Source organism: Chthonomonas calidirosea T49, from assembly GCF_000427095.1.
Lineage (GTDB): Bacteria > Armatimonadota > Chthonomonadetes > Chthonomonadales > Chthonomonadaceae > Chthonomonas > Chthonomonas calidirosea.
This window is the reverse complement of the sequence record NC_021487.1, coordinates 1,631,959-1,689,629: the sequence shown is the minus strand read 5'-3', so window position 1 is coordinate 1,689,629 and position 57,671 is coordinate 1,631,959. Positions and strand designations below refer to the sequence as shown.

Genomic DNA, 57,671 nt, shown 5'->3' with positions numbered 1-57,671 from the left:
CTAGGAGGATGCCTATCTGGTTCTGTTGAAGATGTGCGCAAATACAGCCAGGTGCTTATGCTGGTGCTGGGGTTTAGGAAGACGGTAGCAAGCCTCTTGAGGTAAAGATGCGTAACCTCACCGTCCAATACGCGGGCAAATAGCGGAAGCTCGGAGGCTGGAGGAGACGATTTGGAGAACCTGGAGGAGCTGGAGTATGAGGCTGGAGGAACTCCTTAGAGAAAAGCGTGAGGAGATATTGCACCTTTGCGCCAAGTATGGCGCTCACAACGTGCGGCTGTTCGGGTCGGCTGCGCGACGGGAGGCGGACGAGCAAAGCGATCTGGACCTTCTCGTCGAGCTTGAACCGGGGCGCACGCTCTTCGACCTGGGCGGGCTTCAGTATGAGCTTGAAGAGCTTCTCGGCTGTCGGGTTGATGTGGTGACGGAGCGAGGGCTTAAACATCGGATTCGTGATCGGGTTCTTCGAGAGGCGGTGCCGCTATGAGAGATCCGAAAGAGAGGCTTCAGGACATTCTACAGGCCATTGCTGCCATTGAGAGATACCGCGACAGGAGCCGGCCCGCCTTCGAACAGGACGAGATGCTCCAGGTGTGGTTTCTCCGACATCTTCAGATCATAGGGGAGGCCGCCCGCGCTCTACCTGAAGAGGTACGAAAACTTGCACCAGACATCCCTTGGCCCAAGATCATCGGTATGCGTAACATCCTTGTCCACGGCTACTTTGAGATTGATACAGACATCGTTTGGAACGCCGTACAACAGGAGGTACCCCATCTCAAGCCCGCCGTGGAAGCGCTACTGAAGAACCTGGAGGAGCTGGAGGTGGGTGAGTAGCATGGTTCGACAGGTTTCCTTGTCGTTAGAGGGCGTGAGGAAGTCCGGAATGACGCGATAAATGACGGGCATTTCGAGTTATCAGAGAGTATCGAATCGTAAGAACCTGCGCGCCATCGCCCGAATCCTTGGCGCACAAGATGACAATATCAAATACAACCAGCGGAACGAGACGCTGGAACAGCGCGGTGGCGTTGTTCAACAGGCACAGGGGCCTGCCCCTACGATTTGGGTGTGATGGTTTTGTAGGGGCGACCCCCTGTGGTCGCCCAATGATGTCCCCATGATCGGCCAATTTCACGCAGACGTGGGGGCAAGACGGGCAGGCACAGGGGCCTGCCCCTACGATTGGCGTGTGATGGTTTTGTAGGGGCGACCCCCCGTGGTCGCCCAATGGGATTTCCCACAATCGTTCCGTTTTAGGCAAATTGTGGGATACATGGGTAGGCATGGGATTCCAAATGGGCAGGCACGGGGGCAAGACGGGCAGGCACAGGGGCCTGCCCCTACGATTGGCGTGTGATGGTTCTGTAGGGGCGACCCCCTGTGGTCGCCCAATGATGTCCCTATGATCGCCAATTTCACGCAGACGTGGGAAAAAACGGGCAGGCACAGGGGTGAAATGGGCAGGCACGGGGGCAAGACGGGCAGGCACAGGGGCCTGCCCCTACGATTGGCGTGTGGTGGTTCTGTAGGGGGCGACCCCCTGTGGTCGCCCGATGATATCCACCCGTGGTCGCCCGATTTCGGCAGATTGTGGATCATCTAGGCAGGCTGGCGGGCGACCCGGCGCCGAGGTTGAGGTAACGCTCGAAATTGAGGTGCGCCTGCCCAATGGAGCCGATGAGCAGACGGTTCGGGTGGTAAGCGAAAACTGCCACACGTTGAAGTTTACGAATCACGGGTTCGAGACGGATTGATTGACTCCCACACCATCACTAACCTGCGTATCACGCATTCTCATGACGTTCAATGGGCTCCGCGCGCCTTCCCTTTCTGATGTTGCCGTTTGGATCGACCCTTGGTGAGTCCCTGTAGATGAAGTTTTAGACCGCTTTGGCGTATAATGGCATATAGCCGAGATGTGAAAGAAGGCCAGAGGCGGAGCGTGGATACTCTAATACGCGGAAAATATAGGCTGATACGGGAGCTCGCTCGCAGTAACGACATTGTTTATGAGGCGCGCGATGAACTGCTTGACCGGCGTGTTGCCATTAAAATCCTCAACCTTCCTCCCACGCTTACGGGTGCGGTGCGGAGGGAACGTATTGAACGTTTTAACCGCGAGGCGCGCGCGGCCGGCAAGCTTTCCCACCCCAACATCGTCTCGATCTATGAGTATGGCGAGGAGAACGGCAACTACTTCATCGCCATGGAGTTTTTGGAAGGCCAGAGCCTTCGCGACATTCTCGCCGTCAAGGGGGCGCTGCCGGTTCATGAAGCGGTGGATATCGCGTGCCAAGTGCTGGATGCCCTGGCCTATGCCCACGCTCACAACGTGATCCATCGGGACATTAAGCCCGATAACATTCACATCTACAATGGCAGGGTTAAGCTGACCGATTTCGGGATCGCACGCCTGACGGAGGAGCCGGCGCTCACGCAGAACGGCCAGATTTTTGGCACGCCAAGCTATATGTCGCCGGAGCAGATAGAGGGGCGGTTCATTGACCATCGCTCCGATCTGTTCTCGCTTGGCGTTGTGCTGTACGAGATGCTCACGGGGCGCAAACCCTTCACCGGCGATAGCGTGGTAAGCATCACCTACGGCATTATGAATGCCGACCCTCCGCCCATGATGGGTGTGCCCGCCTCGGTGGAGCAGGTGGTGCGCCGCGCGTTATCCAAAAACCCCAATCTTCGACCCGCTTCCGCCGAGGAGATGCGCCAAGAGTTGCAGCGCGCGCTGCAGATGACCACCATGAACCCGGCGATGGGGGCGCAGAGAACCGGTTCTTACTACCCTGCCGCGTACCCGCCCCCGGCGTCGGCCCCAATACCTCCCGTTGCGACAGGCCCGCCTCAGGGTAGCTTGCCGCCCTCGCCCGCCAATGTCAGCTACGGTGGAGGTGGGTTGCCGTGGAGTTGGTCAAAACCAGGCCCTGGTGGAGACCCTTCGCAGATGGCTGCAGCTCCTCCGGTGGGAGCGCCCAGCGGCACGCCGTTAGGCCCACCCGCCTATACGGCCGCTGGACTTCCGGCCTACGGATACCCACCCAATTGGCCCGTCGCGAAACGACGTCCCTCTTTCGAGTTTAGCCTGCCGCCTGGACTAGTGGCCTTTCTTGGCTGGGCCTTTGTGGCCATTGCGCTGGGGGTTTTGCTGGCAGCAGGGGTTATCTTCTTTTTAAAGGCCTATTCGAACTACCAACAGCAGCAAAGTCGGCAAATTGTGCTGCGAATCCTCAATGAGGGTAGCCAAGCCTACGCCCAGAAAAACTATGCGGCCGCCCTGCAGAGCTTTCTGAAGGCGCTGCGCATCGCGACGGATGCTTCGCAAAAAGCCACTGCCAAATCCGATATCGCCTATACCTACGTGCAGTTGGCACGGCAGGCGATGGAGCACCACGATCTTCAAGCGGCGGAAGAGGACTATCAGGCGGCGTTGCAGTTTGCTCCTGGCTATGCGGTGGCGCATCAGGAGTTGAGTGAGTTGCTGCGGATGGAAGGGCGTACCCAGGAGGCGGCCCAGGAAAGCCAGCTGGCTCAACAGAACCCGTCAAGTAATACACAGCCCCCCACAACGCTTTCAACCAATACTTCCCCGCTGCCCGGTACGCTTCAAACGTCCGGCCCCTCCGCGACATCGAGCAGCACCGATTTTCTTGCCCAGCGCCGGCGAGAGGCACAGCAGGATATTCAGGAAGCCCAACAGCTGCTTTCGCAAGGAGATAGATACAGGGCGGAGAGGCAGTTGGAGGATGCGGTGGGTAAAGGAGCTGGCTTGCCGGAGGGACAAGAGGCGCAACAACTGCTGGATCAGCTCCACGGGATGAATGCTGGGGGCGATACAAACGTGAATACCTTGCCAAACTATGGGGATTTAGGAGGAGGATTTTGAGGAAGGTTTCTCCTCAGGGCCGGCGTTTCCCGCCTCGTGCCCTGCTTTCCGTGGATTGTGGGCATCGCTTTCCCTATGTGATCGAGGTTTCAGAAAATCTGCTCTTTGTGCGAGATCTCCCTTCGGATTTAGAGGGGGCTTTGGTGGCCCAAATCACCGATCTGCACGCCGGCTTTGGCAATACCGACGCGGCTTTTGAGGCCGTTTGGGACTATTTGGAGAAGGTGTGTCCGGACATGCTGTTGCTGACCGGCGACTATATAGACGACCATCTCACTGCGCGTCACTATCCTTTGGCGGATCTACTCTGTCGTTTAAAGGCACCTCTAGGAATCTATGCGGTGTTTGGTAACCATGATCATCGTGGCGGAGTGGCGGGGGTGAGGAAACATCTGGAGGCGGCGCGCATTCGGCTGCTTTGTAACGAAAGCCTTTGCACCCCCTTCGGACTTTGGCTTGTTGGAGTGGATGATCTACATGAGGGACATCCGGATGTGGCGCGTGCGTTTGCGGATGTCCCCTCCACGGTGATGCCTGTGGTGTTGTCGCACAACCCGCGGCTTATCGAGTTGATCCCCGATCGAGAAGCCGTCATTCTTTCCGGCCACACGCATGGAGGGCAGATATGCCTGCCGTTTCCCACGCCGGCGATGGTCTGCCGTTTCCATTTGGGATGTCGGCAGGTGGCAGGATGGTATGAGAACGGGCGGGCTCGGCTTTACGTGAGCCGTGGTATTGGGGTTACGGGTTACCCCATGCGCTATCGTTGCCCTGCCGAGTTGGCCTTATTCCGGCTTCAATCGGCCGAGGCGTAGGGGCGGACGGTTGGATGCGCTCTCCGAGCCTCGCTTCCCTACCTCTCGAGCTGTACGCTCTGGATATTGCGGAAACCACCTGGGAGATCATGGCGGTTCAAAACCAGGCCGTTTTAGCGGATAGGCTGGATGCGTTCGAGCAGTTTCCCTTTGGGCTGCTGCTGTGGGAGTCGGCGGTGGCTTTGGCCCAGTGGATAGTCTCGCATGCGGGGTTGATGGAGCGTAGCCGGGTGCTGGAGCTGGGCGCCGGCGCGGGACTGCCGGGGCTGGTGGCCTGTAAGGTTGGGGCGAGGGTGGTTCAGACCGATCACCTGGCCGAGGCGCTGCTTTTGGCGCAGGCCAATGCGGAGCGGAACCGCATGGGTGGGATCTCCCGTTTTCTGGCGGATTGGAGGGAATGGCGCTGCGAGGAGCGTTTTGAATGGGTTATCGGTGCGGATATTCTCTACGATCGGCATTTCCATGCGGATCTGGAGGCCATTTTTCAACGCAATCTGGCGCCCAATGGCGTGGTGGTGCTGGCCGACCCTGGGCGTGATGCGGCTTTGGAGATGATGGTCTATCTAGAACGAAGGGGCTGGCGAGTGGACTGGGAGATCCAGAAGGTGAGGGCCATTCGGCCGGAGGAAGGCGATCTTTTGCGAACGGTGGAGGTAAACGTTTGGACGGTTAGACGATAGGGTTTACGGGGCCGTTGGCTATCCGATTGACAGAGGGGCTTCGGAAACCGTATAATCTACCGTCAAGCTGCCGAAGTGGCGGAACGGTAGACGCGGCGGTCTCAAAAACCGTTGGGGGCGACCCCGTGTGGGTTCGAATCCCACCTTCGGCATAAAGAGGGGCGGAGGGCTTTTGCCCTCCGCCTTTTTCATACGGCATCTTCCGCACGAGCCGCCCAAAGCAGGCCTCGTGTCAGAATGCGAAGTGGGTCGGGCTGGCGCACCACGGCCGCTACGTGGCCTAAGGAGGAGTAGAACACGCGCCCCTGTCCGTACATTTTCGTCCATACTACCGGCATGTCCACCTCACCGTTGGTGACGTGAGGGCCGTCGGCGACGGGAAAACGGGTAACGGCAAGTACCTTATTGGCCGGGTCTACGTGCATGTAGTACTGTTCGGAACAGACCTCAAACTCTTTGGTTCCCTGCATAATGAAGTGATCGGGCTGAACTGGTCGCACGGTATAGCGAACCCCGTCGTTGCCGGGATGGGCTACCCACTGACCGCCGGTCATGAACTGCCATTCGGTGGCCTCTCGGAACGAGTCGCACATACCACCGTGGCAGCCGCCGAGGCCTACCCCGCTGCGTACGGCCTCACAGACGCCGTGCAGCTGCTCGTTGGTGATATGCCCCATCGTCCAGATGGGCACAATAAGGTCGAGCTGTTTGAGTTTTTCTACGTCGAGGAAGGAATCCAGCGTATGCGAGACCTCCGTTTGAAAGCCATGTTGGCGAAGAACGGTATCCACAATTTCGGCAACTTGTTGGGGTTCGTGGCCTTCCCAGCCACCCCATACAATCAGCGCTTTACGTGCCATAGCGTTCCTTTCTGCTGTTGAAGGACTGCTTATATTATGTCACAGAGAGCTCCTGGCTGCGGAGAGGCTCCGCTTTCCCCTGTAGGCGAGAGGAAAGCAAGGACCATTTAGCATTGAGGACGCGATGGCCTGCACGCATCGGTAGAACAGCTGCGGATGCTTCGCCATTGGGCTCTTGGCTCTGCTGCATACGCTGAGCCTTATCTCTATGATTTGGGTTAGCTCCCGCTTGTACCAGCAAACGACATAGGGGCGCATTCTGAGTTGGCACGGCTAAACTCAGTGGACGCTCTCCAAACCTGTCCTCACGGTTCGGATCGGCTCCTGCTGCTATAGCAGACGACGCAAAGGTATATCGTGACGAAGTACTCCTGGCGGAGCGGGCTATCCCTCCGCCTTCCAGCTAAATTTACATGGACCTTCGCCTTTACCGACGCCTCTGCTAATGGATAATAATTCGTAAGGCAAGCATTGAATAACGCGGGTCGTCTCTTTCAGCCGCCTGGTCTACATCCGCTCCGTACTTTAGTAACAGCTCAACAATACGCAGCTCTTTCTCGTATGCCGTGCGACGGTTCATCGAATAGTCTATCGCTGCCCTAACAAAAGCTCCACAATGACGGTGTCTGCTAGAACCCCACAACTATTGCATTCGCTTTGGCTCCATAACGCAACAAAAGCGCTACTATCTTCTCTTCACCTAACCCGCAAGCCTCCGTCAACACCGGCATCTCCATCTCTGGACGGTACAAAGGATGACCATACTACTTTCTTCGGCTCTGCGGAACAGAGCTTGGGATGGAATAGCGCAGGTTGGGGGTAGGCTCCATGGTGCAGAGCCCAGAAGACGAGGTTGGGTTTATTCTCTTTGACCCCTTGCACCAGAGCGGCATTGGCCTTTAGCAGGGAGTAGTTAGCTATCAGGCTGCCAATGAGGACGACAGCGAGGAGGTCAGCACCCAACAAGCAGCAGAAGACCCCACTCTTGGTAGGGCGAAAGGCTTCCTGGCATCGGCTATCTCCTTGCTTCTCGGCAGTGGTTCAGTGGCACCTGCGGCTCGATCTTTTACCCTGTAGGTCACTGTCCGCTGCTCCCGTCATTCTCCTCCCTTCCTCTAGAGAACCTATCGGCACCTTTAAGGATGCCTAACCGGAATCTCCACAGGCTCCTCCTCTATCTCCTTCGTGGAAACCTCTCCGCCAACGTAGATAACCGGCTGCCTCAACGCATCTGAGGATATCAGTTTTTCGGTCGAGTCGTACCCGTTCGCGTACACGTTCGGAAAAATGACAAAGGTTATGGCATACTTCCTTGGCTGATGGACCGGATAAAGGGAAAAAACATAGTCCAACAACTTAGAACCATCATACTGTGCCCCATTCCAACGCACATTGGCCTTTGCATAGTAGCGCTGATAGAACGCATAGGCCTGTTGGCACGAAAGGCGGATAGACACTACATATTCCACGCTGATATCCCCTTCATACAGGCCTTTGGAGAAATAGAGCCCCATAATGCGCGAACCGGGAGGCAAAACGAGGGGTGGTTTCAGGCGACGGCTTCCTAGCTGAGAGATAACGAGGGGCTGGCCTGGTGCGGGGTTTGTTGGCACAACACGTAACAACCATGGCGATGTAGAAGGGGGAAGAGAGGAAGGAGAAGAGTTAGGTCTAAATAGAGTGAAGGGAGGATGACAAGCGCCAAGAAGGAGGAGCAGGGCGGTTGGCATCCCTCCTTTCAGAAAACATCGAAACGCATGATATTGTGCAAACATTGGCATATCTCCTCGCTGACTTTGCAACACTACTGGAAGGCATGGGGCTCCGCGAACTACAACCCCTTCCCATCCAGCAGCCTTCGTGCAGAGCGGTAGGGGCTCGAACTTTCCCGATTGTCGCCTGTTCATGACCGTCTACTATCACCCTGCGTTGTCTCCTACCTCCTAAGGCTCCTATTAAGGATCGTTTTGGTGGCTTCTGCCCCTTACAGGCTCACTGAGTCCGCTCTTAGGAGGTCTGGTGTTGCTCCTCTAACGTCTCCGAAGGGTTTGTCACACTCCTCAGCAGATTTTCTGCAGGTGTGGGGTGCGAAACCGGGCGTAACAGATGCTCTGAGGTCAACGTACCTGCTCGCAAAAGCGTCTGTGAATTGGTCAGCTCCCTGATAACATCCAAACATTGTTGAGCCTCTTGGGCTACCTCCGCATGATATCCCAGAGCGGTCTTGCCCTGCACCAACGCTTCCATCACCGGCGCATCGCTGGGAACTACAAGGGGCCGATATGACCGCAGGAAAGCATAGAGGAACTCTGGATCTGTTTCACTGCGGAGCAGCTTGTGAAGTAAGCGTCGCGTTTTTTCGTCAATTTTGCGGACATCGTCGGAAGAATAGGTGGCAAGCACTCTGAGCACCAATGCTTTGTACACGGCCAGCCGTGTTTCAGGATGGTGGTATGACCCCGGTAAATCAATAGAGGACTTTCGCGACCTCTTCATACGGAATATCTCTTTGACGAGCGAGGACAAATGAAAGACGTCACGTTGATACCCGTAGGAGCGAAGAGGATAAGCTGTGAATTCCCACAAGAGCACCAAGGATGCCCATAAAAGAAACAAATAGAGACCGACGAAACTGCCTATAACGCTTAAATTGAAGTTGTGGGTGTAGAGCGTAACTAACCACATGATTCCCATGAGAATTAGAACAGCAAAACTGGCAATCAGCAGATAGAACTTAGGGTTGCCATGATTTCGGTCTTGAGGGATAGGGCGATCGCGTTTTAGATGGTTGAGGAGGTGGCTCTTTAGCTGCTGCGCCTCCTCCGACTGCGCTGGCAACGAGAACCAACCTTTTGTGGTAAGAATAAGCAGGGTTGGTTCGTTTTTGCTTCCTATGGTGCGCTCCACCACATCCAGAACCTCATCCCATGATAGCCTCACTTTGGAGAATGGGCGCTCAATGCACAGTCCACCCTGCCACACACTGATCTCCCCACGNNCCATGAGTTGATAAAGTAGCCTGCTAGCCAGAGTATACATGTTACAGTTATAGAAACTACTGTACAAAATATTAAGACAAAGTGGAGATACCAGACACCAAAATTATGCAGAGATAGAGATTGCAAGCTAACCCGGGTCAGAAAACGATAGAACTCCCAAACAACGAAAAGAACGAACAACGGAAATAAACCCAGAGAGAAACCCAGAGCATGCCGCCCAGGGCTGCCCTTTCTGTTTAGCCACTTTATCCAAAATAGTTTTTTTCCTAGCTGAGGGGCCTTTGTGGAACCTCTTGGTTTAATGGCCTGGAGCCTCGTAATCAGTTGTTGCCATAGTTTCATCCGTCCAACCTCCTAGCCAATAGACGAGGAGTAGGAGAAGGCGGGCTTAACCTTCTGCGAGCTCCTCAGCACCGCACACGACTTCAATTCGCTCTCCCTGTTCGTAAGAGCCTCGGAATGGCTACAAGCACGGCGGCTATAGAAAGGTTATAAAAAAAGAGCCACAAATGGACGGCTCACTTATAAGCACAAGTATAACATGCAAAGTGCATTGTTCGCAACAGGGGAGTGAGCAATGAAAAAACTTTTTGTGGTGCTTCGAGGGATTGAGATAGAGGACGGTGGCTGTTAGCGGGTGCTAGTGCACAGCAGGGGCACTAGCACCCAGAGATACGAGAGAGCGCTGCCAAGGGTAGGCATAAAATGGCGCTACGACGTCCTCTCGTTAGGAGAAACGGACGTGATGGCCTGCACGCATCGGTGGCACAGCTGCGGATGCTCCGGGTGCGTACCTACTTCCGGTAACACGAGCCAGCAGCGGGCGCATTTTTGCCCCGGCGCTGGTTCCACCTCCACTTCTAAACACTCGCTCGGCTCCTTATCGTCCATCGCCTCGAGCCCCACCTGCGATACAATGAAGAGGGAGGGCAGAGCAGCCTTTCTCTCCGCTAGGATCGGGTAGTAGGTGGCACCGGCACGTAGTTTGACAAGGGTCTCCAGCGGATTGGTGATCTTTCCACTCTGTTTTGCTGCCTCTAGCCCGGCCAACACGGTGTCGCGCACCTCCAAGAGCCGTGTATAGGTTGCCAGCAGGGCCTCGTCTACAGAACCAGCCTCCGGAAAGTCGGCCAGGTGAATGCTTTCGGGCTTGTTTTCCATGCGTAGATGGTCCCACACCTCCTCCATGGTGTGAGGTAGGATGGGCGCCAAGACCATCGCGAGGGTCGAAGCAAGCTGATGCAGAGCTGTTTGCGCCGAGCGACGTGCTGGCCAGGTTTTGCCGGAAGCGTAGAGCCTATCCTTGAGCACGTCGAGGTAGAAGGCGGAAAGATCTACGGTACAGAAATGGATAACCGTTTGATACACGCGATGAAAGGCGTACTGTTCATAGGCGCTGTGGCAGGCGGTCACCACCTGTGCCAGACGTGAGAGCGCCCAGCGGTCTAGCTCTTCCATCTGATCCAGGGGGATGGCGTCGGCTGTGGGATCGAAATCGTAAAGGTTGTTTACCAAGAAGCGGAAGGTGTTGCGAACGCGGCGATACATTTCGCTGACTTGAGCTAAGAGATGCTCACCGCAGCGGGTGTCCTCCATGAAGTCCTGGGAAACCACCCACCAGCGCACCACGTCGGCGCCATAGCGTTGCACGACCTCCATGGGGTCAACCACGTTGCCCTTGCTTTTGTGCATCGCCTCGCCGTTCTCATCCAGGGTCCAGCCGTTGGTGACAACGGCGCGGTAGGGCGCCTGACCTTTTGTGGCCACGGCGATCATGAGAGAGGAGTTGAACCATCCTCGATGCTGGTCTCCACCTTCAAGGTAAAGCTCGGCGGGCCAATGCAGTTCCGGCCATTCATCGGATTCCAGAACGGCGCGGTGCGTGCAGCCCGAATCGAACCAAACGTCGAGCACGTCGGTCTCTTTCCGCAGTTGCTCTACGCCAGCTCCGCATTGGGGACAAGCGAAGTTTGAAGGCAGTATCTCGGCGGGGGTACGCTGGTACCAAGCGTCGGAGGTCTCACGACGCACGAGGTCGGCAACCGCACGAATGCTCTCTTTGGTGAGGATGGTTTCCCCACAAGCCTGGCAGTAGAAGGCGGGAATGCCTACTCCCCAGCTGCGTTGGCGTGACAAGCACCAGTCGGGGCGATTGGCCACCATGCTGGTAATACGGTTGATGCTCTCTTTGGGGTACCAGACCACCTTTTGAATGGCTTCGAGAGCTTTTTGACGGAAGCCGTTATGGTCTATGTTCATAAACCATTGAATCGTTGCACGAAAGATAAGAGGGCTATGGCATCGCCAGCAGTGCGGGTAGGAGTGTTCGTATTTTCCAGCGCTCATGAGGTGGCCGGCGTGCCGCAGCGCCTCGATAACCGCAAGGTTTGCGGGTGCTTCCGCCTCGCCCGGCTCCGGCACCACGCGTAGGCCGGCGAAGGAGCGGCCGGCATACTCTCCGGCCTCGTGAGTGTAGCGCCCAGACGGGTCTACGGGGTTTAGCACCTCGAGGCCGTACTGCTTCCCCGTTTCAAAGTCCTCCTTACCATGTCCGGGAGCGGTATGAACGATGCCGGTGCCGGCATCCATGGTGACGTAGTTGGCGAGCACCACAGGAGAGGGTCTGTCGAACAGAGGGTGGGTTGCCACAAGCCCCACCAGTTCAGAGCCACGAAGCGTTTTAACGAGGGTGAACTCGGCAGCATGGAGGAGCCCCATGGTGGTTTCCAAAAGAGGCTGCGCGACGAGGTAAAAGGCGCGTTCCGCTCCCATCTCGGCGGAGACCACGGCATACTCCGCATCGGGGTGCACGGCGAGCGCGAGGTTGGCGGGAATGGTCCAGGGGGTTGTTGTCCAGATTAAAATGTAGGCGGGATGATCGTTTTGGGTGGGGAACACGCCATTTGGGTCTTCACGAACGGGAAAGCGCACATAGATGCTGTGGGAGACGTGCGGCTCGTACTCCACCTCTGCATCGGCGAGGGCGGTTTCGCAGACGGCGCACCAGAGCACCGGCTTAAGTCCGCGGTAGATATACCCCTGTTCGACGAGCTCTCCAAACACCTCCACGAGCTTGGCCTCGAATTTAGCCTCCATAGTGAGGTAGGGGTGATCCCAGTCGCCTCGGACGCCGAGGCGTTTAAACTGCTCTCGTTGGACGTTAATCCAGTGTTGAGCATATTCACGGCAGGCGCGTCGGAGGGCGAGGCGGTCGGTTTCGGGGCGTTCGGCACCGTTCGTCTGGGCCTCCTCACGAAAGCGTCGTGCCACGGCGTTTTCGATGGGCATGCCGTGGTTATCCCAACCGGGGACGTAGGGGGCGCGATAGCCGTCCATGGAGCGGAAGCGTGTGGTGATGTCTTTGGCGATCTTGTTGAGCGCGTGGCCGAGATGGATATTCCCGTTGGAGTAGGGAGGCCCGTCGTGCAGCACGAAGGTCCCTTTTGGTGCCGGCTTCTGCAGGCTTTTGGCGTAGATGCGTTGTTCGGCCCAGCGGCGCTGGAACTCCGGCTCTCTCGTGGGCAGGTTGCCTCGTTGAGGGAAGGCCCCTGGGTCGCGGTCGCTAAGAGTTATATTCAGTGTTTTTCGGTAGTCGTGTTGGTTTTGGGCATCGGAATGGGCTGGCATCTCTATTTTCTCCAAGGTTAGGCAAATTTGGGAGGGCATAAAAAAGGCGCCGCCTTATTGCGAAGGGGCGCAACGAGGCGACGCCGGAGAGCGGGCAGGCTTTCAAGGAACCGGCGTCGCCTGCTTAATCTCGATGATGAGCGCGTGCGAGACCACTATAGGTTGCTCGCTGCTCGCGAGAGAAGAGCGAATAAGAAAACGCATAGAATGGCACCTGGAACTTCGGAGCTGAAACAACTCCGAAGCGTCACTTTATTATACCCTTTACTACGCAGAGAAACGCCCCCTTTGCGCCAAGCGAATGGACTTCGTTATCCGGGAACGGTTACCCAAGAGGGAAGAATCGTGCTATACTTAGCCATATCGCAAGGAGTAGAAGCCGATGTCCTCTTCAACAACCGAAACGACCTCACCGCAGGGTTTTTCCTTAGAAGGGGAAGCCTACGTAGAAGCCATCATCGAGCGTTATCGGCAGTACGTCAATCCTGGTTTGGCCCGGCTGATGCAGTTTGGGGGCTTTGGGGACGTGGAGGTCTCTGCCGAAGGGTGTGTGCTCACAACGGCCACGGGGGCGCAGTATTTGGACTTTCTCGGCGGTTACGGCGTGTTTTCTGTGGGGCACCGTCACCCGAAAGTTGTGGAGGCGGTTCATCGTCAGTTGGATCGGCTGCCCCTGTCGGCCCGCACCTTTTTCTGTGAAGCGCAGGCGTTGCTAGCGGAACGCCTTGCCCAGCTAACGCCGGGCGCGTTGCAGTTCACTTTTTTCTCCAACAGTGGCACCGAGGCGGTGGAGGCCGCATTGAAGATGGCACGGGTGGCCACGGGCCGCACGCAGTTTGTAAGCACGGAAGGCTCTTATCATGGTAAGAGCATGGGGAGCCTGTCGGTAACGGGCAGGGAGAAGTATCGCAAGCCCTTCGAACCTCTCGTGCCTGGGGTAACCTTTGTGCCCTACAACGACGTCGAGGCGCTTGCGGAGGCGGTCTCTTCGCAGACGGCGGCGGTGATTTTGGAGGCGATTCAGGGCGAGGGAGGCATTATTCCTGCCAAGCCGGGCTATTTAACGGCGGCTCGCGAGATCTGCGACCGGCACGGCGCGCTGCTGATAGTGGATGAGGTGCAGACCGGTTTAGGGCGGACGGGCGCTCTCTTCGGGGTTGACCATGAGGGCGTTTGCCCAGATATTATGACCTTGGCCAAAGCCCTTGGAGGGGGGGTAATGCCCATAGGGGCCACAATCGCCACTGCGCCGATTTGGGAGCGGATTTTCGGTGAGAATCCGCTGCTGCATACCTCCACGTTTGGCGGCAATCCCCTTGCATGTGCGGCGGGATTGGCGACTTTGGAGGTGATTCAGGAGGAGAAGTTGGTGCAGAGGGCGGCCGAGCGCGGAGAGCAGCTTTTGGCCGGGCTACGTGCCGTTCAGCAAGAGGCCGGTGGGGCGATTGTGGAGGTGCGTGGCCGCGGGCTGATGATAGGGGTGGAGTTCGCTGTGAAGGATGTTGCGGAACTCACCATTAACGGCATGGCGAGGCGCGGGGTGATCGCGGCCTACACGCTCAATAACCCGAAGGTGATACGACTTGAGCCTCCGCTGATCGTGACGGCCGATCAGGTAGATACCGCCCTTCGTGCGTTTCGCGAGGCCGCATTAGAGGCGATTTCACTGCTAGAAGGATTGGAGGAGAGCGTTGAGTAGAGGGAGGATACAGGCTGCAGGGCGCTGTGCGTTGGGTCTACTTTTGCTTGGCCTGGCGCTAGCCGGCTGTTCCAAAGAGACCCCAACGAGCGGCGGAACCTCTTCGATGGTGCAAGGGGGAAAGCCCAAGATCGTTTTTGTGTTTAAGGTGGGAGGCATCTCTTATAGTGACGCTTGTAAGGCGGGAGCCGAGCAGGCAAATAACGACCCGCAGATAGATGCCACCGTGGAGTACGAGGCTCCCGACCAAGCCTCGGCAGGCAAACAGGCCGAGATTATTGACCAGGCACGGGTAGGGGGCGCCAACGCGATCGTGGTATCGCCGGACGATGCTCAGGCCGTTGTGCCTGCTTTGGACAAGGCGGCGGACGCCGGTATTCAGACGTTCACTTGGGATTCGGATGCCCCAGCCAGCAAACGGAAGTTCTATGTGGCCGCGGTAGACGACGTGCAGATCGGCGTTGAGATTGCAGATGCGCTGGCCAAGGCGATCGGTGGGAAGGGCAAGGTGCTGATCTTCAGCGGCCAACGTACGGCGCAGAACTTGAACAAGCACGTGGAGGGGATGCTGGAGGGGTTTAAGAAATACCCAGGTATTACGGTGGCTCAACCGATCTACTACAACGACGATGACAAGACCAAGGCGGTGGCTTTGGCGGTGCAGGCGCTGCAGGCCAACCCAGATGCGGTTGGGATCGCTTGCGCAAACTCGGTGAGCCCCCCTGCTGCCGGTGAGGCCTTAAGGAAGCTGGGACGTGTAGGTAAAGTAAAGGTGTGGGGACTGGCTTTGCCTAGCGAAACGCGAACCTATTTGAAAGACGGCTCCGTGACCGGGCTTTACTTGTGGGACCCAACGAAGCTGACCTACTACACGGCCTATCTCGTTCGCCAGGCACTGAAGGGCGACATGCCGAAAGACGGCGAGAAGCTGCCTGGCCTTGCGCAGCCGATCAGGGTGAACGGGCCCATCGTCACATTGCCGTTGCGCATTACCATTACCAAAGACAACGTGGATCAGTTCCACTTTTAGAAAGGCGTGTGGAGGAAGTAAGCGACTATGGAGATGGGAATCGTCGGTTTGGGGAAGATGGGCGGCAATATGGCCGAAAGGCTTATCCGCCGGGGACACCGCATTGTGGGCAGCGACCCCAACGAGGCCGCTCGGCAGCGCTTAAGTGCCCTGCAAGGAGTGGCGGTTAGCAACGTGAAAGATCTGATAGACCGGTTGGAGCAGACGCCAAAGGTGGTGTGGAGCATGGTACCTGCGGGCGAGATAACCGACAACGTTATAACAGAGGCGGCACAGCACCTTCGCCCAGGCGACATTGTGATAGACGGAGGCAACTCACGCTATACCGATTCGCAGCGCCACTACGCGTTCCTCAAGGAAAAGGGCATTCGCTTCCTTGATGCGGGCACTTCCGGTGGCATTTGGGGGCTCCAGGAGGGGTACTGCCTGATGGTGGGAGGCGACCCAGACACCTTTCAGGCGGTTGAACCTCTTTTGCGCGACCTAGCGCCGGAGGGCGGGCTGCTACACACGGGCCCTGCCGGTTCGGGCCACTATGTGAAGATGGTGCACAACGGCATTGAGTACGCTCTAATGCAGGCGTATGCAGAGGGTTTCGAGATACTGAAAGCTTCGCCCTACCCCAATCTCGATCTCGAAGCCATCTGTAATCTTTGGCAGCATGGCAGTGTGGTACGATCGTGGCTGCTGGAGCTGGCCGCCCGGGCCTTTCATCAGGACCCCAATTTAGAGAAGATCGAAGGCTACGTCGAGGATTCGGGAGAAGGGCGCTGGACGGTGATGGAGTCGATAGAGCACGCGGTGCCGGCACCGGTTATCGCCCTCTCGCTGTACATGCGATTTCGCTCGCGTCAGCCCGATAGTTTTAGCGCCAAGGTGCTGGCGGCCTTGCGGAATCAGTTCGGAGGACACCCGGTGCACCTGGCAGACAAGCACGATTAGGAGGCTTACCGATGGCACGAATCGCGCATTTAGGCTGGGCTTGCGGCGGGGCCCTACTAACTCTTGCCGCTCTTCATGGGCATAGCGCCCCACCAGAGCCGAAAACGCTGGTGGCCGAGCAGTTCCGTCTGGTGGATGCGAAAGGCAACACGCGTGCCGTTTTGAGCTGCGCACCAGACGGCAGTCCGAGCCTGCTGTTCGAGGACGCTCAGGGACATGAACGGGCTCAGGTGGGCATGAAGGGTGGGAGCTCCGTCGTCAATCTCGATGATGGAGATGGGAAAACGCGTGTACAGCTGCTCGTGGAGGAGGACGGTTCGTTGGGTCTTGCCCTGCACGATTCCCAGGGGCATGCCCGTGTAACGCTCAGTTTGGCACCGGACGGCAGTCCCACGTTGGCGTTACGAGATAAGACCGGTGTGCCTCGAGCCTCTCTCGAAATCTTTAAGGGGAAGCCTTATTTCAACCTTTCCGACGATCAGTCGCGTGCGGCTGCGGCCATGCTGATTGGGGTAACGAATGAGCCGACCATTCTGCTGCGCGACAAGGATGGCAAGCCGCTTTGGGGGGCGCCCTAACGCTTTCATAGACACACGGAATCGCATTTTTTAATAAGCACTCGTAGAAAGTAGGACGATGTCATCTGACGTAACGAACCCCTGTGCTCTTGTGCTTTTCGGATCGACTGGCGACCTAACGCGGCGGAAGATTATGCCGGCGCTTTACAGCCTGGCCAAGCAGAAGCTTCTGCCGCCGGCCTTCGCCATTATCGCCTTTGCGCGTCGAGATAAAGACGACGCGACCTATCGGGAGGACGTGCGTGCCGCCATTCGTGAGTTCGCGCCCTCCTTGCAGCCGGAAGGGCCGGAGTGGGAGGCCTTTGCGCAGAATATCTTCTATCTTCGCTCCACTCTCGACGATAGCGAGGGCTACCACCGATTGGCGAACCTGCTAGATACGTTAGACCAGGAGCGCCAGCTTGGCGGCAATCGTCTTTTCTATTTGGCGACGCCTCCTGAGAACTTTCTGGAGATTATCGATCATCTCGGACGAGCGGGCTTAAACCGCCAGAAGACCCCGCAATCGTGGACGCGCATCGTCGTGGAAAAGCCGTTCGGTTACGATTTAGCCTCAGCCCGACAACTTAACGCCGAGCTGCGAGCGCGTTTTCGCGAGGAGCAGATCTATCGGATTGATCACTATTTGGGCAAAGAGGCGGTTCAGAATATTTTGGTACTGCGGTTTGCTAACCACATCTTCGAGCCGCTTTTCAACAAGAACTATATTGACCATGTGCAGATCATCGTGGCCGAGACGATAGGGGTTGAAGGGCGTGGAAACTACTTCGATAAGTCGGGCATCACGCGCGACATCATTCAGAACCATGCGCTTCAGGTATTGACGTTGGTGGCGATGGAGCCGCCTATCTCTTTGCATGCCGACGCTATCCGCGATGAGAAGGTAAAGACGCTCCGTTCCTTGCGGCCGTTTTCGCAGGAGGATGTGGCGCAGAGGACGGTGCGGGGCCAGTACGGGCCGGGGAAGCTCGTGATAGATGGCAAAGAGGTGGAGGTGCCGGGCTATCGGGAGGAGGAGGGGGTGGACCCCAAATCCACCACGGAGACGTTTGCGGCCATCCACTTTGCTTTGGAGAACTGGCGCTGGGCCGGGGTTCCTTTTTATGTTTTGGCCGGCAAACGGTTGCCAAAGCGCGTTACCGAGGTTCAAATACAGTTTAAAGCCGTGCCGGATGTGCTTTTTGCCCGCACGGCTGCGGAGGGGCTGCGCCCTAATCGCCTGGTCATCCGCATTCAGCCGGACGAGGGGGCCTTCTTCGAGGTGTGCAGCAAGGTGCCCGGCCCCGGTTTAAAAATTCAGACCGTACAGATGGATTTTAAGTACGGCTCGGCCTTTAATGTGCCGGTGCACGACGCCTATGAGCGCCTTTTATTAGATGCCATTCGTGGCGACGCCAGCCTGTTTGCTCGCGGCGACGAGGTGGAGGCGGCCTGGGAGGTGGTCACACCCATTTTAGAGGCTTGGGAGCACCTTACGTGCCCCGTCTTCCCAAACTATCCGGCAGGGACTTGGGGGCCGAAGGCGGCTGCCGATCTGCTGCGCGAAGGACAGGTATGGCGTATGCCGCAGTAGGTGATGGAGGATTTGAAGATATATGGGAGAAGAGACCGACAACAGGTTCGCTGAGATGAGCTCGGACGAGGGGAGTGGAACGAAAGCAGAGCGTTTACAGCTTGTTGCCGCCCGCGCAGCCACCTGCACCGCGTGCGATTTGGCGGCCACACGGACTCAGGTCGTGTTTGGCGATGGAAACCCAGAAGCCCCGTTGATGTTGGTGGGTGAGGCGCCCGGCATGCACGAAGACGCTACGGGTAAACCGTTTGTCGGGCGGGCAGGCGTGCTGTTAGATGCTTGCTTGCGCGAGAACAGCATCTCTCGGAAGCATATCTACATTACCAACCTGGTGCGGTGCCGCCCTTTTACCACCGAAAGTGGGGCGGCAAGAAATCGCCCACCGACGCAAGAGGAGATCAATGCGTGCCGACCTTGGTTAGAGCAGACGATAGATATTATTCAACCTTTGGTGATCCTCTGTTTAGGGGCACCTGCGGCCAACGTTTTGATCCATAAAGGCTTCAAAATGAGCCAGGAGCGAGGCCAGTGGTTTGAGGGGCGTTATGCGCGTTATGTGGCCGCTACATGGCATCCAGCCTATATTTTGCGCCTTCAGGGAGATGCCTACGAGGCCGCTCGGCGGGAGTTGGTGGCCGACATTGCGGCCGCACGCCAAAAAGTGATCGAGGCCAAGCGTGAACCCAAGCTAACGCTGTTTTAACGTGCTGGCCGTTTAGCCAAAGAGATCCAGCTCTCCTTGAAGGGCCTGAAGAGAATCCTTAGGAGAGGGGATACATTTGTCAAAATCTTGCGGGGATGGGAAGGCCTCTTCGAGGCGGCGTGCAAACTTGTAGAGCTTGTCAATGTAGTAGGCGATGTTCTCGTCGTTTTGGTACTCTTCTAGGCGCCCGAGCCGACCATCTGCGCGTTCGTAGACCCACACGTAGTCTCCTATCGGCACGCCTTTGGCGACCTCCGCCGAGCGAGTCTTGAGCTCGCTTTGGAACGTCTTGGGGGTCACACGTTCGCGCCTTGCCAAGTCCCGGATGGGGATTTCGCGGTTCAGCAGGCGTTGTCTGGTCTCTTCATAGAGCTGGCAGAGGCTCTGGATATCGCCATCGAGCAGATAGGCCACGGCTTTTTCGAGGAACTGGCGGCCATAGTTTTCATCGGCGCGCGAGCGCAAGGAGGCGCCTTTAAGAATGCGGGTGCCATCGTAGCAGGCAAGCGCGTAGTTTTTCGTTTTTAAGGAGAGCATGGCGGCATAGCGGCCATCGAAGGCCAATCGAATGCCTTGGGGAAGCGTGGCACCGATTTGCGCTACGTAGGCGCGCTCGGCCTCTTCTCCTTCGACGCCTTCAGGCGGTACGAAGTAGACGCCATCGGTATCCACCTCGATCACACGGCTGCCTGTCGCTTCAAGGGACTGCACGAGGGATTGGACGAGCTTGCGTCCCTCTTCCGTCACGCGGCGTGCAGCGTCGTAATCGTTGAAGTTAAAAGGGCCTCCCAAATAGCCATAGAACGAGTTGATCAGTACTTTGAGGGAGGCCTGTAGGCCATCCCAATAGGCAAACTCGGTGGAGGGCTTTTGGGTTTCGGCGGCCTTTCGTTTGGCTTCAAGACGGCGTTCAGTTAGGAATCGCAGGGCAGGCAAAAAGATGCCCAACGTGTCGGAGGCCGGCGCGATGGAGTAGGTGAGCATGAGGCTGGGGTAGAGGCTTTCCACGTCGGCCTTTACCACACGGCGCAGCACCCCTCGCGCGCGCACCTCCACATACCCGCCCTCATAGGGTTGGGAGGGCTGTGGGAAGGGAATGGCTCTCCCTTCGTGAAGATAGGCTCGTAGGAAGATGGAGTTGATCTTCTCGCCGTTACCCGAAGCCACCACCTGCCCGTAGTTATCGGGAACCATTTGGGTTTGGTAGAACTCGACGGGGGTGATGATGGAGGCCAGGCGCTCCACCTCTTCCACGTCTTGGAGGGCATAGCGCAGCACCGTGTCGGCCTGTTGTTTGTAGAGGCGCAGCATATCCTGACGGGGCAGCTCGACGCGGTCTTCCGAGGCGATACCAAAATGGCGGGCGCACTCTTTTAGGCCGTAGCTCACGAGCGATTGACGGCCCCAGTCGAAACGCTGTACGACGAGGTAGGTGTCTACCACATGCCGGCCGAAGAGGTAGACCGGGCGAAATGGCCGTGTGGTGCCGCCGATGGCGTAGTTGCGTTCGCCAGCGCGCCAAGGCTCCGAGCCATCACGCCCTAAGGACAGTTTGACCCCAAGCGCTTTCGCTCTCTCGATCAGGTAGGGAAAGTCGAAACCGAGAATGTTGTGGCCCTCGAGCACGTCGGGGTCACGTTCGGCGACAATGGCGACAAACTGCTCCAAGATGGAAACCTCGTCACCTTCCAACACCGTTTTGAAGCCGGTGTTATCGGAGATGGCGATCAGCAGAATACGGCTATCGGGAGCGGTGGGACTAAGCCCTGTGGTCTCCAGATCGAACTGCATGCGGCGTATGTCTTCAAAGGCCATCCCTTTAAAGAGGGTTTTCCCGAGGCGGGTCAGCGCCATGCGGGCGTCGCTGTTGCAGGCCAAGTGCTCGACATGGTGCTCGCGCAGCCGAAGGCGGGCATCACGATAGCTCATAAGGTCATCGAAGAGGGCTAGAATGCGGTAGCCTTTCCTGGAAGTCTCGTCAAGGCCGACGTCCTTCCCATCGGTATCGAGAGCGATGCGCTCGGCGATGGGGATTTGGAATGGCGGCTCTTCTTCCAGGAGAAGCCAGGGCCGAAAGGGGACCGTGCGGCAGATCACCTCATCGGTTTCGGTACGGCGATAGATGGCAAGCGTGGTATCTTTTGTAACGGTCTCCACGGCTACAATGCGCGTTTCGGGGTCCCATCCGTAGAGTATCTCTTCGGCCTGCATGTTGGTGTTTTTCTTCTTTGTGGAGGATCTACGGAAGATTATACCTATTCTTGTCTTGTCGCTACCGACACCTAGTAGAAGAGGCGCTAAGGTAGAATGTTGTACGTGGGATAGAAAGAGAAAGGTAGAAGCACGGTTGACCCAACCAGCGATCTTGGTGTGCCCAAACGCTTTCAAGGGAAGTTTAACGGCCAGTGAGGCCTCTCACGCCATGGCGGAAGGGATAAAGGAGGTTCTTGGGGACGCGGTGCCACTGGTTCTGCTGCCCTTAGCGGATGGTGGTGACGGTACACTCGAAACGCTTGTAGAGGCCACCGGTGGGACGATCTATCGGGCGTGGGTGCACGATCCGCTCTATCGCCCTGTGGAGGCGTCGTGGGGACGGTTGGGTGGAGAGAAGAAAGAGTTTGCCGTCATTGAGATGGCAAAGGCGTCGGGCTTGTGCCTTTTGAAGCCAGAGGAGCGCGACCCGTTGCATGCCACCACCTACGGTACCGGCGAGCTGATGTTAGAGGCGGTGCGAGCTGGGTGCAAGAAGCTGCTGATTGGCATTGGGGGAAGCGCAACCAACGATGGAGGGGCCGGCATGGCGCAGGCCTTGGGGGCGCGATTGCTGGATGAAGAGGGAAAGGAGCTACCTTTTGGAGGGGCGGCTCTGCGACGTTTGCGGACGATAGACATCAGCCATTGGAAGCTCCCACCTGACGTCGAGGTGATCGTGGCCTGTGATGTGGATAACCCTCTGTGTGGGGAGCAAGGCGCTTCTGCGGTTTATGGGCCCCAAAAAGGGGCGACGGCGGAGATGGTGGCCGTGTTGGACGCAGCGCTTGCCCACTATGCGACGATACTCCAAAGCGAACTGGGTATCGCGGTAGCCGATGTGCCTGGCGCCGGGGCGGCAGGCGGATTGGGGGCAGGCCTGCTGGCCTTCTGTCGGGCAAAGCTGGTAGCGGGCGCTGACATGGTGCTGGATGTGCTCGACTTTGAGGCCCACTGCCGTAACAGCTGGATGGTGTTAACGGGCGAGGGCAAGCTAGATGAACAGACGCTGCATGGAAAGGCCGTGCTCCGTGTGGCGCGTCGGGCCGCACGACTTGGATTAGGCATTCCGGTGGTTGCCCTGGGAGGCGCGGTGGAGGCAGAGGCGGAGGAGGCCCTTTTTGCGGAGGGAGTGCATGCGGTTCTGCCTATTGTTGAGAGGGTCTGTACGTTGGAGGAAGCGATGAGCCAAGCGTATCCTCTTTTGAAGCGTGCCACGCGGCGCGCGCTTCGCTGGGTATTGATCGGACAAAAGGGATTGCCAACCTGCCAAGTGCGGGGACCTCTTTCCAGCAATTGAGGCCAAGACCATGGTGAAGAAGGGTTTTCTTGGTTTGCTTGTTGGCCTATTGGGCTTTTGCAGCGCTGCGAGGCTAGCGGCGCAGCCAATAACGGATGAGAGCGTGCCGACCTATCTGCTTCGTGTGACGAACGCGCTCTATACGCCGGTCGAGGTGAGTGTGGATGGCGGCAAAACCTTTTTGGTGATCGGGCGAGTGATCCGTTGCGCCACGATGGTTGCGGCCGACGACGCGGCGCGACAGACCGGTAAGGTCATACGAAGCGCCGACGCGGGGATTGCGATCTCTTTGGGAGGCGAGCGGGTTTTAAAGCTATTGCCGCAGCCGGCAGTTGCCAAAACGCATTGGGAACCGTGGGCGATCTACACAAATATCGCGGAGGGCAAAGCGTTATTTGGAGCGCTTGCTCCGCCGGTCGGCACCAAGGTGCTGTTGCCTCTCAGTGTGCTGAACACGGCTGTGGCCTACTCGCCGCAGATCGGCGATGTGTTCGAGTTTATGGTCGCTCGAAAGCCACCTCCCTCCTTCGAGCCGAGCGCGGCGTACGACAAACGTCTTAGTGATTGGATAACGGAGCTTACTCAGGAGATACAGGCGATGGCGCGCGACTATGCCGCAGGGGCGGTAGCGCGCGCCCAAAAAGAGCATCGGCTTATTGTCTCCGGTTTTCTTACATTACAGGCGAAGTTGCCCCAGGGTGAGCCAGACCCCATCGAGTTCGTAAGGTTTTTGGTAGACGGCACGGTGGTTCAGTTAACCAATGTGCCTCCGTTCGTGTACAAATGGGATACGCGCAGTGTGGCAGATGGGGAACATGTGGTGGAGATAGATGCGCTCGATAAGAATGGGAAGCTTATTACCCAAGCGAGCGCGCTTGTTGTCGTACAAAACCGCACGACAACCAGTTCAGCAACGCCCTAACTTGTTGTAAGCTGGTTTATTGGATTGGCGTTGTTTGTTGAGAGGGCGGTGTTGCGAGCTGCATGCTGCTTCCATGCGGAGCTATTTGGGAGAGCAAGCGATTTCCCCAAGAAGGGCGAAAGATTTTCGATCTATGTAGTGAGCATTGCTTTAGAAGGAGAGCAGCGTGGCGCGTGGCCGTAAACGAGACCCAATGAAGGAGCTGCAGTGGAGCTTGGAGCGGGTACATGAGATCCTGGAGGCGTGTGATAGCTGGCTGCGCGACCCACAGACGGGGCGCTACGATGTGTCACCCCGTGGGGAGGAGCTTTGGATACGTTTTCGCGAACAGGACCCCGAAACCGGTCGGACTCTTTGGAGACGTGCCACCCTTCAGCAGCTTTTAGACCGTTGTTGTGGCGAAGAGGCCGTTCAGACCCAGGTGGAGACCAACAAGATCGAGGACCCGCGCCGTCTGCTCTTAAGGGCGGCGCAGGAACTACGCCAAACGTTGAAGACCGGTGTGGAGCTTGCGGAACGCCTTACCGATGTGGCCGCGTTGGAGGCGTTTCAGGCGGCGATTCTAGAGGAGCTACGAGCCCTCGATGAGGCGACGGCGCACAGGGTTGCCGCCCGAATCCGTGATCGCCTCCTTCAAGAGCCGGTTGCAGCAGGCGCTGCACCCGTGGCTGCCTCCAACGCATCGCATCTCCTTGGCGACGTTCATCGAGAGGACGTTTCCCTGGCAGCTCGACCCCTGGCAGCGCCTTCTCTGCCGGCGGCTCGAACGGCTGCACGAGGAGCAAGGCGCAAGGCTGTTGATCCACGCGCCGCCTCAAGTGGGCAAGAGCGTGATCGTGAGCCAACGGCTTCCTGCCTGGATGCTGGCCCAAAAGCCGACCCTGCGCATTAAGTTGGCCTGTTACAACATTACCCATGCCACACGCTTCTCCAAAATCAACCTTCAGCTGCTACGGGATGGCGCTCTGCACGACCTCTTTCCGCCCGAGTGCCGCATTGTAGAGCCAGCTCAGCAGGGCATGTGGAGCACAGTGGCGCGGGCGGAGATGCGTGATGGCCAGCCAAGTTTCATGGCGCTGGGCCTGCGCACCGGCTTCGTGGGGCAGGGAGCGGATCTGTTGATCATTGACGATCCCTATGCCTCCCCACAAGAAGCCCTCTCCGCGGTGATAAGAGAGAGCGTATGGACATTTTGGAGCGCAGGGGCGAAGGTGCGTATAAGGCCGGAGACCAACGTGGTGGTGATGTTTCACCGGTACCACACGGAGGATTTGGCGGGGCGGTTGCTGGCGGAGGGCGGTTGGGAGCTGCTGCGTTTTAGCGCCATTTGCGATGGAGAAGAAGAGGACCCGATGGGGCGAGCGGTGGGGGAACGTCTAACGCATCGGCTGTCGGAGGCCTTTTTGGCGGAGCAGCAGCAAACGCCCTCTATCTGGTTTGGGCAGTTTCAGGGGCGTCCAATGCCCGTGGGAGGCGGCTTGATCAAGGGGGCCTATTTTCGCGTGATAGGCGAGGAGCAGGTGCCGCCGCTAAAGCAGGCCGTTATGGGGGTAGATTTGGCGGTCTCGGCCAAGACGAGCGCGGACTACACGGTGGTGTTTCCTTTGGGGGTGGATGCAGAGGGCATCTACTATCTGTTTTCTCCGGCGCGGGGGCAGTGGGAGCCGGGGGCCTCACGACGCGCAATCGCACAAAGGGCACGCTGTTTTGCCGCCCAACATCCGCTACGGCGCATTGGGGTGGAGAGTGTGGGGATGGCAGCGGGCCTAGTGAGCGAGATGCAGCGCGACGCGGTGTTCGCAGGTTTCAGTGTGGTTGGCGTAGCCCGCCAAACGGATAAGGTGGCGTTGGCCTCAGTGTGGATTCCTGTGGCGGAACAGGGCCGCATGGTGCTTGTGGAGGACGGTTCGGGCTGGATAAAAACGTTTATCGCCGAGGCTGAGAGCTTTCCGTTGGGGGCACATGACGACCAGGTGGATGCGGTGGGCATCGCGTTTCTCACCTTGCAGCAGGTGCCAGAGAAGGCGGTCTATGCGCCGCGTTGGGAGGGAGGCCGCCCGCGATGGTAGGGCGCTTTCGCCTCGTAGAGGGGCGCGATGTCGACACGGCGGTGCTAGAGAGAATGTGGGAGCTGTGATGAAGAGAGCGATATGGCAAAAGCAGAATCCGGAGTTCGTGGGTTCAGAGCGTTTTGCTTGGCAGGGGCGGCGAGTTTCCCAAGGGGCCGGGCAGGTGCTTTTCGGCAAGGGCGGGTTGGGCTATATTGCACGGCGCGGGGTTGACTTTGGCACCAGCATGGCCTTGCAATCGCTGGAGGGGGTCGCACGCCTGGCAGCTCAGCAGCCGTTGGAGCTGCTTTCTCTCTTGCCCGACTTGGTGCCAGAGGTGGGACTTGCTTTGTGGAATGGGGTGCATTTGGGGTGCAACGCGGAGACGGTACGGTTGAAGGCCCTAAAGCGCACCGCGTCGGGCAGTGTGGAGGAATCGGCCGAAGGAACGGCGTTGTTGGAGGCGTTGTGGCGGGACAACAATCCGGAAGTAGGCGGCTTTGAGGACGCGCTTGCCCAAAACTTTCAGATGCTGATGTTTGCGGGGATGTGCGCTGTGGAGGCGGTGCCGGCGTCGCGAGGCCAAGGCATCACGGCGGTCTATCCGGTCAATACGCTTACCCTGCGCTTTCGCCGTGATGACGATGGGGTTTTACGGCTTTATCAGCAGCAGATCGCCAACCCGAACGGGATGGGGCTATACTCGGCAGGGTTCGGTGGGTTGTTTGTGCCGATGCCGATGAATCGATTCTTCTACAGTCGGGTTGCGGGCCTGCCGGATGAGCCTTATGGCCGAGCTCCTTTTGGGGCTGCGCTCACGGTGGTGTTGGAGTGCTTGGCTTTTTGGCGCGATGTCATGCTGGCCTTTCACCGCATCGGAACCCCGAAATGGGATGTGGGCTTCGATTTTGAGATGTGGGCGAACCTGGCACGGGAGGTGGTGGGTTTAACCGATCCGCTGGAGATCAACGAATACGTGCAGGCGCGATTTCAGGAGGCGGTTCGTTTTTGGAACGACTTGAAAGCGGATGACGCCTTTTTTCACGATAAGAACACCGTGGTGAACGTGGCAGGCAGCCGCGAGGCTTGGCCTGACGTCGAGGGGTTATGGCAGATGTTGCGTTTGCGGTTGGTGCAGGCGTTAAAGCAGTTGCCTACGCTCATGGGTATTGTGGAAGGCTCCACTGAGACATGGAGCCGAGTGGAGTGGGACATCTATACGGCTGCTCTACGCACATTGGCACGCAAGGCTGCCGCGCCTTTGCAGCAGGCCGGGGCGCTCCATCTCCGTCTGCTTGGGCTGCCTTACTGGGTGGAGGTCGAAGTAGGGGAGTTGAAGAGTGTTACGCGTCTGATAGATGCTCAGGCGGAGGCCGTAGAGATCGCCAACGAAGCGCGGAAGCGAGACGAGGGGTGGCAAACCAACGAGACCGCTGCCGTTCGGGTAACGGGCAGCGGTCCGGTGGTTCCTCGTACTTGATGGGGCTTAAAGAGACGCAACCGACGAGTCGTTCGCACGAGGCAGGTTTTTCTTACGTTTTGCCCAGACCGTTGTCCCCCCCTAAAAACAGCAGGCCTGCCAGCGCAGCAAGGGAGCTGGTTTCGGGTGTGGCCGCGTGGGGAATCTGAAAGCCCTGTCCGTTCCAATGGAGCTCGAAGTTGGCTGGGCTGTTGTTGGTGCCCTGTAGACTGTTGGCAATGAGAGAGCCCCCGATATGCGCGTAGCCGCTTGTGGTGACGTTAGCCGACGTCGCCAAGAGATTCCCCTCGATGGATTGATCCAAAGAAAGGCTATTGGCCTGGTAGAAGTTGAACAGCAGATAGGAATGGATAGCATCGGTCGGTTGAGTAAATTGTTGGTTGTTGAATTCCACGATGCCGTTCCACTGAGGAGACGACCCGGCCACGTTAATAAGAATGGGGTGGGCTGGAAGGGAGCCTGAGAAGAGAATGTTAAGATAAGCCCCCGTAGAGAAGTTGTTGAACTGGGATTGGGTTAGATTATAGACATACAGCCCATTGACCGGAGTTGCTGAGGTGAAATTGAGGTCGTAGCGGTTGGCGTTGAAGCTAAACGTCGCGTTGGGGCTGTTGCCAAGGCTAGCAAGCTGGTTTTGTTGCGACGTGCTGTTGTTTTTTTACCGCGTTAAAGTCAATGCCGAGGGCGGTAGTGGAGTTCCCAACACCGCTAGAGATGTGGCCATTCGGATCGTTATCGTAGAGGCTGCCCGAAAGATTGCCGCCGATAACCCCATTGCCATGGTTGATGGCGGAGCTGGATGACGATACGTTACCGGCAACCACAAGTGAGTTCTTGCCGCTGTCATAGGTCGAGTCCCCAAGGCCCATGCTAGATACCGTAAGGTTACCGCCGATCGCGGCAAGCCCTTGCACGTCTGTGTTGGCCAGAGACCCATTGCTGAAAAGAAACAGGTTATAGTTCAGCGCCTGGTCGAGAGTTGTGGTCTGCGCCAACGCCAAAAGATGGGTACATAGACAAAACGCTGCCGTACCAACACAAAGAGCTATTTTGCGTAACAAAATCTCAACCTCCTTCAAAACTCGTTAAGGCAAGATACCTTAGAACAGAACGACAGATCGATTGAAAAATTACCGGTTTTTATCTCTAGCTTTAGAGACCGTAAGTGCTTGGATGAACTACGCTCAGCTAAAACGTTGACAAAGACCCGACGGTGAATCTTCATCACAGATCGTCCAACGACTTGCTGTGCCGCGTGGCTCTCTAATAGCGGCTAAGCATGATTCCCATGCTGCTAGCAAGGAGAATTCACCTTCTCGATATCATGCTCACCCTCTCTATTGGTGCTTGCGAAGTTGGTGTTCGCCGCAGGGTTAGGGCATTTTCTGATGCCTCAACCGTCTCGACGATCTGGGCAGCTGGGGTAGTGAAGGAAGCGGCTTTTCTAGTACGCGGCATTCGGTGCCTTACGTGACCTGCACAGTCAATTTGATCGTTGTCAGGAAAGCACTTTTTTAGGCAAAGGAAAAGATGGAAGGCGCATTCTTCTCTTGCCTTTCAGCAAGAGTCTCCTGCGCCGAATGCTTATGAAATGGGAATTAGCGATCTCGCTATTTCTTAAAAGCGATAGGTGAAAATCATGGGAAACGGTTGGTTAACGGAGGATGCCCTGTGGGCGTTGGAACCCCATGCGGAGGCGGCTGCCTCCGAGCCGCGGGTGTTGCAGGCAACGCTACCCGAGGAACAGAGGGCTGGTTTGCTGGAGACTGGGCCAGGTTTTCAAGTGCTTGAGGATGGCGTTGCGGTGCTCAATCTGGTGGGTCGGTTAACGAAGCAGGTGGTGGAGGGAGGATGTTCCACGCGTTGGGCGCGTTTTGCGGTAGGCCAAGCGTTCAGCGATCCGAAAGTGAGAGCTCTTCTGCTGCGCATCGATTCGCCGGGAGGGCAAGTGGCGGGCACGCATGACCTGGCGATGGCCCTCTGTCAATTCGCGCGGCGTAAGCCTTTAGCGGCCTACATCGAAGATATCGGGTGTAGTGCGGCCTACTGGATCGCTTGTGCTGCCGATGCCATCTACTGTAACCCAACGGCGACGGTGGGAGGGGTAGGGGCTTTGTTGGTGGTTACCGACAGCAGTCGCGCGTTAGAGCGGGCTGGCTTGCGGGTGCATGCGGTTGCTACCGGCCCACGCAAGCGGGTAGGAGCGCCAGGTCAGCCGCTTCTACCTGCCGATGTGCGCTATTTGGAGCGTTATGTGGGCACGGTGGGAGCGATATTTACCCGCTTTGTGCGGCAGCGACGGGCTCTTACTGAGCAGCAGCTGCAGCAGGTCGCGCGCGGAGGGCTTTTTGTAGGGCATCAGGCTGTGCAGGTGGGGTTGGTGGATGAGGTGCTTTCGTTTGAGGAGGCGTTGAAACGTTTACGCGCCCGCGCGCAGGTGCGGCAACGGATGGATAGAAGGGATGGAGAAAGGAGCGAGATGTCCATGCATTGGAAAGAGGGAGTGCGGCAGATTCTCTCCGCTTTGCGGCGAGGGCAGGAGGTGATGGCGAAGGCGGAGGAGCCTGCGAAGCAGCTAGAGGCCGTTTTGGAGATGGAGGAGGCCTTGTTGGATAGCGATGGGGTTCTTGGAGAGGAGACGACACAGCCGATAGAGGCTGTTAGTGAGCTCGACAGCGCGGTTGTGCAGCTGTTGCAGGAGCACGGCATCGTTTCAGCGTCAGACTTGCGACATCGGCTAGAGATGGCGAAGCTCGGCCTCGGTGCACTTGAGGAGGCACGGGCAGAGGCAAAAAGAGCGGCCATACGTCTTTATGGCGCGGAGAGCGGAACGACCATAGGCGCGCAGGTGGATTTCGAGCCGATCGAGGTTGTGAGAGCCAAAGCGCTCGCCTGGAATCTGGAGGCCGATGCAAGGTTTGGTGTGGAGGCTGCGGGTGGAGGCCGGCGAGTGTCAGCACCCTGCCTCCTTCCAGGCCCCGCTGAAGAGCGGGGAGCAACCAGCGCTTGGGAACGGCTATCGGAAGCGCAGCGAGCCATGGCCATTAAGATGGGGTTTACCACGCCGGAGAAACAGGAGGCGTTTGCGGAGAACCTGTTAGCGGCGAGAGAATAGAGAGCACGATTTTTAACAAGAGGAGACGTTTAGGATGGCAGCATCTACAGGGCCGCGCGAGGCTCAAAGGAAACCGGGGCAGATCGTGGCCTACAAAATGGGCGCGGTGCGCATCAACAAGGGAACGTTGGTGGTGGCTTATAATGCCGACGGATACGCCTACCCAGCAAGGGCGGGTGCGGCAGTTACCGCCGATAACTTTTTGGGCGTCGCGTACGAGACCATAGATAACAGCGGAGGACCAGCGGGGGCACAGAGCATTCGCGTACAGAAGACGGGCACCTATGTGTTCGCGCTGTCCTCTGCCTCACAAAATTTGGTAGGAGATGCCATCTACGCGCTCGACGATCAGACGCTGACGACAAACGCCACCAACGGCTCCAACCCAAACACGTTGGTGGGCTATGTGGTTGGGGTGGAGGATGCGAACGACGTTCGCATTCGCATTGATGTCGCGGTTCGCTAGAGGCAATCTCTCCTGTTAAGTTGCTTGTTGCATTGGATGGACTTTTGAAGGAGTGAAACGATATGGCCATTGTGACATCCGACCTGCTTTTGTTAACGCAGGCGGGGATCAAAACGGAGTTTAACAACGCCTATTTGGAGGCCAACGAAAAGGCGGATTGGCGCCAGATCGCCACGGAGCTGCCGACGACCCTGCCCATTCAGCGTTACGCCTGGCTTGGTCGTGGAGCGGTTATGCAGCCGTTTGCCGATGAGATAAAAGAGCAGGCGCTTCGAGAAGATACCTATCAGCTGGCCGATATTCTCTACAAGGGTGCTTTGGTGATTGATAGGCGCATGATCGAGGACGATCAGTACGGCCTGATCATGCTTCGGGTTCGGGAGCTGGCTCAGGAGCCGGTGCGGCACTGGAATCAGCTGGCGTTTCAGGGGTTGGTAGCTGGGTTTTCGCAGCTTTGCTATGATGGGCAGTACTTCTTCAATGCGAATCATCAGGAAGGAAGCAGCCCTATTCAGAGCAACATCACCACCGCGCCTCTCAGCGATGCGTCTTTAGAGGCCGCCGCAACCGCGATGATGAGCTTTGTAGATGACAAGGGCATTCCGATGCATGTGGTGCCCGACACATTGGTGGTGGGGCCGCTGTTGGCGCGGCGCGCATGGAACCTTGTGGCTCAGGACATCGTGTACCAGCCTGGCGAGGTGGGCACGGCTGGGGTGCCCTCTACCCCCTATCGCAACTACTTTAATGGCCGCTATAAGCTGGTGATCAATCCCTACATTTCAGGCTATCAATGGTTCTTGCTGGACTGCAGTCGCGAGGTGAAACCCATTGTTATCCAGAATCGCAGCGACGTGCCGATCACGCTCGAAACCGACATGGACATGCCGGAGGCCCGCATTCGCGAGCGCTACCATTTCACCGTGCGGGGGCGCTACGTGCAGGGCTATGGACTTTGGCAGCTTGCTTACGGTTCCAATGCCACCGCATAGCTTTTTGGAAGGAGGGGAGGAGAGATGTATGCTGTGCGATGTCGAGGACAAGGGCGGGGCTTTCGTGTGGAGGGGGTGCTGTACCCCTGCCAAAAATGGCTGTTGGTTTCGCAGATAAGTGAGGCCGTTTGCGCTGAACCGATGTTGGAGGTGCAGACCGTTGCAGGGCCGGAAGACCCTAAGCTTGCCCCCTTCCCCGCAGCTTTTCCGGACGGCAGCGAGCGACGGTTGCCTACGTTTGAGGAGATGGCGAGGGAGTGGGAGCGGCTTAAAGGCCGGGTAGATGCTTTGGAAAAGCAGGTGCTGGCGGGCTCGTTAAGGAGTGGTACAGGGGGCAAACAAGGAGGGCGCAGATGAATATTCCTCCTGCAAACCCAGCCCAGCGCGCCTGGCTTATCGCGCCCAGCGACACCCAGCTGGTGGCAGCCAGCGTGAGCGGTGTTCCTTATGCTCGTGGGATTTTGGTGAGCGCCGATTGCACGCTTCATGTCACCACGCTGGGCGGAGACCAGCTCACCATCCCTTTTATAAAAGGCTATAACCCTATTGCCGTTCAGCAGGTGTGGGCGACTGGCTCCAGCACAAACGGTGCGCTCCTTATTGGGCTGTATTGAGGTGCACAAAGGGGAGAGAAGATGACCAGCACAGAGCCAATAACGGTGGCTATGGCCACAGTTTCGTTGATCAGTGGGATCGGAGCGGCCGTTGCCACGTTGATTCGTCAGGCCAATCGGCTTGCCCTGTTGGAGGAGCGCGTTGGTGGAGTTCAGAGCGAAATGCGGGCTGAGCAGGCGCGTAACGAGCAGCGCGATCAGACGCTTTCGGAACTGAATGCCCGCCTCGCGCGCATCGAGGAGAAGCTAGATATCGCCATTCGCTATCGAAGACGCAGCGGGCGCTACCAAGCGTTTTAAGCGGCGTGCCCATTGCCGAAATGAGGTTCTTCACCGACCGTCAAAACGAAAAGGAAAGGAGAAAAGCGCCCGCAAACCGCACCCTCTAGTTAGGTCGGCGGTTTCTGCGCGCAAAAACTATGGGCAGTTTTTTATCGCACCTTGTACCCCTCACGTTGGGGTTTTTGGGTGGAGTGTTGCATCGGATGTTAACCATTCGGGCTGACCAGCTTAAGATCAAAAGCAAAGTTGTGCCCGATGCGGTGCGTCCGCTGGTTCAGGAGGAGCTGCAGAAGGTGATTCCGGTATTGGCGCAACAGATTCAGACCTGGGCCGACGGAGCTATTCAACGTACCGCTCAGAAGTTAGAAGGCTCATCTAATTCCAATTCCTAGCTTTTACTTGCCCGCCAATGCCTAAGATGCATCGGCGGGCAAGTAAACTCTCTAGTTTTCCCTTTTGTAGCCGAAAAAACTAGCATTTTTGGAAGGGAATTTCGGAGCTTTTTCTGCCTTTCTCTCTGTCTAACGGATAAGGGAGGTTTTGCAAGGTTTTCTGTAACGAAGAGGCAGAGAGAACGTTTTTAAGGAGATGGCGTTGCTAGAAGGAGTAGACATAAGTCACGACGACAACGGCATTGACTGGGAGCAGGTGGAGTGTGGGGGGATCGGGTTCGCTTTTTGTAAAGCCACCGAAGGGACAAGCATTGTTGACCCCTATTTAGAAAGGAACCTCTCCGGCATGCGTTCTGTGGGGATAGTGCGCGGAGTATATCACTACTTCCGTTGCGATGAGCCAGGTGGTTGGCAAGCCGAGTTCTGCATCCGCACAGCCCGTCGTGCCGGTTACGACCCCGCCCGAGATCTGCCCATCGCTCTCGATTTGGAAGACCTTGAGGGCGCCCAACGCATTGGCAAAGCGCGCCTGCAGTTTGCTGTCTCCATGTTTCTTATCACGGCGCGCACCATGATAGGTAAGCTGCCCATCATCTACACAAGCCCCGCCTTTTGGGACGAGTGGATGGACGGCACGGATGCCTATTCTGGGCATCCGCTTTGGGTGGCTCACTACACGGGGCAGCCCAACCCACGATTGCCCAAGGGCTGGCAAAAGTGGACGTTTTGGCAGTATACTCCTCGAGGAACCGTTCCCGGCATCCCCTCGGTGAAAGAGACCGATCGGGATCGTTTTCACGGTGAGGATATTCGAGCTCTATGTGGGCTGTTCGGTATTCCTATTCCGGCTTGCATTCGCTTGCCTGCTAACTCATTCCATCCCCCTCAGGTCTAAAAGGCGTCGGTGTTGCGATGTTAAGCCCGACGCCTTCGTCAATTCAAGGGAATGGCGAATAGCAGATGGAGAATGTAGGATGTCAGCTTGCGTAAGCGTATAACGGCTCCATCTCCTTACCCTTCTCCTGAAAGGAGAAGGGTAGGGTATCATAGGGGTTGTAGCTTGGTTGGGGTGCCCTCTTCGCTCAACAGGCAAGAGTGGAAACAAGAATCACCCCAGGTGCTGCGAAAGCGGAGCGCAACAGAAAATGGAGACGATAACCGTTGTCGGTGGCGGTTTTGCCGGAGTAGAAGCTGCGTGGGCGTGTGCACAGCGTGGTGCAAAAGTGCACCTTTACGAAATGCGTCCCAAACGTCAGACGCCGGTGCACCGTACGGCGAACCTAGCCGAGCTGGTATGCTCTAACTCTTTTAAATCCACGTTGCTGACCAACGCGAGTGGCGTTTTAAAGGAGGAGATGCGTCGACTCGGCTCCCTCATTCTGCCTATCGCTCAGCGCCATGCGGTGCCGGCTGGAGAGGCCTTGGCGGTAGACCGTGAACGGTTTGCATGTGACGTTACCGCGGCCATCGAGAGCCATCCAAACATCACCGTGATTCGAGAGGAGGTAACGCAACTCCCTGAGGCGCGCCCCCTCATTCTCGCCACCGGTCCGCTTACCTCGGATGCGCTGGCACAGGAGCTGAAGCAGCTTACGGACAACACCGCCCTCTCGTTTTACGACGCGGTCGCCCCCACCGTGCTTGGCGAAAGCCTGGATTGGAGCCGCCTATTTCGCGCCTCGCGGCGAGGGCGCGGCGCCAGGCAAGAAGGGGTGGGTGGCGAAGCCACTGCCGAATGCGCAACCGAGACGGCGATAAGCGCAGACTACCTGAACTGTCCCCTTACCAAAGAAGAGTATATGGCCTTCTGGGAGGCGCTTTGCCATGCGGAGTTGGCCCCTCTGCACGATTTTGAACAGGCGGAGCCGGCACAAAAGATGGTGTTCTTTGAAATGTGTGTGCCTATTGAAGAGTTGGCACGGCGCGGACCTCGAACCCTTCTCTACGGCCCCATGAAGCCAATAGGGTTGATAGACCCACGCACTGGAAAGCGCCCCTACGCGGTGGTGCAGTTGCGGCAGGAGAATCGGGAGGGCACCCTTTGGGGGATGGTGGGGTTTCAAACGCGCTTGAAATGGGGCGAGCAGAAGCGCATCTTTCGAATGATCCCTGGCCTTGAGAACGCTGAGTTCGTGCGCTATGGCGTGATGCACCGTAACACCTATGTAAACGCACCGCTGGTGCTTACGGCACACGCTGAACTGAGAAAGCATCCCGGAATCTTCTTGGCCGGCCAGATCACGGGCGTGGAAGGCTACCTGGAGTCGGCAGCTATCGGGATGATCGCCGGCATCAATGCCCTACGATGGCTGAAAGGTTTACCGCCCGCCGTGCCACCCAAAATAACCGTGTTGGGCGCCCTTTGCCACTATCTAGTGGAGGCCGACCCCAAACATTTTGCCCCGATGAACGCCAACTGGGGGCTTGTGCCCGAACTGCAAGGCCTCACGGTGCGCGATAAACGAGAAAAGGCGCGTCTAAAAGCAGAGCGCGCCCTTGAGGCTATCTCTGCGTTCGCCCAACAGATCGAGGCCGACTGGAAGTAGGGGCACAGGTCTCTGCGCCCCTACGTTCGCACCTGTTTGGTCTGGGGGCACGGTGCGAAAGAGAACTGTAAAGCAGTGGTCGTTTACTTCCCCTGATAGGCTTGCTGTCGAGAATCGTTCCCAGCTCCCTTTTGCGCAAACGATTGTGCTTTTCTTCCCAACTTGGCTATCACGCCCTCCTAAAATGCTAAAGCTCCCTCTTATTCTTACCGAAAATAGCTTCGCAATTGCCATGAGATAAGGGGGTTAAGATAACTTTGGCACCTACGACCGAAGCGGCGGAACGCGAGCTGCAACTCGTTGCCTTTCGCCTTGCCAGAGAGACCTACGGCATCGAAATTGCCGCGATCAATGAGATCATTCGGCCTCAAGAGGTTACCCACGTTCCCCGATCGGCCGAAGACTTAAAGGGGATCATCAATCTACGCGGCAAAATTGTGCCGATCGTTAACCTGCGACGTCGTTTAGGGCTCCCCGAAGCGGAAGAGCCAGCGGCGGAAGCAAGGACGTCGGCTTCGAGCCAGCGCGTTATCGTTGTGAACTATGACGGCAGCCTCGTGGGGCTTGAGGTAGATAGCGTCGTGGGGGTTTTGAGACTCTCGGAAACCCTCATCGAGAAGCCTGCCGAGATGGTCGAGACGGTGGATTCAGAGTTTGTTCTAGGCGTCGGAAAGCACCAGGACGAGCTGATCATCCTCCTCAATGTGGAGGCCGTGCTGAAGCCCTCCGATGTCAGCGGACGGTAACGATAATGCCCATAGTAAGGAAAGAAGCTCTGTGATGAACGAGGAGATGCGTTCGTTTCTTCAGGTGTTCCTGCAGGAGGCCAACGAGCAGATCGAGCTTTTGGAACAGGACATCCTAAAACTTGAGCAGGAGGCCTCATCGGAGCTGCTGCAGGAGATATTTCGGGCCGCACATACCCTGAAAGGCGCGGCGCGTGCTATGGGCTATCAGGCCATGGGCGATCTGACGCACGCGATGGAAGACCTCTTCGATCTGCTGAGAAACCGGCAAATCGAGGTGACACCTGAGCTCGTTGATGTGCTCTTTCAAGGGCTTGACGCCCTCAAAGTCATGCTGATCGAGATAGCCGATACGGGAACAACACAGCATGAGACATCGGCGCTCACAGCCCAACTGCGCGCTGTGGCCCATTGCCAAGACCCTACTATGAACGCCTCTCCCTCCCAAACCACCGAAGGGGAGGAGCTCGCTCTTTCCGAAAGCACCTTGGAGGCGTGCCAACAAGCGCTTGCCACCGGCCATGCGCTCTATCGTATAGACGTTTCTCTCGCCCCCGACTCCATGTTGAAGTCGGTAAGGGCGCTGATGGTACTGCAAGGGCTGGAGGCTGTGGGAGCGGTCTTACATACCTGGCCAGATGAAGCCGCTTTGGAGGAAGAACGCTTTGGGACAAGCTTCACCGTTCTTGTTGCCACGACTCAACCTGTGGAAAAGCTGCGCGCTGAAGTGGAGCGCATTAGCGAAGTGGTCGGTGTAAACATAGTGCCATGGATGCCGCCAGCCTCTACGAAGCCGCAAACAGCCGCGAACGTAGAGCCCACAGGCCTTCATGAAACAGAGGTCCAAGCGGCTTCTAAGGAAGAGCTGTCAAAAGAGAAAGGCCAACAAACAACATCAGCCCCTCAACCTCAGACCATTCGGGTAGATGTAAACCGTCTAGATAACCTGATGAACCTCATCGGGGAGCTTGTCATTGACCGCACGCGTATTGCCCAACTCTGCGCTCAAATCGAGCATCAGCTAGGGAACGATGCCACGATGGAGCATCTCCAGGAGGTCGCCATACATATTGCCCGCATCACCGATCAGCTCCAAGATGAGGTGATGAAAGCGCGCATGCTGCCGATCGAGAATGTGTTCAACCGCTTTCCACGGATGATGCGCGACCTTGCCAAGCGTCTCAACAAAGAGTTTCAGTTCGAGATCGAAGGCAAAGAGACCGAGCTCGATCGCTCCGTCATTGAAGCCATCGGAGACCCCCTCATTCACATGCTGCGCAACAGCGTTGACCACGGCATCGAGCCGCCAGAAGAACGAGAGCGATTAGGGAAACCCCGCGCTGGTACGGTATGGTTGCGCGCTCGACATCAAGAGAACCACATTATTATAGAAGTAGAGGACGATGGCCGCGGCATAGACCCCACCAAGATGCGCGAGGCTGCCGTTCAAAAAGGGCTGATGTCTCGCGAGGCCGCTCAGCGCCTCTCCGATCGCGAGGCCATCGCTCTCATCTTTACCCCCGGCTTTTCCACCGCGCAGCAGGTATCGGATGTATCGGGTCGAGGGGTAGGTATGGACATCGTACGCAGCAATCTACAGCGCCTAGGAGCCACCATAGACATCGAAAGCTGGGTGGGCAAAGGCACACGCTTCTGCATCCGCCTGCCGCTTACTTTAGCCATTATCCGCAGCCTATTGGTGCGCGTAGGAGAGGCCGTGTATGCTATCCCGCTCAACTCGGTAGCTGAAACCCTGCGAGTTGACCTCCAAAACGTGCGCTCGGTGCGTCGCCAGCCTACCATTCTCCTGCGTGGGGAGACGTTGCGTCTGGCTCATCTTCAAAACCTTCTGCCCGCTCATACAGCTCAATCCAACAAAACCCTTGCCGTTGTGAGATCGGAATGCAAGCACAAACCGGAGAAGCAAGCTTTGAATGTGGTTGTCGTGGGTTTGGAACGCGATCGGATCGGTCTCATTGTGGACCGCTTTATCGGGGAACAAGAGATCGTGATAAAAACGCTTGGCAAGTTCATTGGAGATGTTCAAGGAGTGTCCGGCGCCACCATTTTAGGGGATGGACGCATGGCCCTTATTCTTGACGTTGAGGGCATTCTGAACCTTGCTAACCATCAGAGAGGAGTGAAAGCACATGCCGCCTGAAATTAAATCCGTACGTATTGATCGCAACGTCTTTCAACAGACACTGGAGAAAAAACTCTCCGATCTGCCGCCCCTGCCGGCGGTAGTCAGCAAGATTCTACAAACTGTAAACGATCCGAATTCGTCGGCCGAGGAGCTGAACCGGCTCATCTCTATGGATCAGGGGTTGGCTTCGAAGATTCTGCGCATTGTGAATTCGGCCTACTACGGTTTTCCGAAACGGATCAGCACGCTAACCCACGCCGTAGTCATTTTGGGTTATAACACGGTGCGGAACCTGGTGCTAGGCGTTTCCGCCTTTGGACAACTCAATCATAAATCTATGCCCTATGGCCTAAACCGTACAGCCTTTTGGGAGCATTCGGTCGCCGCTGCGGTGGCCTCCTGTATTATAGCTCAACAACGTCTGCCCCGCACGCGCAACGCCAAGGAAGAGAGCTTCATCGGCGGATTGCTACACGACATTGGGGCGCTGTATTTGGACAGCTATTTTCCCGTTCAGTATGCAGTTACCATGGCCTTTGCCGCTAGGGAGAAGAAGACCTCGGACGAGGCGGAGAGCATGGTCTTAGGGATTGACCATCTCACGGTCGGACGTCGCATTGCCGAGCACTGGAACTTTCCATCACACCTCGTGGCCATGATCGGTGAGCACCACCGTCCCTCCCTGAGAAGTGAGAACTTCGATCTCGTGGCGGCGGTACATGCCGGCGATATTTTGGCTTGGGAGTGCGGCTATGTGGCTTCAGAACATACGCAGCCCCATGCCCTCCACCCCGATGTGCAGGAATGGCTTAACTGCACCCCCGAGCAGTGGGAGCAGATGAAAGCTCAAACGAAGCAGCTTTTCGAGGCCAGCACTGCCCTTCTACAGGTAATGAAAGAGAATCGCTAGCAGGGCTGTCTGTTGAGTCGAGGTCAATCGATTGAAGTGGCGAAGTGGGTTCGCACCTCATCTAGCCTACTCCATCTTGCAGTCGGTAACCAAGGGAGGCAGGGCTCAAGCAAGCCCTTTATGCTTGTTGAGACGATGGCGCTCACCGAGCGAGTGCCGCTTCAAATGGGAGCTTTCCGGGAGAAATGGTTAGAGGCGAACTACCGGATCGCCTCTACTTCCTATAGACGTCGCAACGGAGAGGCTATTTTAAGGAGCTCTCATCCATAGAGATGATCTCGATGTGAAAGCCACCAGGGGCTTTAAGATAGAAGCTGCGGGAGCCGTCACGGTGCGTTTTTATGGTAGCACCGAACCGCTGTGCTAGTTGCTCCAACGTCTCATCTCCAACACGCCAAGCAATATGCGAAGGATGTTGGGAGGGAAGAACAAAAGCTATCTTCACCCCACCCACTTCAATAAAAGCCCAAGTTGCATCTTGATAGAGCACCCGCACGTTGGGCAGAGTATTTTTGTACCATTCCACTGCCTCAGCGATATGGGGTACCTCAACCGCTATATGATGAAAGTGTAGATCGCTCAAGGCCGCACCTCCTGTTTACTATTACGTCTGGGTATGGGCTGTGGTCACGAAGGCGTTATCCGCGAGGCATGCAGGGCTCGTTGGGTTTAGCGGGTATAATGAGCTGTTAGCGATATCATGGAGTTTGTTTCATGCCAACCCTGCAATCCATCGCGCCTCTTTCTATAGAGCACATTGCCGATAAGGTCTACGCTGGAGAGCGTCTGACGGCAGAGGAAGGCCTTTGGCTTTTCCACTATCCCTGTCTGCCCGAACTCGCTCATCTAGCCAACGTGGTTCGTGAGCGCCTGCATCCCGCCACCAATCATATCGTTACCTACATCGTCGGACGCAATATCAACTACACCAACGTCTGTTGGGTTCGTTGCAAGTTCTGTGCCTTCTATAGGGTACCTGGTCATGAAGAGGGGTACGTGCTTACGAAAGAGCAGATTTTCGAGAAAATCCAGCAGATGGTGGATTTAGGTGGCATCGAAATCCTCATGCAGGGTGGGCTCAACCCAAAGCTGAAACTAGAGTGGTACGAAGATCTCTTAGCCAGTATTAAGGCGCGTTTTGGTGCCTATGGTGTGATCATACATGCTTTCTCTCCCGCCGAGCTTATCTATATCGCGAAAATTAGCAAAATCTCTCTTGCTGAGCTCTTTCAACGGCTTAAAGCCGCAGGGCTCGATAGTGTGCCGGGAGGCGGAGCCGAGATCCTGACCGATCGCGTGCGTGAGATCATTGCGCCCTATAAGGACACGGCGGACGAGTGGATAAACTGTATGCGGGAGGCTCATAAAGCCGGCCTACGCACGACGGCCACTATGATGTACGGCTCGGTAGAGACCTATGAGGATCGCATTGAGCATCTGCTGCGTGTACGTGAGCTGCAAGATGAAACGGGGGGCTTTACGGCTTTTATTCCTTGGTCGTTCCAACCGGAGGGAACGGAGCTGCCGATGGAGCGTGCTTCCGCCTTCGACTATCTGCGTACGGTGGCCGTCTCACGGCTTATGCTCGATAATGTGCCCCATATGCAGGCCTCATGGGTTACCCAAGGGCCGAAGATCGCCCAGATCGCGCTGCGCTATGGCCTCAACGATTTCGGCAGCACCATGATGGAAGAGAATGTGGTCTCGGCTGCCGGCTGCGTGTTTACCCTGCCGATTGAGGAGATAGAGCGCTTGATTCGGGCTGCAGGTTACGAACCGATGCGTCGCACCACACAGTACCAACTTTTACCGCTAGGTGTGCCAGAGGGGTCTCCTTTGCTTGCAAACAGGGCTTAATGAGCAACACCCGGCCCAACCTAGAGGAGAAGCCTAAGGAGGGCTTCTATGCCCGAATGCATTCCTATTAAGGTGGGTATGACCGTTCAACTGCGGAAAAAACATCCCTGCGGAGGCGATCTGTGGACGGTAACATACGTGGGGGCCGATATCGCCGCCGTCTGCATGCGCTGTAGGCGACGTGTGATGCTGCCGCGCGAGGAGTTCGAACGGCGTATTCGGAAGGTGCTCAGCCCCGATGAGGATGCGTCGGTGAGAGGGAAGGGACAATGAACGGTAACTTTTTCCTCCTCCCAAAAAATAGGCGATGGCTCTATACCCTGGTTAGCGTCTCTCTTGCGGGAGGAATGGTGGTCGCGTTGTTGGGCACTCAATCTCAAATCACCGCACAAACGCCCGACTTTGTCGCCCCTGTCAATGTGCAAATCACCGTGAACCCCACTCAGGTGCTGACAGCAGACCCCAATCGTCTTCAGCTTATTAAGGCCAGCCTTGAACAGGTTCCTAGTGCGTTCCGTAACCGTCAGATGTGGTGGGAATGGGGGCGTTTGGATGGTACTCCTGTGGCCATCCACCTAAACTCCGATTCGGTGACGCCCGGCCTCGTAGCCTATGCTGCCGTCACTGCCGAGGGGTTAGGGGTCTTTGTTCAAAACACCTCAACACAACCGATAGACCTCCAACTGAGCACCTCCTTGTCAGCAGGTATCTATCGGATCGAGAGCCTCTCAACGATCATCTCACCGCAGGTAGCCCTTCGCACCATCGCCGTGCAGAGCCCACCGGGGCTTGACCTGCACTGGTTTCAGGGAGTGATTTTAAAGCGAGCCGGCATCGTGGAGAAACGCGATCGTCTCGCGCCAGGCGAGCTTGCCCTCTACCGCTTTACAGACGAAAGAAGCGCGCTGCTTCAGGCGCTTTCAGATACGCTCGAAGCGTTGCATCAGTTTGCAAAGCAGAGGCGAAGCGCTGCCGATCGCCTGCGTCACATCCTCTATGAAGGCTCTGCGGACTATCATCGGCTTTTGAATGCCTCCGATTCGGAGGAGTGCATTCAAAGCCTTAAGGCCGCTTCTCTTATCGTCGGGCAGGCGCAAAGCTTGTGTCGAAACTATCGCATAGACCATGTTGTACCGGCAGATTTAGGAAAGACACTTGAGGATGCGCTTGGTCGTGTCGCCGACCACCTCTCCATCATCGGAACCGTTTTGCTCGGAATAGCACCCGACATGACCGTGCTGCCACTCCTCGCTCAGGACCCTATGAATCAAAATCAAGGCTATCAGGTTCAGTTGACCCTCTCCAACGGAGGCCTGCACACCATCGCTTTGGTGAAGCTGGGTATGCTCCTCGACAAGCTGCCGGCCAATTTGCAGTGTAACCCTGCCGACGCTGCCGTCTTTCCCAATCTTGCTCCAGGGCAGGCGGTCGTGGCAAACTTCACGCTGCGTGTTTTGCAGGCATCCCTCACTCCCCCAGACGACTACCCGGCGGAGGTGATCTATACTGCGGGCGGAGGGCCCATACGGGTAACGTTAGGCCTCAATACGCAGTGACCTTTACGAGTTTTTAGGAGAACAATGAGAATGTGCTCACAAACGGTTTTTAGAGCTGCTTCCAGACCAGGCCGCCGTGCGGTTGCGCTTTGGGGGCATCTGCTGGCCGGTCTTTTTCTCCTGTTTGCGTCGTTGACAGGGGCCAAGGCCGACATCAAGATAACTTTTGACCTTAAAGATGGTGACCATATCAGCGATGTCACGCGCATTGTGGCCCATGTGTCTAGTCCTAATCTGATCACAGAGGTGGACTTTTACGTGGATGGGCAGGAGAGAGCGAAAGCGACGAGCGTGCCTTACGAGTTTCTTTGGGACACCATTCCCGATAAAGAGGGGCCTCATACCTTAAAAGTCACTGCAACGGATATTGACGGTAATACGGCCTCGGCCACGCTGCAGCTCGTTATTGACAACCATTTAGATGAGGGCGCTACGGCGTTGGCCCAAAAGGCCGACCAGGCTTTAACCGGCGGCGACCTCGATACTGCCCGTCGCTATAGCCGACGCGCCCTGAAAGCCGACCCGAATAACGTGTTAGCGGCACGTGTGCTCGCTAAGATCTACGCGCAGACAGGAGACTATGAGAAAGCAGAACAACTTTTGGCCGGTCTGAAAAATATTGACAGCAGCAGTGAGGCGATGTTAGATCTTGCCTCCTATCGCATGCGGATCGCTCTCGCTACAGGGGCGGATGAGCAGCACGCCGTAGATGAAATTCGAGCGGCTCTTGCGCTTCAGCACAAGGCTGCCGATCTCGCTGTGGAGGCCGTGCGTGCCAACAAGACCAGCACTCCACTAGCTCTAGGCGATGCTCTGCTAAATGCAGGGCACTATCAAGAGGCCGTAGACACCTATAAACCGCTTGCCTCCGGCGATAAAGCCCCCGTTGAAGCGGTGAACCGTCTTGCATTGGCCTATATTTACACGGAACAGTACCGGGAGGCATCCAGCTTATTGAAAATACTGGAGATCGAGCATCGTGCAGATGCGGTATCGCATGCGGTGGCTGGCCTATTACTCGTGCGCTTGCACTATCCCGAACGCGCTTTAACCCTCCTAAAACCCGACATGGATCAGCCCTCGGCTGCAGAGCTGATCGTGGCCTCATGGGCAAACCTGCAGCTTGGAAATCGTCGCGAGGCCAACGATCTCGCGCAGAAGGCGGCCTCTATGCTGCCCGAATCGGGAGATGCCACCTACTTGCTGGCGATGACCTCACCAGACTTGGGCATTGCGGATAGAGCGAGCGCCAATGCGCTTTCTTTGGCTCCCTTCCAGCCAGGTCCCTATCTCGATTATGGGGTGCGCAAGGCCTTGCAGCTTAAAGAACACCTGTTCAATATGGGAGTAGACCTTTGCGATTTAGCTCTGCAGAGCGATCCAAAGTGTCCGAGCGCTTTCATTCTCAAGGCCCTTCTGCTTACCGAGCTGGCGCAGCCGCAAAAAGCTTTCATCATTCTTTCCAAATTGAATGCGGATATGCCCGCCGCTCCAGATGTGTTATTGGCTTTCTCGGCCTACTATCTAGCTCAAAAGAACGCGGCAGAGGCACAGCGCCTTTTTGAACTTGCAACGAAAACAGCTCCTCCAACAATGAACCTGCAGCTGCCACTAGATCCTCTGCCAACAATCGAGTTGCTGTTTCGGAGAACGGGTTACGACGCCGTGCCGTTTCTTAACCTTGCGACGCTCTACCCACCGCCACCGGCGACGGCTATGCCTTAGTAGGGCCACCCAAAGTCCATGCCGATGAGTAAACAGAGCGCCTTCCAGCCGCTTGCCCCTCTTTACGATACCCTTATGCAAGGGGTACCCTATGAAGAGTGGGCACGCTATCTGCAACGGCTCCTTCAAGAGCGCCAAGCACACCCGAAGCGGGCCCTCGACCTCGCTTGCGGCACGGGCAATGTCGCCGAGCAGCTCCACGCGATGGGGATGGAGGTAGTCGGGGTAGATATTAGCCCTGCGATGATCGAGGAGGCAAAGCGTAAGGCCGCACAGCGTCAACTCCCCATTCGCTACTATGTACAGGATGCCGCTGAGCTTGATCTTCCCGAGGCCCCCTTCGAGCTCTGTGTGAGCCTTTTTGATAGTCTTAACTACATTATTGAACCGAAACGTCTTGCACAGGCCTTTCAACGGGTGGCAAACCACCTGGCTGCGGGAGGGCTGTTTATTTTTGACCTTAACACCGAATATGCGTTAGAGAATCGTTTTTTCGATCAGAACAATCTCGGAAGCGATGAACCGCTGCTCTATGATTGGCGAAGTACCTACTTCCCCGAAAAGAGGCTCTGCCGGGTGGATATGCATTTCATCTGGCGAGCGCCCGATGGCTCTCAGAAAGTCTTCGAGGAGGTACATTGGCAATATGCCTATCGGGAGCAGGAGGTGCGCGCTTTTCTTACTCAAGCCGGTTTTGACCAGATCGCTGTCTATCATGCCTACACATTGCGTCCGCCGGCACCCTACTCCGATAGGCTATTCTATGTCGCTCGCCGACCGGCAACCTCTAAGCCGTCTCGCGAATAACCTCAAGCAGGATGTCCAGACCCCTCCAAAGCGTCTCCTCCGGGATGTTCAGCGGTGGGATGAGGCGCAGAGTGGCATTATCTACGGACGGATCTCCTATGCGTGCACCACAGGTAAGTAACAGGAGACCTTTTTCCCGCGCCCTCTGCTTGATCTGCTCACAACGTGCGTAGGCCGGTTGCCCCTGTGCGTCGCGGAACTCGATTCCTATCATAAGGCCCCAGCCGCGCACATCAGCCACCCCGTAAGCACCGACGAAGGGGCGAAGACGCTGTTGAACGGCCCCTCCGAGTTTTGCAGCGCGCTCCACCAGACCCTCGCGCTCGATGATGCGCAGGGTAGCCAAACCAGCCGCGCAGGCCACTGGGTTGCCTCCGAAGGTGGTTCCGTGCTCGCCAGGCTCCCATTGATCCATTAGCGTCTTGCGTGCGGCCAAGCCGGCCAAAGGTAACCCTCCACCTACGGCCTTACCGAAAACGAGGATATCGGGCTCTACCCCTAAATGCTCCAAACCAAACCACTTTCCTGTGCGACCCCAACCGGTCTGAATCTCATCGGCTATCAGCAGCACATGGTGCTTGCGCAAAAGCGCTTGCATCTGTTGTGCCATGCGAGGGTCTAGGGGCACGTAGCCGCCTTCGCCTTGGAGAGGTTCAAAGAAGAGGGCGGCGATCCGTTCTTTACGCTCCTCCAGTAGCTGTTCAAGCGATTCGAGGCAGCAGCAGGCACGTTTTTGGCCGATGAAACAGCTTTGACATCGTGGTGCAGGTAGATGAAAGATATGTTCGCGAAGTGAGGAGAGTAGCCCCATATAGGGAGTGCGATGGGCCATTTTGGAGTAGGAGAGCGCGGTGGCAAAGAGGGTACGACCATGAAACGCGCCGGCAAATGCGAGAAACTCGCTACGCTTGGTCACCTTCAGCGCAAGCTTGGCGGCAGCATCAATGGACTCGCTGCCGCTGTTCATGAAAAGAAACGTCCAAGGTGAGGGGCCGGGAAGCAGGCGATTGAGAAGGCGGCGCATCCAGTCGGCAAGCTCCAGCTGAGGGGCATGACGCATGGTATCCGACACATGAAGTACCCGATGGGTTTGGGCGCTAATGGCCCGCGCGATTTCGGGGTGCGTGTGCCCACATGCATGCACGGCAATGCCCGCTGTAAAATCTATAAGATGATGCCCTGCATAGGTATCTATCTCGGCGCCGTGGGCCTCTTTGGCAACCTCCTTGGTTTCGTATCCGAGCACCTCTGCTAACAAACCCTCTTCGTTGAGGGCAAGGATGTCTTTCGTTTTTGTCATGCTGTTATCCTTTCTCCGATGGTTGCATGTCGGTGCACTCTCTTTCAAATTGTTGGAAAGCAGAGCAATTTTTTCGTACAAAGCCTCTAAAAAGTTCGAGGAGCCTTCGCATCGCTGCGTCGGCCCCTCGAAAAAGTTGGGAAGCATGGTTTTTGGGCGCGACGCTGGCCGCCGCGCCTTTGCGCGACGGCTATGTTTCGGTTGTCATGCTCTGCTGCGAATCTGTGCGGTCACCAGTGGCCGCTTCAATGTCTTGGGCATACTGCAGAATGCTAACCTGCGCGGCCAAAGAGGAGGCGATTTTATAGAAGGCGCAGGCCGCTTCCGATTCGGGGGCACCGATGACCACCGGCACGCCCGAATCGCCGCCGGCACAGATAGCAGCATCGAGCGGAATACGGCCGAGGAAGGGAACTCCGAGCTGTTTGGCTGCCACTTCAGCACCGCCCGAGCCAAAAGGCCCACCGCTCATGTTCTCTACGACTCCAAGAATGGGGATAGGTCGTTCGCGATTTTGAGAAAGCATGCGGAACATGGCTACGCTTTTGTTGGCGATCTCTTGTGCCACCAATTGAGGGGTCATGACCACAAGCACACCGGATAAAGGGACGAGCTGCGCCAAACTCAACGGAGCATCGCCTGTTCCGGGCGGAAGGTCTACAACGAGGTAGTCTTGTTCACCCCACAACACGTCGCCGAGCATCTGCCGCACCGCGCTGGCCACCATCGGCCCGCGCCACACTACCGCCTTATCTGGCTCCAAGAGAAAGCCGAGCGACATCACCAAAACGCCATGCGCTTGCACAGGCACGATCTTGGGACCTGCCGGCGTCTCTTTCATCAGGGGACGTTGTCGCACACCCATCATGGTTGGCAAAGAGGGACCGTAGATGTCGGCGTCGAGCAAACCCACTTTCGCACCGGTCTTGGCGAGTGCGATGGCGATGTTGGCGGCCACGGTGCTCTTGCCTACCCCCCCTTTACCGCTGGCTACAGCGATCACGTGGCGTACTTTGGGAATAAGCTCTCCGGGGTTGGGGCGAGAGCGCACTTGGGCTGTCATCTCGATGTTCACTTGCTCGACACCGGGGAGGGCACGCACCTGCTTTTCAACCTGCAACTTCAACATGTCTTTTACCGGACAAGCCGGTGTCGTTAGCTCAATGCGAAGGGCAACATTTCCGCCGCATACCCGAACGTCTTTCACAAAGCCAAGCGTCACGATGTCTCGGTGGAGATCGGGGTCTTCCACTGCGCGTAACGCCTCTAAGATCTGCTCTTTACTTATTTCAGCCATTGATACCGTTCCTTCAATCGCCCACAACCGCTTCCATTCTACCCTAGTTGCGGGGCAAAAGCAACCACTGCAGCACGGTAGTGTGGTTTTTATGCCCTTACTCAAAATACGCTTCACCTCGACTGTCCGTTCGTGCAAACTCGAAGATGGTGTCGTATGAAGAGGCCGCGAAGGCTCACGATGCTGGTACAATGGAAATGGAGACCTAAAGGCTAGGAAAGACGATGGGGTTCACACCAAGACAACCTCCGCTGATTGCGCTATTAACCGATTTCGGAACACGAGATACCTATGTGGGCGTTATGAAGGGGGTTATTCTCTCGATAGCCCCTCAGGCACAGATCGTTGATCTCACCCATGAGGTAACTCCGCAAGCTGTACTAGAGGGGAGTGCGCGCTTAGAGGCCGCTCTGCCCTACTTCCCTGCCGGCACGGTGTATGTGGCTGTGGTGGACCCCGGTGTGGGCAGCCAAAGGGAGATTTGTGTGGTTGAAACGGAGGTTGCGCGCTTAGTAGCCCCGGATAATGGCCTGCTGACGCTGCCGATCCGTAAGCAACGTCCGCTAAAAGTGGCGAAATGGAGCGCTAGTAGAGGAGGCGCCTATGTGTTGCCTCGCATAAGCGCGACCTTTCATGGCCGTGATATTTTTGCGCCTCTTGCGGCCCACCTCGCGCAGGGACTGCCGCTGGAGGCCATCGGCCCAGTTTGGAAGGTTGGTGAGAGCGCTTTGCTCCCCTTGCAGCTGTTGGAGGTACCGATGCCATCTGCCTTTACAGATACGCAAGGTCGTTCCGCTCTAGAGCTTACCGTGCTGTATGTGGATCGTTTTGGAAATCTCATTACCAATTTGGATGAAGAGACGTTGCAGCGCTGGATAGCCGATAGGGGCATAGAAGAAGCTCATCTGTATGTGAGATGTGGGGAAGGTGAGGCGCCACTGGTGCGCACTTTTTCCGATGTGGAAGTGGGCTGCTTGTTGGCTTATAGAGGGAGTGGAGGGCGTCTGGAGCTGGCGATTCGAGAAGGAGATGCGGCAAAAACGCTGGGGTTGCGCCCCGGCAGTAAGCTGTACTTGGTAGCACGACCATGAACGATAGACAAACTCAACTTCATCTTGTGGTGATCTCGGGGATCTCCGGCTCCGGGAAAACGACAGCTCTACATGGCTTTGAGGATAGCGGCTACTTTACTGTGGACAACCTGCCGCCTGCTTTGCTGCCGAACCTGGCGGCGTTCTGCTTGGAAAACGGTTTTGCAAAGGTTGCTGTTGTGATAGATGCGCGTATTCATGAGGCCATTGGGTCGTTTGAACCTTATGTGCAACTCTTGCGTGACCAGGGCCATTCCGTGAAGGTGCTCTTTCTGGACACAGAAGACCATGTGCTCATCGCCCGTTTCAAGGAGAGCCGAAGGCCGCATCCGTTCTATCACCCTTTGGCGTATCCACATATACAGAGTATCGAAGAGGCCATTCAGGCTGAACGTGCTCTCCTAGAGGATGTTCGGGCGATGGCCGACCGCGTTGTGGACACTACCACGCTCACCCCAACCGCGCTGCGTCGGCAGCTGCAAGACATGTGGGGCGATGTGGAAACGGCGGGCCTGCAGATCGTGGTGCTTTCTTTTGGCTATAAGTACGGCATTCCAGTGGACGCTGACCTCGTGTTTGACGTACGGTTTCTCTGTAACCCGCATTATGTGCCGGAGCTGCAAACCCATGATGGACGTGACGACGTTGTAAAGCAGTTTGTGTTTTCCGATCCGAGGGCTAAGCCGCTACTGGAGAAGATGGAGGCCCTCATTGATTACACTCTTCCTGAATATGAGGCGGAGGGGAAAGCCTACCTCACCATCGCCATAGGCTGCACCGGAGGTAAACATCGTTCGGTGGTGTTAGCCGAAGCGCTAGCCGAGCATCTACGAGGGCGAGGTGCGCACGTTGCTGTGCGCCATCGCGATCTGCCCGAACCGCCCGATGGCAAGGAGGCCTGAACGATGAACCGACGCTCTCCTCTTTGGAAATGGCTCTACCCCGGCATGCACGTTAAGCGCTGGATCGCTTTGGGGTTCATTGGTCTTATTCTTTTCCTGCTAGGGGCTGCTATCATGCTGCAAGCCCATCGTGGTCGCCCACCCCTTATTCTTCGACTTGCTCAGTGGATCATCCAGCATCTGCATGCGGGCATACGCCCAGGGTTGTTCGGATTGTGTCTCTTTCTGTTGGGCGGTGTGCTCTGTCTTTTCGCTTTAGGTAAGCTTATTCAGTCGTTGATGAGCGCGCTCGACCCAGAGATCGCGCGCGGCGGTCTGGTAGATGTGGTTTACACACGCCGCAAGTTAGCGCAGGGAAAGCGCGTCGTGGTGATTGGCGGAGGGACAGGGCTTTCGACGCTCTTACGCGGTCTCAAGCGCTATACCAGCAATATCACGGCCATTGTAACTGTGGCCGACGATGGGGGCTCTTCCGGAAAGCTCCGGCGCCAGCTGAACATTTTACCGCCCGGCGATATTCGCAACTGCCTGGTGGCGCTGGCGGATGCCGAACCGCAGATGACAGAGCTGTTCCAGTTTCGCTTTCGCGCGAGCATGGGTAGTGAACGGCTGCCCGCTAACGGAGACGGTGTGCCCAAGGGAGAGTACGCTGAGGGGCTGCGCGATCACGCTTTTGGCAATCTGTTGATAGCGGCCATGTGTGCCATCAATAACGGCGATTTTGAGCGCGCCGTGCAGGAGACGAGCCGTGTTTTGAACATTCGAGGGCGCGTGTTACCCTCCACGGTAACACCGGTAAAACTACGGGCAGAGATGGAAGATGGTTCGATCTTAGAAGGAGAAACCACCATCGTCGAGTCGCCCCTGCGTATTAAACGGGTCGCCCTCGTTCCGCTCGATCCAAACGATAAGATCTGTCCAGTAGAGGAGGCTTTAGATGCCATTGCCGAGGCCGACCTCATCGTGTTAGGCCCCGGAAGCCTCTTTACAAGCATTCTGCCTAACCTGTTGGTGCCCGGCATTCCCGAAGCCATCCGACGATCTCAGGCGCAGAAGGCCTACGTCTGTAATGTGATGACCCAGCCGGGCGAAACCGACGGCTTTTCTGCCTGCGACCACGTGCGCGCTCTTGAGATACATGTGGGGCCGCGCCTGTTCACCTATGTCGTTGTGAACAATGCCGTGCCAGAGCCGAGACTATTGGAGAAGTATCGGCGTGCCGGATCCGTTTTGGTGGAACCGGATACCGATCGGCTAAAGGCAGAGGGCTATCGGCCGGTTGTAGGCGCTTTCATCAGCGAGACCGATGTGGTGCGCCACGATGCGGTGCTCTTGGCCGAAGCCTTGATGGGCTTGATCGGAGGGAAATCGCTAAGAAAAAGATAGGTGAGAGAACAGAATGGAAGAACTGAAAGAAGAGGTCATTGCCTCCGAGGAGATATTTCGGGGACGCATCCTGCATCTACGCGTAGATAAGGTGCGTTTGGCCGATGGCACCGTGTCGCATCGGGAGATCGTGGAGCATCGAGGCGCGGTGTGCATTGTGCCCGTGAAGGATGGGCATGTGCTGCTGGTGAGGCAGTTTCGTCTGCCGGCGGGCAAGGTGTTGTTAGAGGCCCCTGCCGGCACATTAGAGAGCGGCGAGCCAATTGAGGAGGCCGCTGCGCGTGAACTGGAGGAAGAGACGGGCTACCGAGCGGGAAACCTGCTGTTTCTGGGCGCTTTTTATGTGGCCCCTGGCTACTCATCGGAGAAAATCCACGCTTTTTTAGCAACGGAACTGGCCGTTGGAGAGGCACACGCAGACCATGATGAGCGCCTTCAGCTTGTCCTCGTTCCTATAGAGGACCTGCATCAACGGATTCTGCGGGGGGAGATAGAGGACGCGAAAACGATAGCCTCTTTCTTTATGGCGCTGCCGAAGTTGGCCTAAGGCCGTCCTTGCTTTTGAGATCGGCTCGCAGCTGGTCTGCAACCTGCTCTAGAACGCCCTGCCAATCGTCTCTTTGAGTCTGGCGAAAGAGGCGCATAGAAGGGTACCAAACGGTGGTTCCTCCTGTCATGCCCCAGCGCCAATCGGGAGAGAAGGGCAACAACACCCAAACCGGCTTTCCCATGGCGCCCGCCAAATGGGCTACCGCGGTATCCACACTGATCACGAGGTCGAGCGCAGCGATGGCCGCCGCCGTATCGGCAAAATCGCGCAGTTCCTGCGAGAGGTCTTGTACCCCCCATTGGCGGAGAATGGGTTGTGCGTACTCGCTAGCCCCTCCTTTTTGTAGGCTGTAGAATGCGGCCTCAGCGACCTCAAAGAGCGATGAAAACCGCTCGATGGGACACGAACGCTTTTTGTCGTTGGGATAGTATGGGTTTCCTGCCCAAACCACCCCAACGCGCAGCCCGTCGCTTTTCTGAGTGAGTTTTTCTCGCCAGACGCGCTCGAGTTTGGGCGGCGCTTTAATGTAGGGCACGGACTGTGAGAGCGACCCATGGGTTTTCCAGAGATGATAGGGGAGGCTGAGCAGAGAGACATGAAAATCGAATGGCTCGGAAGGTGGATTGGGGCGCACGGCGGAAATCACAGCATCGGCATCGGCGCACCAACTCAGTAGGCGAGCTAGCTCCGGCTGGCATTCCAGCAGCACGCGCGCACCTGCAGCTCTTATGGGCGTAAGATAGCGCAGGAAGTGGAGGGTATCGCCGAAGCCTCCTTCAAATCGCACCAATAGCGTACGTCCTCTAAGCGGTTCGCCATGCCATGGGCGACCCCGCGGGAGAGGGGGAAGATGAACGGCAGCTAGCGCAAAGCGGCGCTCAAAATCGGCGAAGCCCTCCTCATAACGACCTTGTAAAAGAGCGGTAAGCCCTCTATTTACCCGAAACTCGGCCGATTCTGGCTTCAGAGAAACCGCTTGCCGATAGCAGTGCTCCGCCTTATCAATGATGCCCAAAGCGCGCCACGCGTTGCCGAGCATGTTATAGGCCTCGGCCATGTTAGGGGCAAGGTCTAGCGCATGTTCATAGGCAGCGATGGCTTCATGGAAGCGTTCTTGCTTGGCCAGTGCACGTCCTAGGTTGTAGTGCAGTTCAGCTAGGTCACCTCGCATCGAGAGGGCACGACGACAAATCTCCTCGGCATCCTGCGCACCGTTGTGCTCTACCAAGAGAACGGCCATGTTGTTCAGCGCATAGATGTTGGCAGGCTCTAGGGCTATCGCTTGCTGATAGCATGCTAGAGCCTGCTCGTATTGCCCCTGCGCTTGTAGCCTATCGCCTTCAAGCCGCCGCGCTTCCGACGATGCCCAACTCACGATCTCGCTCCTCTCGCGTCCACTCAAAAGCAAATTTTTGGCTATCTCTTGTCTGCTTTTGAGACATCGCGGATGAAGGCGAACGATTCGCTTAGGCTTCCGTCCCCTCGTACTTTTTGCGCAGATTTGCTACAACCGTAGGATCGGCCAATGTCGTCGTGTCACCAAGCACACGTCCTTCGGCGATGTCGCGTAGAAGGCGCCGCATGATTTTGCCGGAGCGCGTTTTTGGAAGATCGGCGGTTAAGATCACATCGTCGGGTCGGCAGATAGCCCCTAGTTTCTTAGCGACAAACTCCTTCAGCTCTTGTCGTAGCCTCTCTGCTGCCGCGGCATCCTGAGGAGCATATTGTTGGCGCACAATGACAAAGGCTACGGGCGCTTGGCCTTTTATCTCGTGGGCTTTTCCGATGACGGCTGCTTCCGCAACCGCCGGGTGCTCCACTAGCACGCTTTCCATCTCCATGGTGGAGATGTTATGGCCGGCCACCAGCAGGATGTCGTCTACTCGGCCGAGCAGCCAAAAGTTGCCATCGGCATCGCGCATGGCGCCGTCGCCGGGGAAGTACCGGCCGGGATAGCGCGACCAATAGACCTGTTTATAGCGCTCGTCGTCGCCCCAGAGCGTGCGCAGCATGGAAGGCCAGGGCTTTGTAATCACAAGAATGCCCTTCTGCCCTGGTGGCAAGGAGTTACCCTGCTCGTCCACCACGTCGGCAAAGATGCCGGGGAGCGGCTTAGTGGCACTGCCCGGACGCGTGGTGGTGATGCCGGGCAGAGGCGAGATCATAATCGCGCCGGTTTCGGTTTGCCACCAAGTGTCCACAATGGGACAGCGCTCGTGTCCGATGTTTTTATGGTACCAAAGCCACGCTTCTGGGTTAATCGGCTCGCCGACCGTGCCAAGCAACCGCAGGCTAGAGAGGTCGTGACGAGCGGGTGGCTCCTCGCCCCACTTCATAGAGGCACGGATAAGGGTTGGTGCCGTGTAGAGAATAGTTACTTTATGCCTCTCGATGATGTCCCAAAAGCGATCTTGGCACGGTTTGCCATCGCGTGACCAGTCGGGCGATCCCTCGTACATAACAACGGTAGCCCCATTGGCCAGCGGCCCATAGACCACGTAGGAATGCCCTGTTACCCAACCTACATCCGCCGTGCACCAGTAGATGTCGTTGGGTTTAAGGTCAAAAACCATTTTCGTGGTGGCATACACCCCGGTAAGGTAGCCGCCAGTCGTGTGCAAGATGCCTTTCGGCTTTCCGGTGCTGCCGGAAGTGTAGAGCACGTAGAGAGGGTCTTCCGAGTCCATGGGCTCAGGAGGATACTCTGCAGGCGCAGAGGCCACCAGCTCATGCCACCAAATATCACGGCCAGGCTGCATGGTAATCGAGGCCTGTTCGCCAATACGGCGCAACACAACGACCTTCTCAACAGTTGGACAACCGGTGAGAGCCTCGTCAGTTGTCTTTTTCAGGGGCACGATATTGCCGCGCCGCCAATAGCCATCGGCTGTCAGCACCACTTTGGCACCGCAATCGTTGGTGCGCTCGCGCAGGCTATCGGCCGAAAAGCCGCCGAAGACCACGGAGTGCATTGCACCTATGCGGGTACAAGCCAGCATGGCGATGACGGCTTCAGGAACCATCGGCATGTAGATGGTCACCCGATCGCCTTTGGACACCCCTATAGAATGCAAGGCCGCTGCGAACTGGTTCACCTCCTTATGCAGCTGTCGAAAGGTAAGCGTTCTCATATCGCCTGGCTCGCCCTCCCACAAAATGGCGACTTTATCGGGATGTGTTTTGAGGTGTCTGTCTACGCAGTTGACACTCACGTTGAGCTTGCCACCCAAGAACCATTTGGCGTGAGGCGGGTTCCATTCAAGAATGCGGTGCCACGGCTGCATCCAGTCCAGCTCTGCAGCGAAATCGGCCCAAAACTTCTCGAAGTCCGCTGCAGCGCGGTCGTAGATCTCTGGGTCACGTATATTAGCTTGGCGTGCGAACTCCGGCGGAGGAGGAAAGGCGTAGTCGAGCTGCCATCCTGCGGTACCGCCTATCGTTTCGACGGTCATTTCCTCTGCAACTCCTTTGTCAATAAGGTTTCTGAAAACTTTTTTCTTCATCTTCTCGGGCGAATCCTGCATTTACCCCTTAAAAAGGGAGGCGGCAATAGGCTTCCTTCAAGGTAACATAGTTGCCGGTGGACGATGGCATACGATGCCACACCTCTATTTCGCCGGATTTTAGGAGGAATGGAGAGCACTCAAACGCAACACGAGCAAAAGGCAGAGAGCTCCAACGCGCGTTCCCTGAACCGTTGGGAGGTGCTGCAAGGGCTGCAGATATCTATTTGGGAGGGGGCAGCGGCCACGGTCTGGATCACGCTTACCGGTGGCGCCTTTCTCACAGGTTTTGCTCTTTGGCTTCATGCAGACAGTTTTGCCATCGGCCTTCTAAGCGCTATTCCCACCTTAGCGGCTCTTACCCAACCGATTGCAGCCTACTGGGCCGAGCAGAAAAGCGCCCGTAAGCCGTTTGTGGCCTGGTGCTCTTTTTATGGGCGCATGCTTTGGCTGCCCATTCTGCTTCTGCCCTTCTTCTTGCCAAGGTCGTTGGCACTAGTGGGTTTTCTGTTGCTTTTTACGCTCTCTTCCATCCTTACAAGTATGCCTCAACCTGCCTGGACTTCTTGGATGTCCGACCTTGTTCCGCCCGATCATCGAGGCCGTTATTTTGGGCGGCGCAACATGGTGGCTGGTTTTGTTGGCATGCTGGTTGGCATGTTGGCCGCCTGGTTTCTCGACTATATGGTGCATAGCCGACGGCAACCAGCAATGGGTTTTGCGGTGGTTTTTGCGGCAGGCCTATTGGGCGCTGTGCTCTCTCTTGTGCTGATTCTACGTCAGCCGGAGCCGACGCCCTCTTCCGCTACGACCCAAGGGGAAGCGTCACGACAAAGTTTTCTAGACCACTATCGGGCTCCGTTTGCCGATCCAAACTTTCGTGCGCTGCTGCTATTTAGCGCGGTGTTCTGCATTGGTCAGTTCGTGGCCGCCCCTTTTTTTACGGCCTACGGTCTGCAGATACTCCGTCTGAACTATGTTTGGATGCAGATACTCGCTGCCGTGGTAGGGGTCAGCAATATGTTGGGGATGCCTTTATGGGGGTTTTTGGCCGATCGGTTTGGCAACAAGCCGATTTTGGTTTTGAACGTTGTGGGCGTTTTCACCTTACCCTTCTTTTGGATACCCACAAGTCCTCATCACCTCGTTTTGTCGCTTATTCTGCTGTTATTCAACAGCTTAGGCAGTGGTCTGTTTTGGGCAGGGGTCGGGCTGACGCAGTTCAATCTCATTATAGCCTGCAGTCCACCGCAACGCACGGCCACCTATGCTGCCACGCTCTCTGCAGTTACAGGCCTTATCGGTGGTATCGCCCCTATGGTGGGTGGTATTCTTCTGCAGATGCTTGCTGGCGTTCATATCTCGCTGTTCGGCCTGTCCATCATTAACTATCATCTTCTTTTTGCCTTGGCAGCCGTCATGCGTCTAGCCGCGCTACCTTTTCTGCGCTCTTTGGAAGATAAGGGGGCCGTTTCGACCACAAAAGTGCTTCAAGATCTAGGCCGCTCTGGTTTACGCCAATGGCGCTATATTCGTACGTTACAAAGGGCGGCCGAGGAGGAGGCTCGGAGACGAGCGGCCGAAGGGCTCACGGAAAAAGGCAGTCATCTCGCCATAGAGGAGCTAGGGAGAGCTTTAAGCGATCCCAGCCGAGCGGTACGTGCCGAGGCCGCTCGGGCTTTGGGGGAGACGGCAGATACAAGCGCTGTGGATCTGCTTTTAAAGGCGCTTGAAGATACCGGCACCGATATTGTTGGGGAGATCGCTAGGGCTTTAGGGAAGCTTGGAGATAGGCGCGCCAATCAGGCCCTGATCACGCTGTTGAAGGGCCCCCAAGAGGCGCTTTCCGAAAGCGATCGCTTCGCGTTGGTGCGTGCGCTCGGTAAGTTGGGCGGGGCCGATGCGGTTGATGCGCTTATTCGTCTCTTCTCAACGGAAGAGGATGGTCAGCGACTCGAAGCCCTTACGTTCGCTTTGGGCGAAGCAGGCGCTTCAAAAGCCGTGCAGCCTTTGAGCGAACGGTTTAAGCGATTGCCCGTTGGGCACCCGTTGCGAAGGGCTATTGTACGCGCTTTGGGAGATAT

The 57,671-nt window shown here is 56.8% G+C and carries 52 protein-coding genes, 1 tRNA gene and 1 pseudogene (1 of these 54 running past the window's edge); 41 read left to right on the top strand and 13 right to left on the bottom strand.

Annotated elements, in window-relative coordinates:
* Positions 1-196: 196 nt before the first annotated feature.
* The 8 genes from CCALI_RS07055 to CCALI_RS07030 all read left to right on the top strand — a co-directional run bounded on the left by CCALI_RS07055 (position 197) and on the right by CCALI_RS07030 (position 5,545).
* Positions 197-487 carry a nucleotidyltransferase family protein gene (locus CCALI_RS07055; protein WP_016482786.1) on the top strand — a complete coding sequence of 97 codons (291 nt, stop codon included), beginning with the start codon at positions 197-199 and terminating at the stop codon, positions 485-487.
* Complete coding sequence (locus tag CCALI_RS07050; protein WP_016482785.1) at positions 484-837, top strand: HepT-like ribonuclease domain-containing protein; 354 nt, start codon at positions 484-486, stop codon at positions 835-837. The genes CCALI_RS07055 and CCALI_RS07050 overlap by 4 nt, the downstream gene beginning before the upstream one ends.
* A 61-nt stretch (positions 838-898) precedes the next feature.
* On the top strand, positions 899-1,075 hold the full coding sequence (locus CCALI_RS16050) for a hypothetical protein (RefSeq protein WP_016482784.1): 177 nt from the start codon (positions 899-901) through the stop codon (positions 1,073-1,075).
* Between the two features lie 481 nt (positions 1,076-1,556).
* A complete protein-coding gene (locus tag CCALI_RS16045) occupies positions 1,557-1,757 on the top strand; it encodes a hypothetical protein (RefSeq protein ID WP_016482783.1) in 201 nt (66 codons plus the stop codon).
* A 188-nt stretch (positions 1,758-1,945) separates the two neighbouring features.
* Positions 1,946-3,898 carry a serine/threonine-protein kinase gene (locus CCALI_RS15080; RefSeq protein WP_016482782.1) on the top strand — a complete coding sequence of 651 codons (1,953 nt, stop codon included), beginning with the start codon at positions 1,946-1,948 and terminating at the stop codon, positions 3,896-3,898.
* Complete coding sequence (locus tag CCALI_RS07040) at positions 3,895-4,713, top strand: metallophosphoesterase (RefSeq protein WP_016482781.1); 819 nt, start codon at positions 3,895-3,897, stop codon at positions 4,711-4,713. The genes CCALI_RS15080 and CCALI_RS07040 overlap by 4 nt, the downstream gene beginning before the upstream one ends.
* 14 nt (positions 4,714-4,727) lie before the next feature.
* A complete protein-coding gene (locus CCALI_RS07035; RefSeq protein ID WP_016482780.1) occupies positions 4,728-5,393 on the top strand; it encodes a class I SAM-dependent methyltransferase in 666 nt (221 codons plus the stop codon).
* Positions 5,394-5,462: 69 nt separating this feature from the next.
* Positions 5,463-5,545 (top strand) — tRNA-Leu (locus tag CCALI_RS07030).
* A 36-nt stretch (positions 5,546-5,581) separates the two neighbouring features.
* On the opposite strand, the gene CCALI_RS07025 is transcribed toward CCALI_RS07030, so the two are convergent.
* The 5 genes from CCALI_RS07025 to ileS form a co-directional block, all read right to left on the bottom strand.
* On the bottom strand, positions 5,582-6,253 hold the full coding sequence (locus CCALI_RS07025) for a ThuA domain-containing protein (RefSeq protein ID WP_016482779.1): 672 nt from the start codon (positions 6,251-6,253) through the stop codon (positions 5,582-5,584).
* Positions 6,254-6,287: 34 nt separating this feature from the next.
* Positions 6,288-6,536 carry a hypothetical protein gene (locus tag CCALI_RS16925; protein WP_425481501.1) on the bottom strand — a complete coding sequence of 83 codons (249 nt, stop codon included), beginning with the start codon at positions 6,534-6,536 and terminating at the stop codon, positions 6,288-6,290.
* An 853-nt stretch (positions 6,537-7,389) separates the two neighbouring features.
* A complete protein-coding gene (locus CCALI_RS07015) occupies positions 7,390-8,028 on the bottom strand; it encodes a hypothetical protein (RefSeq protein WP_016482778.1) in 639 nt (212 codons plus the stop codon).
* A 232-nt stretch (positions 8,029-8,260) separates the two neighbouring features.
* Positions 8,261-9,235 (bottom strand): hypothetical protein, encoded by a 975-nt coding sequence (locus CCALI_RS07010; RefSeq protein WP_044948970.1) that lies wholly within the window; start codon positions 9,233-9,235, stop codon positions 8,261-8,263.
* A 728-nt stretch (positions 9,236-9,963) separates the two neighbouring features.
* On the bottom strand, positions 9,964-12,918 hold the full coding sequence (ileS, locus tag CCALI_RS07005; protein WP_016482776.1) for an isoleucine--tRNA ligase: 2,955 nt from the start codon (positions 12,916-12,918) through the stop codon (positions 9,964-9,966).
* A gap of 343 nt (positions 12,919-13,261) precedes the next feature.
* Here ileS and CCALI_RS07000 point away from each other — a divergent pair, with 343 nt between their 5' ends.
* From CCALI_RS07000 to CCALI_RS06975, 6 genes are read left to right on the top strand one after another with little or no spacing between them, the layout of a single operon-like run.
* The gene (locus CCALI_RS07000) at positions 13,262-14,578 is read left to right on the top strand and encodes an aspartate aminotransferase family protein (protein WP_016482775.1); all 1,317 of its coding nucleotides are present in this window, start codon (positions 13,262-13,264) and stop codon (positions 14,576-14,578) included.
* Positions 14,571-15,608: an autoinducer 2 ABC transporter substrate-binding protein gene (locus CCALI_RS06995; protein WP_016482774.1), complete on the top strand. Its 1,038-nt coding sequence runs from the start codon at positions 14,571-14,573 to the stop codon at positions 15,606-15,608. Before CCALI_RS07000 ends, CCALI_RS06995 begins: the two co-directional genes overlap by 8 nt.
* Positions 15,609-15,635: 27 nt before the next feature.
* Complete coding sequence (gnd, locus tag CCALI_RS06990; protein WP_016482773.1) at positions 15,636-16,550, top strand: phosphogluconate dehydrogenase (NAD(+)-dependent, decarboxylating); 915 nt, start codon at positions 15,636-15,638, stop codon at positions 16,548-16,550.
* Positions 16,551-16,561: 11 nt separating this feature from the next.
* On the top strand, positions 16,562-17,128 hold the full coding sequence (locus tag CCALI_RS06985; protein WP_016482772.1) for a hypothetical protein: 567 nt from the start codon (positions 16,562-16,564) through the stop codon (positions 17,126-17,128).
* 58 nt (positions 17,129-17,186) lie between these two features.
* Complete coding sequence (zwf, locus tag CCALI_RS06980) at positions 17,187-18,701, top strand: glucose-6-phosphate dehydrogenase (protein WP_016482771.1); 1,515 nt, start codon at positions 17,187-17,189, stop codon at positions 18,699-18,701.
* A 22-nt stretch (positions 18,702-18,723) separates the two neighbouring features.
* Positions 18,724-19,404: a uracil-DNA glycosylase gene (locus CCALI_RS06975; protein WP_016482770.1), complete on the top strand. Its 681-nt coding sequence runs from the start codon at positions 18,724-18,726 to the stop codon at positions 19,402-19,404.
* A gap of 12 nt (positions 19,405-19,416) precedes the next feature.
* Here CCALI_RS06975 and CCALI_RS06970 read toward each other — a convergent pair whose 3' ends face one another.
* Positions 19,417-21,615 (bottom strand): DNA polymerase domain-containing protein, encoded by a 2,199-nt coding sequence (locus CCALI_RS06970; protein ID WP_016482769.1) that lies wholly within the window; start codon positions 21,613-21,615, stop codon positions 19,417-19,419.
* 136 nt (positions 21,616-21,751) lie between these two features.
* Between CCALI_RS06970 and CCALI_RS06965 the strand changes: the two genes are divergently transcribed.
* The 5 genes from CCALI_RS06965 (at position 21,752) to CCALI_RS06945 (ending at position 27,404) form a co-directional block, all read left to right on the top strand.
* The gene (locus CCALI_RS06965) at positions 21,752-22,954 is read left to right on the top strand and encodes a glycerate kinase family protein (RefSeq protein ID WP_016482768.1); all 1,203 of its coding nucleotides are present in this window, start codon (positions 21,752-21,754) and stop codon (positions 22,952-22,954) included.
* A gap of 10 nt (positions 22,955-22,964) precedes the next feature.
* Positions 22,965-23,876 (top strand): Ig-like domain-containing protein, encoded by a 912-nt coding sequence (locus CCALI_RS06960; RefSeq protein WP_016482767.1) that lies wholly within the window; start codon positions 22,965-22,967, stop codon positions 23,874-23,876.
* A gap of 166 nt (positions 23,877-24,042) precedes the next feature.
* Positions 24,043-24,768, top strand: a complete 726-nt coding sequence (locus CCALI_RS16330) for a hypothetical protein (protein WP_016482766.1) — start codon at positions 24,043-24,045, stop codon at positions 24,766-24,768.
* Complete coding sequence (gene terL / locus CCALI_RS06950; protein ID WP_172636635.1) at positions 24,713-25,945, top strand: phage terminase large subunit; 1,233 nt, start codon at positions 24,713-24,715, stop codon at positions 25,943-25,945. The genes CCALI_RS16330 and terL overlap by 56 nt, the downstream gene beginning before the upstream one ends.
* A complete protein-coding gene (locus tag CCALI_RS06945) occupies positions 25,908-27,404 on the top strand; it encodes a hypothetical protein (RefSeq protein WP_155850495.1) in 1,497 nt (498 codons plus the stop codon). Before terL ends, CCALI_RS06945 begins: the two co-directional genes overlap by 38 nt.
* Positions 27,405-27,456: 52 nt before the next feature.
* Here CCALI_RS06945 and CCALI_RS16735 read toward each other — a convergent pair.
* Positions 27,457-28,005: pseudogene (locus tag CCALI_RS16735) on the bottom strand (collagen-binding domain-containing protein); the annotation flags it as partial.
* Positions 28,006-28,024: 19 nt separating this feature from the next.
* Positions 28,025-28,465 carry a collagen-binding domain-containing protein gene (locus tag CCALI_RS16730; protein WP_016482762.1) on the bottom strand — a complete coding sequence of 147 codons (441 nt, stop codon included), beginning with the start codon at positions 28,463-28,465 and terminating at the stop codon, positions 28,025-28,027.
* A gap of 578 nt (positions 28,466-29,043) precedes the next feature.
* Between CCALI_RS16730 and CCALI_RS06930 the strand changes: the two genes are divergently transcribed.
* The 12 genes from CCALI_RS06930 to CCALI_RS06875 all read left to right on the top strand — a co-directional run bounded on the left by CCALI_RS06930 (position 29,044) and on the right by CCALI_RS06875 (position 39,613).
* The gene (locus CCALI_RS06930; protein WP_016482761.1) at positions 29,044-30,519 is read left to right on the top strand and encodes a S49 family peptidase; all 1,476 of its coding nucleotides are present in this window, start codon (positions 29,044-29,046) and stop codon (positions 30,517-30,519) included.
* A gap of 34 nt (positions 30,520-30,553) precedes the next feature.
* Positions 30,554-30,985 carry a hypothetical protein gene (locus tag CCALI_RS06925; protein ID WP_016482760.1) on the top strand — a complete coding sequence of 144 codons (432 nt, stop codon included), beginning with the start codon at positions 30,554-30,556 and terminating at the stop codon, positions 30,983-30,985.
* A gap of 62 nt (positions 30,986-31,047) precedes the next feature.
* A complete protein-coding gene (locus CCALI_RS06920) occupies positions 31,048-31,977 on the top strand; it encodes a Mu-like prophage major head subunit gpT family protein (protein WP_016482759.1) in 930 nt (309 codons plus the stop codon).
* 24 nt (positions 31,978-32,001) lie between these two features.
* Positions 32,002-32,334: a hypothetical protein gene (locus CCALI_RS06915; RefSeq protein WP_016482758.1), complete on the top strand. Its 333-nt coding sequence runs from the start codon at positions 32,002-32,004 to the stop codon at positions 32,332-32,334.
* On the top strand, positions 32,331-32,591 hold the full coding sequence (locus CCALI_RS06910) for a spike base protein, RCAP_Rcc01079 family (protein WP_016482757.1): 261 nt from the start codon (positions 32,331-32,333) through the stop codon (positions 32,589-32,591). Before CCALI_RS06915 ends, CCALI_RS06910 begins: the two co-directional genes overlap by 4 nt.
* Before the next feature lie 21 nt (positions 32,592-32,612).
* Positions 32,613-32,891 carry a hypothetical protein gene (locus tag CCALI_RS06905; RefSeq protein WP_016482756.1) on the top strand — a complete coding sequence of 93 codons (279 nt, stop codon included), beginning with the start codon at positions 32,613-32,615 and terminating at the stop codon, positions 32,889-32,891.
* 185 nt (positions 32,892-33,076) lie between these two features.
* Positions 33,077-33,265 (top strand): hypothetical protein, encoded by a 189-nt coding sequence (locus CCALI_RS06900; RefSeq protein WP_016482755.1) that lies wholly within the window; start codon positions 33,077-33,079, stop codon positions 33,263-33,265.
* A 196-nt stretch (positions 33,266-33,461) separates the two neighbouring features.
* Positions 33,462-34,160: a glycoside hydrolase family 25 protein gene (locus tag CCALI_RS06895; RefSeq protein WP_052572352.1), complete on the top strand. Its 699-nt coding sequence runs from the start codon at positions 33,462-33,464 to the stop codon at positions 34,158-34,160.
* A gap of 250 nt (positions 34,161-34,410) precedes the next feature.
* On the top strand, positions 34,411-35,811 hold the full coding sequence (trmFO, locus tag CCALI_RS06890; RefSeq protein ID WP_016482753.1) for a methylenetetrahydrofolate--tRNA-(uracil(54)-C(5))-methyltransferase (FADH(2)-oxidizing) TrmFO: 1,401 nt from the start codon (positions 34,411-34,413) through the stop codon (positions 35,809-35,811).
* Positions 35,812-36,068: 257 nt separating this feature from the next.
* Positions 36,069-36,557 (top strand): chemotaxis protein CheW, encoded by a 489-nt coding sequence (locus CCALI_RS06885; RefSeq protein ID WP_016482752.1) that lies wholly within the window; start codon positions 36,069-36,071, stop codon positions 36,555-36,557.
* 34 nt (positions 36,558-36,591) lie between these two features.
* Complete coding sequence (locus CCALI_RS06880; RefSeq protein ID WP_016482751.1) at positions 36,592-38,718, top strand: chemotaxis protein CheA; 2,127 nt, start codon at positions 36,592-36,594, stop codon at positions 38,716-38,718.
* On the top strand, positions 38,708-39,613 hold the full coding sequence (locus CCALI_RS06875; protein ID WP_016482750.1) for an HDOD domain-containing protein: 906 nt from the start codon (positions 38,708-38,710) through the stop codon (positions 39,611-39,613). Before CCALI_RS06880 ends, CCALI_RS06875 begins: the two co-directional genes overlap by 11 nt.
* Before the next feature lie 244 nt (positions 39,614-39,857).
* On the opposite strand, the gene CCALI_RS06870 is transcribed toward CCALI_RS06875, so the two are convergent.
* Entirely contained in the window at positions 39,858-40,196 is a 339-nt protein-coding gene (locus CCALI_RS06870; protein WP_016482749.1) for a VOC family protein, read from the bottom strand.
* A 131-nt stretch (positions 40,197-40,327) separates the two neighbouring features.
* On the opposite strand from CCALI_RS06870, the gene mqnC reads away from it, so the two are divergent.
* The 5 genes from mqnC to CCALI_RS06845 are packed head-to-tail and all read left to right on the top strand — an operon-like array spanning position 40,328 to position 45,558.
* On the top strand, positions 40,328-41,470 hold the full coding sequence (gene mqnC, locus CCALI_RS06865) for a cyclic dehypoxanthinyl futalosine synthase (protein ID WP_016482748.1): 1,143 nt from the start codon (positions 40,328-40,330) through the stop codon (positions 41,468-41,470).
* A gap of 48 nt (positions 41,471-41,518) precedes the next feature.
* Positions 41,519-41,743 (top strand): DUF951 domain-containing protein, encoded by a 225-nt coding sequence (locus CCALI_RS06860; RefSeq protein WP_016482747.1) that lies wholly within the window; start codon positions 41,519-41,521, stop codon positions 41,741-41,743.
* A complete protein-coding gene (locus tag CCALI_RS06855) occupies positions 41,740-43,026 on the top strand; it encodes a hypothetical protein (protein ID WP_016482746.1) in 1,287 nt (428 codons plus the stop codon). Before CCALI_RS06860 ends, CCALI_RS06855 begins: the two co-directional genes overlap by 4 nt.
* 30 nt (positions 43,027-43,056) lie before the next feature.
* On the top strand, positions 43,057-44,751 hold the full coding sequence (locus tag CCALI_RS06850; RefSeq protein WP_016482745.1) for a tetratricopeptide repeat protein: 1,695 nt from the start codon (positions 43,057-43,059) through the stop codon (positions 44,749-44,751).
* A 24-nt stretch (positions 44,752-44,775) separates the two neighbouring features.
* The gene (locus CCALI_RS06845) at positions 44,776-45,558 is read left to right on the top strand and encodes a class I SAM-dependent DNA methyltransferase (RefSeq protein WP_075060798.1); all 783 of its coding nucleotides are present in this window, start codon (positions 44,776-44,778) and stop codon (positions 45,556-45,558) included.
* Here the strand turns inward: CCALI_RS06845 and CCALI_RS06840 are convergent.
* The gene (locus CCALI_RS06840) at positions 45,539-46,858 is read right to left on the bottom strand and encodes an aspartate aminotransferase family protein (RefSeq protein ID WP_016482743.1); all 1,320 of its coding nucleotides are present in this window, start codon (positions 46,856-46,858) and stop codon (positions 45,539-45,541) included. The two genes, CCALI_RS06845 and CCALI_RS06840, sit on opposite strands and share 20 nt — an antisense overlap.
* A 190-nt stretch (positions 46,859-47,048) precedes the next feature.
* Entirely contained in the window at positions 47,049-48,155 is a 1,107-nt protein-coding gene (locus CCALI_RS06835; RefSeq protein ID WP_016482742.1) for an Mrp/NBP35 family ATP-binding protein, read from the bottom strand.
* A 224-nt stretch (positions 48,156-48,379) separates the two neighbouring features.
* Here CCALI_RS06835 and CCALI_RS06830 point away from each other — a divergent pair, with 224 nt between their 5' ends.
* From CCALI_RS06830 to CCALI_RS06815, 4 genes are read left to right on the top strand one after another with little or no spacing between them, the layout of a single operon-like run.
* Positions 48,380-49,246, top strand: coding sequence for an SAM hydrolase/SAM-dependent halogenase family protein (locus CCALI_RS06830; protein WP_016482741.1), 867 nt, complete (start codon positions 48,380-48,382; stop codon positions 49,244-49,246).
* Positions 49,243-50,148: an RNase adapter RapZ gene (gene rapZ / locus CCALI_RS06825; RefSeq protein ID WP_016482740.1), complete on the top strand. Its 906-nt coding sequence runs from the start codon at positions 49,243-49,245 to the stop codon at positions 50,146-50,148. The genes CCALI_RS06830 and rapZ overlap by 4 nt, the downstream gene beginning before the upstream one ends.
* 3 nt (positions 50,149-50,151) lie before the next feature.
* Positions 50,152-51,534, top strand: a complete 1,383-nt coding sequence (locus CCALI_RS06820; RefSeq protein ID WP_016482739.1) for a gluconeogenesis factor YvcK family protein — start codon at positions 50,152-50,154, stop codon at positions 51,532-51,534.
* Positions 51,535-51,547: 13 nt separating this feature from the next.
* Positions 51,548-52,081 (top strand): NUDIX domain-containing protein, encoded by a 534-nt coding sequence (locus CCALI_RS06815; protein WP_016482738.1) that lies wholly within the window; start codon positions 51,548-51,550, stop codon positions 52,079-52,081.
* Here CCALI_RS06815 and CCALI_RS06810 read toward each other — a convergent pair.
* The gene (locus CCALI_RS06810) at positions 52,056-53,459 is read right to left on the bottom strand and encodes a tetratricopeptide repeat protein (RefSeq protein ID WP_016482737.1); all 1,404 of its coding nucleotides are present in this window, start codon (positions 53,457-53,459) and stop codon (positions 52,056-52,058) included. The genes CCALI_RS06815 and CCALI_RS06810 overlap by 26 nt on opposite strands.
* Before the next feature lie 91 nt (positions 53,460-53,550).
* A complete protein-coding gene (gene acs, locus CCALI_RS06805) occupies positions 53,551-55,536 on the bottom strand; it encodes an acetate--CoA ligase (protein WP_016482736.1) in 1,986 nt (661 codons plus the stop codon).
* Between the two features lie 180 nt (positions 55,537-55,716).
* On the opposite strand from acs, the gene CCALI_RS06800 reads away from it, so the two are divergent.
* Positions 55,717-57,671, top strand: the 5' portion of a protein-coding gene (locus CCALI_RS06800; RefSeq protein ID WP_044948962.1) for an MFS transporter. The gene runs 520 nt beyond the window's last position; the window shows 1,955 of its 2,475 coding nt (coding positions 1-1,955); it begins with the start codon at positions 55,717-55,719; the stop codon falls past the right edge of the window.

Excerpts from the sequence above, each read along its gene's own strand:
- CCALI_RS06845 (WP_075060798.1), top strand. The coding sequence starts at position 44,776 with ATGAGTAAACAGAGCGCCTTCCAGCCGCTTGCCCCTCTTTACGATACC.
- CCALI_RS06835 (WP_016482742.1), bottom strand. The coding sequence starts at position 48,155 with ATGGCTGAAATAAGTAAAGAGCAGATCTTAGAGGCGTTACGCGCAGTG.
- CCALI_RS06920 (WP_016482759.1), top strand. The coding sequence starts at position 31,048 with ATGGCCATTGTGACATCCGACCTGCTTTTGTTAACGCAGGCGGGGATC.
- CCALI_RS07035 (WP_016482780.1), top strand. The coding sequence starts at position 4,728 with ATGCGCTCTCCGAGCCTCGCTTCCCTACCTCTCGAGCTGTACGCTCTG.
- trmFO (WP_016482753.1), top strand. The coding sequence starts at position 34,411 with ATGGAGACGATAACCGTTGTCGGTGGCGGTTTTGCCGGAGTAGAAGCT.
- CCALI_RS06930 (WP_016482761.1), top strand. The coding sequence starts at position 29,044 with ATGGGAAACGGTTGGTTAACGGAGGATGCCCTGTGGGCGTTGGAACCC.
- CCALI_RS06860 (WP_016482747.1), top strand. The coding sequence starts at position 41,519 with ATGCCCGAATGCATTCCTATTAAGGTGGGTATGACCGTTCAACTGCGG.
- CCALI_RS16050 (WP_016482784.1), top strand. The coding sequence starts at position 899 with ATGACGGGCATTTCGAGTTATCAGAGAGTATCGAATCGTAAGAACCTG.
- CCALI_RS07015 (WP_016482778.1), bottom strand. The coding sequence starts at position 8,028 with ATGTTTGCACAATATCATGCGTTTCGATGTTTTCTGAAAGGAGGGATG.
- acs (WP_016482736.1), bottom strand. The coding sequence starts at position 55,536 with ATGACCGTCGAAACGATAGGCGGTACCGCAGGATGGCAGCTCGACTAC.
- CCALI_RS06900 (WP_016482755.1), top strand. The coding sequence starts at position 33,077 with ATGTTAACCATTCGGGCTGACCAGCTTAAGATCAAAAGCAAAGTTGTG.
- CCALI_RS06945 (WP_155850495.1), top strand. The coding sequence starts at position 25,908 with ATGCGCCGCGTTGGGAGGGAGGCCGCCCGCGATGGTAGGGCGCTTTCG.
- CCALI_RS06820 (WP_016482739.1), top strand. The coding sequence starts at position 50,152 with ATGAACCGACGCTCTCCTCTTTGGAAATGGCTCTACCCCGGCATGCAC.
- CCALI_RS06960 (WP_016482767.1), top strand. The coding sequence starts at position 22,965 with ATGGTGAAGAAGGGTTTTCTTGGTTTGCTTGTTGGCCTATTGGGCTTT.
- CCALI_RS07055 (WP_016482786.1), top strand. The coding sequence starts at position 197 with ATGAGGCTGGAGGAACTCCTTAGAGAAAAGCGTGAGGAGATATTGCAC.
- gnd (WP_016482773.1), top strand. The coding sequence starts at position 15,636 with ATGGAGATGGGAATCGTCGGTTTGGGGAAGATGGGCGGCAATATGGCC.
- CCALI_RS06840 (WP_016482743.1), bottom strand. The coding sequence starts at position 46,858 with ATGACAAAAACGAAAGACATCCTTGCCCTCAACGAAGAGGGTTTGTTA.
- CCALI_RS06905 (WP_016482756.1), top strand. The coding sequence starts at position 32,613 with ATGACCAGCACAGAGCCAATAACGGTGGCTATGGCCACAGTTTCGTTG.
- CCALI_RS07025 (WP_016482779.1), bottom strand. The coding sequence starts at position 6,253 with ATGGCACGTAAAGCGCTGATTGTATGGGGTGGCTGGGAAGGCCACGAA.
- CCALI_RS06975 (WP_016482770.1), top strand. The coding sequence starts at position 18,724 with ATGGGAGAAGAGACCGACAACAGGTTCGCTGAGATGAGCTCGGACGAG.
- CCALI_RS06915 (WP_016482758.1), top strand. The coding sequence starts at position 32,002 with ATGTATGCTGTGCGATGTCGAGGACAAGGGCGGGGCTTTCGTGTGGAG.
- CCALI_RS07050 (WP_016482785.1), top strand. The coding sequence starts at position 484 with ATGAGAGATCCGAAAGAGAGGCTTCAGGACATTCTACAGGCCATTGCT.
- CCALI_RS06895 (WP_052572352.1), top strand. The coding sequence starts at position 33,462 with ATGGCGTTGCTAGAAGGAGTAGACATAAGTCACGACGACAACGGCATT.
- CCALI_RS06850 (WP_016482745.1), top strand. The coding sequence starts at position 43,057 with ATGTGCTCACAAACGGTTTTTAGAGCTGCTTCCAGACCAGGCCGCCGT.
- CCALI_RS06855 (WP_016482746.1), top strand. The coding sequence starts at position 41,740 with ATGAACGGTAACTTTTTCCTCCTCCCAAAAAATAGGCGATGGCTCTAT.
- CCALI_RS06815 (WP_016482738.1), top strand. The coding sequence starts at position 51,548 with ATGGAAGAACTGAAAGAAGAGGTCATTGCCTCCGAGGAGATATTTCGG.
- CCALI_RS06880 (WP_016482751.1), top strand. The coding sequence starts at position 36,592 with ATGAACGAGGAGATGCGTTCGTTTCTTCAGGTGTTCCTGCAGGAGGCC.
- CCALI_RS06875 (WP_016482750.1), top strand. The coding sequence starts at position 38,708 with ATGCCGCCTGAAATTAAATCCGTACGTATTGATCGCAACGTCTTTCAA.
- CCALI_RS06830 (WP_016482741.1), top strand. The coding sequence starts at position 48,380 with ATGGGGTTCACACCAAGACAACCTCCGCTGATTGCGCTATTAACCGAT.
- CCALI_RS06970 (WP_016482769.1), bottom strand. The coding sequence starts at position 21,615 with ATGCAGGCCGAAGAGATACTCTACGGATGGGACCCCGAAACGCGCATT.
- CCALI_RS06985 (WP_016482772.1), top strand. The coding sequence starts at position 16,562 with ATGGCACGAATCGCGCATTTAGGCTGGGCTTGCGGCGGGGCCCTACTA.
- rapZ (WP_016482740.1), top strand. The coding sequence starts at position 49,243 with ATGAACGATAGACAAACTCAACTTCATCTTGTGGTGATCTCGGGGATC.
- mqnC (WP_016482748.1), top strand. The coding sequence starts at position 40,328 with ATGCCAACCCTGCAATCCATCGCGCCTCTTTCTATAGAGCACATTGCC.
- CCALI_RS06925 (WP_016482760.1), top strand. The coding sequence starts at position 30,554 with ATGGCAGCATCTACAGGGCCGCGCGAGGCTCAAAGGAAACCGGGGCAG.
- CCALI_RS16045 (WP_016482783.1), top strand. The coding sequence starts at position 1,557 with ATGATATCCACCCGTGGTCGCCCGATTTCGGCAGATTGTGGATCATCT.
- ileS (WP_016482776.1), bottom strand. The coding sequence starts at position 12,918 with ATGCCCTCCCAAATTTGCCTAACCTTGGAGAAAATAGAGATGCCAGCC.
- CCALI_RS06910 (WP_016482757.1), top strand. The coding sequence starts at position 32,331 with ATGAATATTCCTCCTGCAAACCCAGCCCAGCGCGCCTGGCTTATCGCG.
- zwf (WP_016482771.1), top strand. The coding sequence starts at position 17,187 with ATGTCATCTGACGTAACGAACCCCTGTGCTCTTGTGCTTTTCGGATCG.
- CCALI_RS07000 (WP_016482775.1), top strand. The coding sequence starts at position 13,262 with ATGTCCTCTTCAACAACCGAAACGACCTCACCGCAGGGTTTTTCCTTA.